At 71.6% G+C, this 56,406-nt stretch carries 53 protein-coding genes and 2 pseudogenes (1 of these 55 cut by a window edge); 36 read left to right on the forward strand and 19 right to left on the reverse strand.

What is annotated here, in order from left to right; genetic code table 11:
- Positions 1-133: 133 nt before the first annotated feature.
- Positions 134-1,069 (reverse strand): HtaA domain-containing protein, encoded by a 936-nt coding sequence (locus tag IG08_RS0127345; RefSeq protein ID WP_030607777.1) that lies wholly within the window; start codon positions 1,067-1,069, stop codon positions 134-136.
- A gap of 49 nt (positions 1,070-1,118) precedes the next feature.
- Positions 1,119-1,898 (reverse strand): LPXTG cell wall anchor domain-containing protein, encoded by a 780-nt coding sequence (locus IG08_RS0127350; protein ID WP_043455307.1) that lies wholly within the window; start codon positions 1,896-1,898, stop codon positions 1,119-1,121.
- Between the two features lie 90 nt (positions 1,899-1,988).
- Here IG08_RS0127350 and IG08_RS0127355 point away from each other — a divergent pair, with 90 nt between their 5' ends.
- The 3 genes from IG08_RS0127355 (at position 1,989) to IG08_RS0127365 (ending at position 4,997) form a co-directional block, all read left to right on the forward strand.
- Entirely contained in the window at positions 1,989-3,020 is a 1,032-nt protein-coding gene (locus IG08_RS0127355; RefSeq protein ID WP_030607784.1) for a heme/hemin ABC transporter substrate-binding protein, read from the forward strand.
- Positions 3,021-3,087: 67 nt separating this feature from the next.
- Positions 3,088-4,332: a sensor histidine kinase gene (locus tag IG08_RS0127360; RefSeq protein ID WP_234342986.1), complete on the forward strand. Its 1,245-nt coding sequence runs from the start codon at positions 3,088-3,090 to the stop codon at positions 4,330-4,332.
- The gene (locus IG08_RS0127365; RefSeq protein ID WP_030607789.1) at positions 4,329-4,997 is read left to right on the forward strand and encodes a response regulator; all 669 of its coding nucleotides are present in this window, start codon (positions 4,329-4,331) and stop codon (positions 4,995-4,997) included. Before IG08_RS0127360 ends, IG08_RS0127365 begins: the two co-directional genes overlap by 4 nt.
- A 39-nt stretch (positions 4,998-5,036) precedes the next feature.
- On the opposite strand, the gene IG08_RS0127370 is transcribed toward IG08_RS0127365, so the two are convergent.
- A complete protein-coding gene (locus IG08_RS0127370; RefSeq protein WP_030607792.1) occupies positions 5,037-6,143 on the reverse strand; it encodes an acyltransferase family protein in 1,107 nt (368 codons plus the stop codon).
- Between the two features lie 159 nt (positions 6,144-6,302).
- Between IG08_RS0127370 and IG08_RS0127375 the strand changes: the two genes are divergently transcribed.
- The 7 genes from IG08_RS0127375 to IG08_RS0127405 all read left to right on the forward strand — a co-directional run bounded on the left by IG08_RS0127375 (position 6,303) and on the right by IG08_RS0127405 (position 14,068).
- Positions 6,303-7,136, forward strand: a complete 834-nt coding sequence (locus IG08_RS0127375; protein WP_030607795.1) for a M55 family metallopeptidase — start codon at positions 6,303-6,305, stop codon at positions 7,134-7,136.
- Positions 7,129-8,433 (forward strand): M20/M25/M40 family metallo-hydrolase, encoded by a 1,305-nt coding sequence (locus IG08_RS0127380; RefSeq protein WP_030607798.1) that lies wholly within the window; start codon positions 7,129-7,131, stop codon positions 8,431-8,433. Before IG08_RS0127375 ends, IG08_RS0127380 begins: the two co-directional genes overlap by 8 nt.
- Before the next feature lie 17 nt (positions 8,434-8,450).
- Positions 8,451-10,403: an LpqB family beta-propeller domain-containing protein gene (locus IG08_RS0127385; protein ID WP_030607800.1), complete on the forward strand. Its 1,953-nt coding sequence runs from the start codon at positions 8,451-8,453 to the stop codon at positions 10,401-10,403.
- Positions 10,400-11,323: a S66 peptidase family protein gene (locus IG08_RS0127390; protein WP_030607802.1), complete on the forward strand. Its 924-nt coding sequence runs from the start codon at positions 10,400-10,402 to the stop codon at positions 11,321-11,323. The genes IG08_RS0127385 and IG08_RS0127390 overlap by 4 nt, the downstream gene beginning before the upstream one ends.
- A gap of 117 nt (positions 11,324-11,440) precedes the next feature.
- Entirely contained in the window at positions 11,441-13,189 is a 1,749-nt protein-coding gene (locus IG08_RS0127395; protein WP_030607805.1) for a CocE/NonD family hydrolase, read from the forward strand.
- A 59-nt stretch (positions 13,190-13,248) separates the two neighbouring features.
- Positions 13,249-13,491, forward strand: a complete 243-nt coding sequence (locus tag IG08_RS0127400; protein WP_030607808.1) for a LapA family protein — start codon at positions 13,249-13,251, stop codon at positions 13,489-13,491.
- A 19-nt stretch (positions 13,492-13,510) separates the two neighbouring features.
- Entirely contained in the window at positions 13,511-14,068 is a 558-nt protein-coding gene (locus IG08_RS0127405; RefSeq protein ID WP_030607810.1) for a GNAT family N-acetyltransferase, read from the forward strand.
- Here the strand turns inward: IG08_RS0127405 and IG08_RS0127410 are convergent.
- Positions 14,046-14,393, reverse strand: a complete 348-nt coding sequence (locus IG08_RS0127410) for a DUF6204 family protein (RefSeq protein WP_030607813.1) — start codon at positions 14,391-14,393, stop codon at positions 14,046-14,048. The genes IG08_RS0127405 and IG08_RS0127410 overlap by 23 nt on opposite strands.
- Before the next feature lie 59 nt (positions 14,394-14,452).
- On the opposite strand from IG08_RS0127410, the pseudogene IG08_RS54505 reads away from it, so the two are divergent.
- The 3 genes and pseudogenes from IG08_RS54505 to IG08_RS0127425 all read left to right on the forward strand — a co-directional run bounded on the left by IG08_RS54505 (position 14,453) and on the right by IG08_RS0127425 (position 18,758).
- Positions 14,453-15,416, forward strand: a pseudogene (locus IG08_RS54505) (arginase family protein).
- Positions 15,417-15,456: 40 nt separating this feature from the next.
- Positions 15,457-17,385, forward strand: coding sequence for a DUF5107 domain-containing protein (locus IG08_RS0127420; protein WP_030607816.1), 1,929 nt, complete (start codon positions 15,457-15,459; stop codon positions 17,383-17,385).
- 104 nt (positions 17,386-17,489) lie between these two features.
- Positions 17,490-18,758, forward strand: a complete 1,269-nt coding sequence (locus IG08_RS0127425; RefSeq protein ID WP_043455310.1) for a M48 family metalloprotease — start codon at positions 17,490-17,492, stop codon at positions 18,756-18,758.
- Between the two features lie 6 nt (positions 18,759-18,764).
- On the opposite strand, the gene IG08_RS0127430 is transcribed toward IG08_RS0127425, so the two are convergent.
- Entirely contained in the window at positions 18,765-19,115 is a 351-nt protein-coding gene (locus tag IG08_RS0127430; RefSeq protein WP_030607822.1) for a VOC family protein, read from the reverse strand.
- Between the two features lie 171 nt (positions 19,116-19,286).
- Between IG08_RS0127430 and IG08_RS0127435 the strand changes: the two genes are divergently transcribed.
- From IG08_RS0127435 to IG08_RS0127450, 4 genes are all read left to right on the forward strand, one after another.
- Positions 19,287-19,943 (forward strand): FAD-dependent oxidoreductase, encoded by a 657-nt coding sequence (locus tag IG08_RS0127435; protein ID WP_234342987.1) that lies wholly within the window; start codon positions 19,287-19,289, stop codon positions 19,941-19,943.
- Positions 19,940-21,787 (forward strand): transketolase, encoded by a 1,848-nt coding sequence (locus tag IG08_RS0127440; RefSeq protein ID WP_030607827.1) that lies wholly within the window; start codon positions 19,940-19,942, stop codon positions 21,785-21,787. The genes IG08_RS0127435 and IG08_RS0127440 overlap by 4 nt, the downstream gene beginning before the upstream one ends.
- A complete protein-coding gene (ligD, locus tag IG08_RS0127445) occupies positions 21,784-22,716 on the forward strand; it encodes a non-homologous end-joining DNA ligase (protein ID WP_030607830.1) in 933 nt (310 codons plus the stop codon). Before IG08_RS0127440 ends, ligD begins: the two co-directional genes overlap by 4 nt.
- An 86-nt stretch (positions 22,717-22,802) precedes the next feature.
- Complete coding sequence (locus tag IG08_RS0127450) at positions 22,803-23,510, forward strand: GvpL/GvpF family gas vesicle protein (protein WP_063757792.1); 708 nt, start codon at positions 22,803-22,805, stop codon at positions 23,508-23,510.
- Here IG08_RS0127450 and IG08_RS57440 read toward each other — a convergent pair.
- The 3 genes from IG08_RS57440 to IG08_RS0127460 form a co-directional block, all read right to left on the reverse strand.
- On the reverse strand, positions 23,445-23,615 hold the full coding sequence (locus IG08_RS57440) for a hydrophobic protein (RefSeq protein ID WP_078655779.1): 171 nt from the start codon (positions 23,613-23,615) through the stop codon (positions 23,445-23,447). The genes IG08_RS0127450 and IG08_RS57440 overlap by 66 nt on opposite strands.
- A gap of 42 nt (positions 23,616-23,657) precedes the next feature.
- Positions 23,658-24,479, reverse strand: coding sequence for a class I SAM-dependent methyltransferase (locus tag IG08_RS0127455; RefSeq protein ID WP_030607835.1), 822 nt, complete (start codon positions 24,477-24,479; stop codon positions 23,658-23,660).
- Between the two features lie 124 nt (positions 24,480-24,603).
- The gene (locus IG08_RS0127460; RefSeq protein ID WP_030607838.1) at positions 24,604-26,097 is read right to left on the reverse strand and encodes a bifunctional phosphatase PAP2/diacylglycerol kinase family protein; all 1,494 of its coding nucleotides are present in this window, start codon (positions 26,095-26,097) and stop codon (positions 24,604-24,606) included.
- A gap of 164 nt (positions 26,098-26,261) precedes the next feature.
- Here IG08_RS0127460 and IG08_RS0127465 point away from each other — a divergent pair, with 164 nt between their 5' ends.
- Together IG08_RS0127465 and IG08_RS0127470 are read left to right on the forward strand one after the other, a co-directional pair.
- A complete protein-coding gene (locus IG08_RS0127465) occupies positions 26,262-27,881 on the forward strand; it encodes an ABC-F family ATP-binding cassette domain-containing protein (protein WP_030607840.1) in 1,620 nt (539 codons plus the stop codon).
- A 33-nt stretch (positions 27,882-27,914) separates the two neighbouring features.
- The gene (locus tag IG08_RS0127470; RefSeq protein ID WP_030607842.1) at positions 27,915-28,220 is read left to right on the forward strand and encodes a DUF6158 family protein; all 306 of its coding nucleotides are present in this window, start codon (positions 27,915-27,917) and stop codon (positions 28,218-28,220) included.
- Positions 28,221-28,233: 13 nt separating this feature from the next.
- Here the strand turns inward: IG08_RS0127470 and IG08_RS0127475 are convergent.
- A pseudogene (locus tag IG08_RS0127475) lies at positions 28,234-28,659 on the reverse strand (DJ-1/PfpI family protein); the annotation flags it as partial.
- A 94-nt stretch (positions 28,660-28,753) separates the two neighbouring features.
- Complete coding sequence (locus IG08_RS0127480; protein ID WP_030607848.1) at positions 28,754-29,140, reverse strand: DUF2795 domain-containing protein; 387 nt, start codon at positions 29,138-29,140, stop codon at positions 28,754-28,756.
- A 129-nt stretch (positions 29,141-29,269) separates the two neighbouring features.
- On the opposite strand from IG08_RS0127480, the gene IG08_RS0127485 reads away from it, so the two are divergent.
- The 5 genes from IG08_RS0127485 to IG08_RS0127505 all read left to right on the forward strand — a co-directional run bounded on the left by IG08_RS0127485 (position 29,270) and on the right by IG08_RS0127505 (position 33,903).
- Positions 29,270-29,455, forward strand: a complete 186-nt coding sequence (locus IG08_RS0127485) for a hypothetical protein (RefSeq protein ID WP_030607851.1) — start codon at positions 29,270-29,272, stop codon at positions 29,453-29,455.
- A gap of 271 nt (positions 29,456-29,726) precedes the next feature.
- Positions 29,727-30,521, forward strand: coding sequence for an RNA polymerase sigma factor SigF (locus IG08_RS0127490; RefSeq protein ID WP_030607854.1), 795 nt, complete (start codon positions 29,727-29,729; stop codon positions 30,519-30,521).
- A 262-nt stretch (positions 30,522-30,783) separates the two neighbouring features.
- Positions 30,784-31,446: a hypothetical protein gene (locus tag IG08_RS0127495; protein WP_030607857.1), complete on the forward strand. Its 663-nt coding sequence runs from the start codon at positions 30,784-30,786 to the stop codon at positions 31,444-31,446.
- 157 nt (positions 31,447-31,603) lie between these two features.
- Complete coding sequence (locus tag IG08_RS0127500) at positions 31,604-32,848, forward strand: aminotransferase class I/II-fold pyridoxal phosphate-dependent enzyme (protein ID WP_030607860.1); 1,245 nt, start codon at positions 31,604-31,606, stop codon at positions 32,846-32,848.
- Positions 32,845-33,903, forward strand: coding sequence for an MBL fold metallo-hydrolase (locus IG08_RS0127505; protein ID WP_030607862.1), 1,059 nt, complete (start codon positions 32,845-32,847; stop codon positions 33,901-33,903). Before IG08_RS0127500 ends, IG08_RS0127505 begins: the two co-directional genes overlap by 4 nt.
- 55 nt (positions 33,904-33,958) lie before the next feature.
- Here the strand turns inward: IG08_RS0127505 and IG08_RS0127510 are convergent, their stop codons facing one another.
- Both IG08_RS0127510 and IG08_RS0127515 read right to left on the reverse strand, forming a co-directional pair.
- Positions 33,959-34,579: a DedA family protein gene (locus IG08_RS0127510; protein WP_106981033.1), complete on the reverse strand. Its 621-nt coding sequence runs from the start codon at positions 34,577-34,579 to the stop codon at positions 33,959-33,961.
- Positions 34,576-35,349 (reverse strand): MBL fold metallo-hydrolase, encoded by a 774-nt coding sequence (locus IG08_RS0127515; protein ID WP_030607868.1) that lies wholly within the window; start codon positions 35,347-35,349, stop codon positions 34,576-34,578. Before IG08_RS0127515 ends, IG08_RS0127510 begins: the two co-directional genes overlap by 4 nt.
- A gap of 84 nt (positions 35,350-35,433) precedes the next feature.
- On the opposite strand from IG08_RS0127515, the gene IG08_RS0127520 reads away from it, so the two are divergent.
- The 9 genes from IG08_RS0127520 (at position 35,434) to IG08_RS0127560 (ending at position 45,951) form a co-directional block, all read left to right on the forward strand.
- The gene (locus IG08_RS0127520; RefSeq protein ID WP_030607871.1) at positions 35,434-35,835 is read left to right on the forward strand and encodes a hypothetical protein; all 402 of its coding nucleotides are present in this window, start codon (positions 35,434-35,436) and stop codon (positions 35,833-35,835) included.
- A gap of 68 nt (positions 35,836-35,903) precedes the next feature.
- The gene (locus IG08_RS0127525; protein WP_030607874.1) at positions 35,904-37,949 is read left to right on the forward strand and encodes an alkaline phosphatase family protein; all 2,046 of its coding nucleotides are present in this window, start codon (positions 35,904-35,906) and stop codon (positions 37,947-37,949) included.
- A 186-nt stretch (positions 37,950-38,135) separates the two neighbouring features.
- Positions 38,136-39,197, forward strand: a complete 1,062-nt coding sequence (locus tag IG08_RS0127530) for an ATP-binding protein (protein WP_030607877.1) — start codon at positions 38,136-38,138, stop codon at positions 39,195-39,197.
- Positions 39,194-40,993: a vWA domain-containing protein gene (locus IG08_RS0127535; RefSeq protein WP_030607880.1), complete on the forward strand. Its 1,800-nt coding sequence runs from the start codon at positions 39,194-39,196 to the stop codon at positions 40,991-40,993. The genes IG08_RS0127530 and IG08_RS0127535 overlap by 4 nt, the downstream gene beginning before the upstream one ends.
- Before the next feature lie 61 nt (positions 40,994-41,054).
- Positions 41,055-41,483 carry an OsmC family protein gene (locus IG08_RS0127540; RefSeq protein WP_030607883.1) on the forward strand — a complete coding sequence of 143 codons (429 nt, stop codon included), beginning with the start codon at positions 41,055-41,057 and terminating at the stop codon, positions 41,481-41,483.
- Between the two features lie 111 nt (positions 41,484-41,594).
- The gene (locus IG08_RS0127545) at positions 41,595-42,983 is read left to right on the forward strand and encodes a magnesium transporter CorA family protein (RefSeq protein WP_030607886.1); all 1,389 of its coding nucleotides are present in this window, start codon (positions 41,595-41,597) and stop codon (positions 42,981-42,983) included.
- Positions 42,984-42,988: 5 nt separating this feature from the next.
- Entirely contained in the window at positions 42,989-43,759 is a 771-nt protein-coding gene (locus tag IG08_RS0127550; RefSeq protein WP_052424907.1) for a glycerophosphodiester phosphodiesterase family protein, read from the forward strand.
- Between the two features lie 98 nt (positions 43,760-43,857).
- Positions 43,858-45,729 (forward strand): molecular chaperone DnaK, encoded by a 1,872-nt coding sequence (gene dnaK / locus IG08_RS0127555; RefSeq protein ID WP_030607891.1) that lies wholly within the window; start codon positions 43,858-43,860, stop codon positions 45,727-45,729.
- 39 nt (positions 45,730-45,768) lie between these two features.
- Positions 45,769-45,951 (forward strand): hypothetical protein, encoded by a 183-nt coding sequence (locus IG08_RS0127560; RefSeq protein WP_030607894.1) that lies wholly within the window; start codon positions 45,769-45,771, stop codon positions 45,949-45,951.
- A gap of 6 nt (positions 45,952-45,957) precedes the next feature.
- On the opposite strand, the gene narI is transcribed toward IG08_RS0127560, so the two are convergent.
- The 6 genes from narI to IG08_RS0127590 all read right to left on the reverse strand — a co-directional run bounded on the left by narI (position 45,958) and on the right by IG08_RS0127590 (position 54,272).
- Positions 45,958-46,680 (reverse strand): respiratory nitrate reductase subunit gamma, encoded by a 723-nt coding sequence (gene narI, locus IG08_RS0127565; RefSeq protein ID WP_030607897.1) that lies wholly within the window; start codon positions 46,678-46,680, stop codon positions 45,958-45,960.
- On the reverse strand, positions 46,677-47,168 hold the full coding sequence (gene narJ, locus IG08_RS0127570; RefSeq protein ID WP_030607899.1) for a nitrate reductase molybdenum cofactor assembly chaperone: 492 nt from the start codon (positions 47,166-47,168) through the stop codon (positions 46,677-46,679). Before narJ ends, narI begins: the two co-directional genes overlap by 4 nt.
- Entirely contained in the window at positions 47,168-48,772 is a 1,605-nt protein-coding gene (narH, locus tag IG08_RS0127575; RefSeq protein ID WP_030607902.1) for a nitrate reductase subunit beta, read from the reverse strand. The genes narJ and narH overlap by 1 nt, the downstream gene beginning before the upstream one ends.
- Positions 48,772-52,416 carry a nitrate reductase subunit alpha gene (locus IG08_RS0127580; protein ID WP_420823293.1) on the reverse strand — a complete coding sequence of 1,215 codons (3,645 nt, stop codon included), beginning with the start codon at positions 52,414-52,416 and terminating at the stop codon, positions 48,772-48,774. The genes narH and IG08_RS0127580 overlap by 1 nt, the downstream gene beginning before the upstream one ends.
- Before the next feature lie 129 nt (positions 52,417-52,545).
- Positions 52,546-53,358, reverse strand: coding sequence for an SAM-dependent methyltransferase (locus IG08_RS0127585; RefSeq protein ID WP_030607908.1), 813 nt, complete (start codon positions 53,356-53,358; stop codon positions 52,546-52,548).
- A gap of 50 nt (positions 53,359-53,408) precedes the next feature.
- A complete protein-coding gene (locus IG08_RS0127590) occupies positions 53,409-54,272 on the reverse strand; it encodes a helix-turn-helix domain-containing protein (RefSeq protein ID WP_030607911.1) in 864 nt (287 codons plus the stop codon).
- Positions 54,273-54,497: 225 nt separating this feature from the next.
- On the opposite strand from IG08_RS0127590, the gene IG08_RS0127595 reads away from it, so the two are divergent.
- Entirely contained in the window at positions 54,498-54,923 is a 426-nt protein-coding gene (locus tag IG08_RS0127595) for a hypothetical protein (protein ID WP_030607914.1), read from the forward strand.
- Here the strand turns inward: IG08_RS0127595 and IG08_RS0127600 are convergent.
- On the reverse strand, positions 54,905-55,729 hold the full coding sequence (locus IG08_RS0127600; protein WP_030607918.1) for a helix-turn-helix domain-containing protein: 825 nt from the start codon (positions 55,727-55,729) through the stop codon (positions 54,905-54,907). The two genes, IG08_RS0127595 and IG08_RS0127600, sit on opposite strands and share 19 nt — an antisense overlap.
- A 132-nt stretch (positions 55,730-55,861) precedes the next feature.
- On the opposite strand from IG08_RS0127600, the gene IG08_RS0127605 reads away from it, so the two are divergent.
- Together IG08_RS0127605 and IG08_RS0127610 are read left to right on the forward strand one after the other, a co-directional pair.
- Positions 55,862-56,167: a 4a-hydroxytetrahydrobiopterin dehydratase gene (locus IG08_RS0127605; protein WP_030607921.1), complete on the forward strand. Its 306-nt coding sequence runs from the start codon at positions 55,862-55,864 to the stop codon at positions 56,165-56,167.
- Positions 56,168-56,172: 5 nt separating this feature from the next.
- Positions 56,173-56,406, forward strand: partial view of a class I SAM-dependent methyltransferase gene (locus IG08_RS0127610; protein ID WP_030607924.1) — the beginning only. Its footprint extends 510 nt past the window's final position; 234 of the gene's 744 nt are visible here — the first part of the coding sequence; it begins with the start codon at positions 56,173-56,175; the stop codon falls past the right edge of the window.

Consider the following 56,406-nt stretch of genomic DNA (forward strand, 5'->3'; position numbering starts at 1 on the left):
ACGACTTCCCGGGAGTTGTCAACGGGAGGCAAAGAACTCCCAACTCCCAGTAAGCTCAAGGGAATTGGGCATCCGAGGAGCGGACCGTGCGGCCCGCTCCTCGCTGCGGATTTGCCCCTGCTAACACACTCGATCAGTCCGAGGCCATGACCTCGAACTGCGTGACGGCCCGGCGCCCGCCCGTCGCGGCGTACAGCTCCACCGTGTGCGCGCCGTCGGCCGCCGTCGCGTACACCGGGAACGTCCGGGAGACCCGGCCCTCCTCGTCGGCCACCGTCTGGTACCGGGTGTCCTCGTCGATCGAGACGAGCACCACCTCGCCGGGCTCGAACCCCGCGCCGGTGACCGCCTGTTCGCCGCCCGCCGCCAGACCGGCGTGGGCCACGGCTGCAGAGAGGGCCGCCTGCTGCTGTTTCTCCGGGGTCGCGGCGCTCGGGGACGGCTGCGGTGTCTCCTCGGGCCGCGCGGGGACCTCGGGCGTCTCGCCGCCCCCGGTGCCCACCGTCAGGTCGAACAGGCCCAGTGCGTCACCCGCCGCGAACTCCTGCCCGCTCCACTCGGACAGCAGGCGCGCGCCCTCGTCCGTGAGCGAGGCCCGCAGGCCGGTCCATGTCACGCCACTCGCGCGTACGGCGAGGGTGGCGTCGCCCAATGCCACGTCGGCCAGGGCCAGTTCACGAGCCGTGCCGTCGATGACCGTACGCGTGGAGAGCGAGCCCGAGCTGCCCGCCAGCTCCAGTCGCAGCCCGCCGAGGGGCAATGGCTGTGCGGGCCCGGTGAGTTGGGCGGTGCCCGCCAACTCGACCTCCGCGTCGCCGGTTTCGGGGTCCGTGCCACCGCCCGTGGCCGGGAACCAGGCGCGGTCCGCGGGTCCCCGTACGGCGGGTTCGGCGACGTCGACCGACACGCCGCGGTCGGTCAGCTCGGCGTCCGTCGTCGTCCAGCTCGCGTACCCGCCGGACACCGCGCGTGGGAACGACTCCCCGTCCTGCGCGGCCGCCGCGCCCGGGCTCAGCAGCGCGAGCAGGGTGCCGCCCGCCAAGGCGGCGGCGCCGGGTCTCTTCGCCATCTTCAGTTCTCCCTCTGGGATATGAGGTTCCTTCGGGGTCGGTCGGCCCTCACGCCGCCCGTCCGGTCCGGCGCCGCCGCGCCCAGAACCAGGTGCCGGTGCCGGCCGCGACCAGCCCGGCCGCGGTGAGCCCGATCGTCAGGGCGGCGGAGCCGGTGCTGGCCAGTGGCCCGTCCGATGTCGTGTCGGAGCCGGAGCCGGAATCGCCCGTGGTGCCGCCGGTCGTGCTCGCCCCCGCGGTCGCGCTCGGCGTCGTCGAGGCGTTGTCGTCGCTCGACGAACTCCCGCCGCTCCCCGTGAACGTCACCGGGATGCGGACCGTCTGGGTCTGGTCCCCGCCGCGTGTGTGGTCGTTGCGGGTGATCACCGCGCAGGTGACGCCGGACTTCGTGCAGTCGGTGTTCGCGTCCTTCGCGCGCACTTTGACCCGCACGCTGAACGTGCCCTTGTGCCCGCTGCCGCCGTAGGGCTTCGCCAGTCCCTCGCCGTACGACGGCGGGTTGGAGGAGACCCACACGGATGCCCCTGACTCGCCGGACATGTCGACGCCGCCGACGCACGGCGTGGGCGTCTTCCCGGCGCCGTTGTCCACGCAGAAGGCGACGTAGATGCCCTTCTCGGTGTTGTAGCCCGAGCCGGACACGGTCACCGTCTCGCCCGCCGGGTCGAGGCCGGAGGCCTGGGAAACGGTGAGTTTCTGCCCCTCGGGTCCCGTCGCCGAGGTCCCCGCGGCTGCCGCGGGCGACGCCGTCGGAAGAGTCAGAAGGATCGCCGCAACCGCGGCAGACCAGCCAACTCGCCTGCCACGCAGGCTGCTTGCCCCATTCATGGCAACACCCCCACCAGTGGTTAATAAGGTAAACCTAACCTAAGCTATTGATCAACTGTATGAGACCCAGGAGATTCGAAAGGCTGAGCGATGCGTATCCCCGGAAGACCGCTCGTCCCCCTGACGCTGGCCCTCGCGCTGCTGACGGGCGCCTGCGCCGGCGGCACCTCCGCGTCCTCCTCGGCGGCGGACGCGTCCCCCGCCTCCGCGAGCGAACGGGCGGCCACGGCCGAGAAACAGCTCGCCAAGAACACCCTCGTCCCCCTCGAAGGGAAGGCGCCCGCACCGGAGTTGCCGGTCACCGTCGACTCCTCCGACGGGCGCAGGGTGACCGTGAAGGACGCCTCGCGCATCCTGCCGCTCAACGGCGGCGTCGCCGAGATCGTGTTCACGCTGGGGCTCGGCGACCGGGTCGTCGGCCGGGACATCACCGCCACCTTCGCCGAGGCGAAGAAGCTCCCGCAGGTCACCAAGGCGCACGACGTCAGCGCGGAGAGCGTGCTGTCGCTCAGGCCCACGGTGGTGCTCGCCGACACCGACACCGGCCCGAAGGAGGCCGTCGAGCAGATCCGCGATGCCGGCATCCCGGTCGTCGTCCTCGACCCGGCGACGAAACTGGCCGACGTCTCCACCCGCACCACCCGCATCGCCGAAGCCCTCGGCGTTTCCGCGGCGGGCAAAGCCCTCAACAGCCGTATCGACAAGGAACTCGCGGCGGCCCGGGCGGCCGTGCCGAAGGGCAGCAAGCCGAAAGTGGCCTTCCTGTACATGCGCGGCAGCGCGGCCGTCTACCTCATGGGCGGCAAGGGGTCGGGCGCCGACTCGCTGATCGAGGCCGCGGGCGCGGTCGACGCGGGCGTCGAGGCGGGCCTGGACAGACCCTTCACGCCGCTCACCAGCGAGGCCCTCGTCACGGCCCGGCCCGACGTGATCCTCATGATGGACAAGGGACTCGAGTCGGTGGGCGGTGTCGACGGCCTCGTCGAGATCCCCGGCATCCGTGAGACCCCGGCCGGCATGAACCGCAGGATCGTCACCCTGGAGGACGGCGTCCTGCTGAGCTTCGGGCCGCGCACACCGCTGGTCATCGACATCCTCGTCGACCGCATCCACGGGACGTGAGGCCGCACGCGACGGCATACTCCCGCTGTCGTATGCGGCCGGGCAGGGGCGCTCGTACGGTGTGGAGGTGACGACCTTCGACCGGCTGAGCGATCGTCCGGGCAAGCACGCACGTCAGCGCCTGACAGGCCGTCTGCGCGCGCTGCCTCCACGCGCCGTGGACGCCCTCGTGGTGGTCGTCGTCGGCATGTTCACCGGACCGGACGCGGCGGTGAACGAGCCGCAGTACCGGCAGGCGGACTGGTTCACCTGGCTGCTGCTGGCCCTCTCGCTGCTCGCTCTGCTGGGGCGGCGGCGCCGGCCGGTGCCGGTCGCGGTGGTGACCGGTGCCGCGTGCGGGGGCTGGGCGCTGTACGGGCACATCGGGGAGCTGCTGAACCTGCCGGTGATCGTGGCGCTGTACACGCTCGCCGTGCAGGGGAACCGGCGCCGAACCCTGCGGACCGGTCTGGTCGCCTCGCTGACCTCGGGCGCGGTCGCGCTGTGGGTGGGCAACGAGGTGGTGAACCCCCAGGGGCTGCCGGTGCTGGAGATGCTGTGGCCGCTGGTTCCGCTGCTGCTCGGCGAAGTGGTGCGCACGCGAGGGCAGTTGCTCGACGAGTACGCCGCCCGCGCCGCCCGTGCCGAGCAGGACCGGGAGCGGGAGACGGCGCGCCGGGTGCGAGAGGAACGGGTGCGGATCGCCCGCGAGCTGCATGACGTCGTCGCGCACACGGTGACGGCGATGACCGTGCAGGCGGGCGTGGCGCTGGACGCGTTCGACGTGCGGCCCGAGACGGCCCGGGAGGCGATGCGGCAGGTGCGGGACTCGGGCAAGGGGGCGGTGCGGGAGCTGCGGGCCACGGTCGGAGTGCTGCGCGACGGGGACGGCGACCCGGTGGAGCCCATGCCGGGGATGGGGCAACTCCCGCAGCTGGTCGAGCGGTTCGAGGGCGGCGGAGTCGAGATCACACTCCGGCGGGAGGGGGCGGCGGACGGGCTGGCCTCGGTGGTGGAACTGGCCGCGTACCGCATCGTGCAGGAGGCGCTGACGAACGTCGTCAGGCACTCCGGAGCCCGGCACGCCACGGTGTCCGTGGTCCGGCAGGACGGCGTGCTCGCGGTGGAGGTCGTCGACGACGGCCTGCCCTCCGCGATGGGCAAGGACGGTTTCGGGCTGATCGGGATGCGGGAACGCGCGGCGGCCGCCGGGGGTGGGATCGACTGCGGGCCGGTGTCCGGCGGGGGCTTCCGGGTGCGGGCGGTGCTCCCGGCCGACGGGGGCGCGGGCGTGACCATACGTGCCGAGGGGAACGCGGGGGCGCGGCCATGACCGTGCGCGTGGTGCTGGCGGACGACCAGACCGCCGTACGGGCGGGCTTTCGCGCCCTGTTGGACCTGACCGACGACCTGGTCGTGGTCGCGGAGGCCGCCGACGGGGCGCAGGCCGTCGAGGCGGTACGGCTGACCCGCCCCGACGTCGTCCTGATGGACGTCCGTATGCCCGGCGTCGACGGTCTCGAGGCCATCCGGCGTATCGCCGCCGACCCGGCGCTGGACGTCGTACGCGTGGTGGTGCTCACCACGTACGAGATCGACGCGTACGTCTTCGAGGCGCTGCGGCACGGCGCCGCGGGCTTCCTGCTCAAGGACATCGAGCCGGACGACCTGCGGGCGGCGATCCGCACGGTCGCCGCCGGACAGGGGCTCCTCGCACCGGCCGTCACCCGCGCGGTGGTCGAGGAGTTCGCCCGGCTCAAGAGCCCCGAGGCGGCGGGCGCCGAGCGGCTGGCGGTGCTCACCGGGCGGGAGCGGGAGGTGCTGACGCTGGTCGCGGCCGGTCTGAGCAACGAGGAGATCGGCCGGGACCTGCGCATGAGCCCGCTGACCGCGAAGACCCATGTGAGCCGGGCGATGACCAAGCTCGGGGCACGGGACCGGGCCCAACTGGTGGTGCTGGCGTACGAGACCGGGCTGGTCAGGGCGGGGGAGCGGTGACGGTGCCCCACCTTCCGGTTCCCGGCGCGTCCGCGACCCTCACGCCCGCACGGACCGCCCGGGTGCCGAGCTACCGGACGAAACAGGGCGGAACGCCCACGCCATCCTCGGCTCCATCACACCCCGGAAGACCCGCCGCACGGGCGCGGTGCACAGCACGGTCACGACCGTGGCGGCGACGACACTGACGCCGATCGCGCCGAGCGGCGTGTGGGGCCAGTCGTGCTGGGACCAGTGCCAGTGGTTGGCGGCCTGGACGACGAAGCCGTGCAGCAGGTAGCCGTAGAGCGTGCCCGCACCCAGTGCGGTGAACCACATCCGCCGCCCGGGCACCCAGGAGAGGAAGCAGGCGACCAGGACCAGGGAGCAGCCGAAGAGGGCCAGCGTCATGAGCGGCCCGTACCAGGCGGGCACACCGAACGTCTCGGCGCTCGTGCGGTGGAAGAACCAGGCGTAGTCCATCCGCGGGACCGCCCAGTACGAGAACACGAGCGCGAGCGCGAAGACCGGCACGGCCAGGATGCGCACCCGCCACTGGCGCACCAGCCGGAAGTGCTCCGGCCGCAGGCACAGGCCCAGCACGAAGTACGGCAGGAACTGCAGCGCGCGCTGCAGATCGAGGTCCTTGCCGATGGACGGCGTCATGCTCGCCAGCGCCGCCACGGCCAGGGCGATCGGCAGCGGCCAGCGCACGCTCTTCCAGATGGGGGTGGTCAGCCGCCAGATGAACAGCGCGGCCAGGAACCACGTCAGGTACAGCGGGTCCAGCAGACTGATCGCCCGGTCCGGTTCGCCGTCGGTCCACCGGGTGAAAAAGGTGTACGCCGTCTCGAACGCGACATAAGGGATGGCAATGCCGGTGATCAGGCGCTTGATCTTCTCCGGGCTCGCGTCGAAGCTCCGCGAGAAGTAGCCGGAGACGACGATGAACGCCGGCATGTGGAAGGCGTAGACGATCATGTAGATCGCGGTGACGGCGCGGCTCTCGGAGCGCAGTGGCTCCCACGCGTGTCCCATCGCGACCAGCACGATCGCCAGGTACTTGGCGTTGTCGAAGAACGAGTCGCGCTGCTTGGGCCGCCCGGGTGCGGTCCGTGGCGCGGGTATCGCGTTGCTCAGCCGTGCCGTCTGTGTTGTCTCGCTCACTCTTCTCCTAGCCCGGAACGGATGGAACCCGCGGAGGAGGATACGCGTCTTCTAGGAGTTGCCTGTGTGGCAGGGGTGAGCGGCATTGCCATCGCCTCACCGTTTCCTGGCGACGTAAACCTCTCCGACGTGTGAGGTGACCGCGTAACGTGACGGAGCATGAAGATCCTCATCAGCGCCGACATGGAAGGCGCCACGGGCGTGACATGGCCGGACGACGTGATGCCGGGGGCGTCCCAGTGGGAGCGGTGCCGCTCGCTGTTCACCTCGGACGTCAATGCCGCCGTGCTGGGTTTCTTCGACGGCGGCGCGGACGAGGTGCTCATCAACGAGGCGCACTCGACCATGCGCAACCTGCTGCTGGAGCAGCTCGACGAACGAGCGCAGATGCTCACCGGGCGGCACAAGTCCCTGTCCATGGTGGAGGGCGTGCAGCACGGGGACGTCGACGGCATCGCCTTCCTCGGCTACCACGCCGGCGCCGGTATGGAAGGCGTCCTCGCGCACACCTACCTCGCCAACTCCATCACCGGGGTGTGGCTGAACGACGTACCGGCCAGCGAGGGGCTGCTCAACGCCCACGTGGTGGCCGAGTACGGCGTCCCCGTCGTCCTCGTCACCGGCGACGACGTGGCCTGCGAGGACGCGCTCGGGTACGCCCCGGAGGCGTTGAAGGTCGCGGTCAAGGACCACGTCTCGCGGTACGCGGCCGTGTGCCGTACACCGGTCAGGACCGCGGCCGACATCCGCGCCGCCGCCAAGGAGGCCGCGCAGCTGGCGGTCCGTCATGAACCGGTTGAGGCAGGCCCGTTCACCGTGGCGCTGGAGTTCGACGCCGAGCACCTCACGATGGCCGCCACCGTCGTGCCGGGCGTGGACCGGATCGGCGCGCGCAAGGTGGCGTACACCAGCGACACCATGTACGAGGGGATCCGCACCTTCAAGGCCGTCACCACCGTCGTCTCGGCCGCAGTGGAGGAGCAGTATGGCTGACCAGCAGGCCCTGGACGAGGTCGTCGAGTTCACCTCCGATCTCATTCGCATCGACACCACCAACCGCAGCGGCGGCGACTGCCAGGAGCGCCCGGCCGCCGAGTACGCCGCCGCACGGCTGGCCGGGGCGGGTCTGGAGCCCACCCTCCTGGAGCGCACCAAGGGCCGTACGAACGTCGTCGCCCGTATCGAGGGCACCGACCCGTCGGCGGACCCGCTGCTCGTCCACGGTCATCTGGACGTGGTGCCCGCCGAGGCGCGGGACTGGAGCGTGCACCCCTTCTCGGGAGAGGTCCGGGACGGGGTCGTCTGGGGCCGTGGCGCGGTCGACATGAAGAACATGGACGCGATGATCCTGGCGGTGGTGCGGGCCTGGGCACGCGAAGGCTTCCGGCCCCGGCGCGACCTCGTCATCGCGTTCACCGCCGACGAGGAGGCGAGCGCCGAGGACGGCTCCGGATTCCTCGCCGACGAGCACCCGGGGCTTTTCGAGGGCTGCACGGAGGGCGTCAGCGAGTCCGGGGCGTTCACCTTCCACGACGGCGGCGGGCGCCAGATCTACCCGATCGCGGCCGGTGAACGCGGCACGGGCTGGCTGAAGTTGACCGCGCGCGGCCGGGCCGGGCACGGCTCCAAGGTGAACAAGGAGAACGCGGTCACCCGCCTCGCCGCCGCGATCACCCGGATCGGCGAGCACGAGTGGCCGCTCCGCCTGACCCCGACCGTGCGCGCGGCCCTCACGGAACTCGCCGCCCTGTACGGCATCGAGACCGACCTGCGCGACGTGGACGCGCTGCTGGAGAAGCTCGGTCCGGCGGCCAAGCTGGTCGAGGCGACCGTGCGCAACAGCGCCAACCCGACCATGCTGGACGCCGGTTACAAGATCAACGTGATTCCGGGGGAGGCCGTGGCCCACGTCGACGGACGGTATCTGCCCGGCGGCGAGGACGAGTTCCGCACGACCCTTGACCGGCTCACCGGACCCGACGTGGAGTGGGAGTTCCACCACCGTGAGGTGGCCCTCCAGGCACCGGTCGACTCGCCGACGTACGCGAAGATGCGTGCCGCCGTCGAGGAGTTCGCGCCCGAGGGGCACGTGGTGCCGTACTGCATGTCCGGCGGCACGGACGCCAAGCAGTTCTCGCGCCTCGGCATCACCGGGTACGGCTTCACACCGCTGAGGCTCCCGGAGGGCTACGACTACCAGGCCATGTTCCACGGAGTCGACGAACGCGTCCCGGTCGAGGCACTCCACTTCGGCGTTCGCGTCCTCGACCGTTTCCTGCGGACGGTCTAGGGGAGTTGGGGGAGAACGTGCACACGCTGGCGTACGGTTCGTGGCCCTCGCCCATCGACGCGGCGCTCGCCGCCGCGCACGACGGGCATCCCGAGTGGGTGGGTTTCGTCGGCGACGAGGCGTGGTGGACCGAGCCGCGCCCCACCGAGGGCGGCCGGCGCACCCTCGTCCGGCGGCGCGCCGACGGCACCGAGGAGTCGGTGCTGCCCGCGCCGTGGAACGTGCGCAGCCGGGTCGTCGAGTACGGCGGACAGCCCTGGGCCGGCGCCCCGACGGGCGGCGGACCGCTCGTGGTGTTCGTGAACTTCGCCGACCAGCGGCTGTACCGGTACGAACCGGGCGGTGCGCCCCAGCCGTTGACCCCTGTGTCCCTGGTGGGCGGCGGACTGCGCTGGGCCGACCCGCAGGTGCGCCCCGAACTGGGTGAAGTGTGGTGCGTCCTCGAGGAGTTCACCGGCGACGGGCCCACCGACGTACGGCGGGTCCTCGCCGCGGTACCGCTGGACGGCTCGGCGGCCCAGGACCGGGACGCCGTGCGCGAACTCACCGACGACCGGCACCGGTTCGTCACCGGCCCCCGTGTCTCGCCCGACGGGACGCGCGCGGCCTGGCTCGCCTGGGACCATCCGCGCATGCCGTGGGACGGGACCGAACTGGTCGTCGCCGAGGTCGGCGACGACGCCACGCTCGGGGAGCCGCGCACCGTGGCCGGCGGACCGGAGGAGTCCATCGCCCAGGCGGACTGGTCGCCGGACGGCCGCCTGCTGTACGCGAGCGACCGTACGGGCTGGTGGAACCTGTACCGCGACGGGGAAGCGCTGTGCCCGCGCGAGGAGGAGTTCGGCGGCGCCCTGTGGAAGCTCGGGTACCGCTGGTTCGCCCCGCTGGACAGCGGTCTGATCGCGGTCGTGCACGGTCGCGGCTCCACCGCGCTCGGGCTACTGGACCCCGAGACCGGCGAACTCGTCGACGCGGCGGGCCCCTGGACCGAGTTCGCGCCCACCCTCGCGGTGTACGGCGACCGGGTCGTGGCCGTCGGGGCCAGCCCGCGCACCGCCTACGAGGTGGTGGAGCTGGACGCCCGCACCGGCCGGGCCCGGGTGATCGGCGCCCCGCACGACGACCCGGTGGACCCCGCTCACTACCCCGAGCCCCAGATCCGCACGTTCACCGGACCGGACGGCCGCGAGATCCACGCGCACATCTACCCGCCCCACCACCCCGCCTGCGTCGCGCCCGACGACGAGCTGCCGCCGTACGTCGTCTGGGCACACGGCGGACCGACAGGGCACGCGCCCCTGGTGCTCGACCTCGCCATCGCCTACTTCACCTCGCGAGGCATCGGGGTCGCCGAGGTCAACTACGGCGGCTCGACCGGGTACGGCCGGGAGTACCGGAACCGGCTGCGCGAGCAGTGGGGCGTCGTCGACGTCGAGGACTGCGCGGCCGTGGCGCTGGCCCTCGCCGAAGAGGGCACCGCCGACCGCGACCGGCTCGCGATCCGCGGCGGCAGCGCGGGCGGCTGGACCGCGGCCGCCTCCCTCACCACCACTGACGTCTACGCCTGCGGCACGATCATCTACCCGATCCTCGACCTGGCCGGATGGGGCACGGGGGAGACCCACGACTTCGAGTCGCAGTACCTGGAGACCCTGGTCGGACCGCTCGCCGAGGTGCCCGCGCGGTACGCCGAGCGGTCGCCCGTCGAGCACGCCGACCGGATCACCGCGCCCTTCCTGCTGTTGCAGGGCCTGGACGACGTGATCTGCCCGCCCGCGCAGTGCGAGCGGTTCCTGGCCCGGATGGCGGGGCGGCGGGTGTCGCACGCGTACATCGCTTTCGAGGGGGAGGGGCACGGGTTCCGGCGGGCGGAGACGATGATCCGGGCCCTGGAGTCCGAACTCTCCCTGTACGCCCAGGTCTTCGGGCTGAACCCGCCCGGCGTCCCGACATTGGAGCTCGTCAAGTGAAGGAACTCGTCAGGCCGTCCAGACTCGCCGTCGGCGCCCGCGTGGCCGTCGTAGCGCCTTCGGGGCCGGTGCTGGAGGAACGCCTCCAGGCCGGACTGGACGTGCTGCGCGGCTGGGACCTCGACCCGGTGGTGGGACCCCATGTGCTGGACCGGCACGGTGAGTTGGGCTATCTGGCGGGCGCGGACGCGGACCGGGCGGCCGATCTGCAGAATGCGTGGTGCGACCCGTCCGTGGACGCGGTGCTGTGCGCCCGCGGCGGGTACGGGGCACAGCGGATGGTCGATCTGCTCGACTGGGAGGCGATGCGGGCCGCCGGACCGAAGGTGTTCGTCGGCTTCAGTGACATCACGGTGCTGCACCAGGCGTTCGCCACGCGGCTGGGCCTGGTCACCCTGCACGGGCCGGCCGCGGCGGGAGTCGACTTCATCAAGAACGCACGGGCGCAGGAGCATCTGAAGGCGACGCTGTTCGCTCCGGAGTCGGTCCGCACCATCCCCTCCGGCGGCACCGCGCTGGTTCCCGGCCGGGCGCGGGGCATCACCCTCGGCGGGTGCCTGAGCATGCTCGCCTCCGACCTCGGCACACCGCACGCCCACTCCGGCGCGCGGGGCGGCCTGCTGCTGGTCGAGGACGTCGGCGAGCAGGCGTACCGCATCGACAGAATGCTCACCCAGCTGCTGCGCACCGGATGGCTCGACGGCGTCACGGGCATCGCACTCGGCTCGTGGGACGGATGCGGTCCGTACGACGCGCTGCGTCCGGTTCTCGTCGACCGGCTCGGCGGCCTCGGTGTCCCCGTCGTCGAGGGGTTCGGCTTCGGGCACTGCGAAGGGGCGTCGACGGTGCCTTTCGGTGTGATGGCCGAACTCGACGCCGACGCGGGCACGTTGACGCTCGACGAACCGGTTCTGCGCTGAACCTTCGTCAAGAAACACCCGTCACGGTGATTGACCTCCTCTGACACGTGTCACACCATGACTCCCGGCCGGTACTTACCGGTCGGTAAGTCGGGTTGTCCTCAGTGTGGAGGTCTCGTGTCCCGTCGTGTGCTCGGTTACAGCGTCCCGCTCGCTCTCCTGCTCGGTGCCACACTCGCCACCCCCGCCACCGCCACCGGCCAATACACCGTCACCGCTCTGAAGTTCACCGTGCAGACCGGCGGCCGTACCTGCACGATCGACGCCGACCTGTACCGTCCCGCCGGTGTCGACCGTGCCCCCGCCGTCCTCACCACCAACGGCTTCGGCGGCAGCAAGTCCGACGGCTCGACGGACGCCACCGCCAAGGCCCTCGTCGAGCGTGGCTATGTCTCGCTCGCCTACTCCGGGCTCGGCTTCGGCGGGACCGGCTGCCTCATCTCGCTCGACGACCCCACGATCGACGGTGCCGCGGCCTCCGCGCTGATCGACTTCCTGGGCGGGAAGCGGGCCGCCGACGACGGGACGAAGGCCGACTTCGTCACCCTCGACGGACCCGGCGACCCGCGCGTCGGCATGATCGGCGGCTCCTACGGCGGCGCCATCCAGCTGGCGACGGCCGCCGTCGACCACCGCGTCGACGCGCTCGTGCCGATGATCACCTGGAACGACCTCGCCTACTCCCTCGACCCCAACAACACCGCGGGCAGCGTCCCCGGTGCCTTCAAGTGGCAGTGGGCCAACGGCTTCTACCTCATCGGCGAGAGCCAGCCGCTGACGCTGCCGAACCTCGACCCGTCCCGGATCAACTCCCTCGGCTGCCTGCACTTCGTCACCAAGGCCTGCGACACCGTCCGCACGCTCAACTCCGGCAGCTACCCGGCGGACCGCACGGCCGAGCTGCTCGACTACTCGCACAGCGTCTCGCCGGTGTCCTATCTGAGCCGGGTCGAGGCACCCACGCTCCTGGTCCAGGGCCAGGCCGACAGCCTCTTCAACCTCAACGAGGCGACGGCGACGTACAAGACGCTGAAAGCCCAGGGGACCCGGACGAAGATGATCTGGCAGTCCTGGGGGCACAGCGGCGGGCTCACCGACCCGGCGGCCGGTGAACTCAACCTCGGCCAGGGCGACTTGGAGTCCAGCTACGTCGGCCGGCGGATCCTGGCCTGGTTCGACCGCTACCTCCACCAGCAGAAGAACGTCGACACGGGACCGGCCTTCGCCTACTACCGCGACTGGATCACCGACCCGAACAACACGTACGCCACCACCGACCGCCTCCCCGCGCTCAGTCAGAAGCTCTACCTCTCCGGCGACGGCAAGCTCGTCGACAACCGCAGGAAGGTGACGCGCGGCAGCCGGACGTACAGCAACTGGCTTGTCTCCACGAGTCATTCGGAGAGCTCGCTGTACGGGATCATCGGCCTGCCCGACCCGGCTCCCTACGACACCAAGGGCACCTACGCCGGCTGGACCAGCGAGCCACTGACGCGCACGGTCGATGTCGTCGGCGCCCCGAAGGCCACCCTGAAGGTGACCTCCCCCAAGGCCGAGCGCACCCAGAACTCCGGCGACGCCGCCGACAAGCTCGTCCTCTTCGCCAAGATCTACGACATCGCGCCCGACGGCACCAAGACCCTCGCCCACCGGCTCGTGGCCCCGGTCCGCGTCCCCGACGTGGCCAAGCCCTTCACCGTGACCCTCCCGGGCATCGTCCACCGTTTCGAGAAGGGGCACCGGCTGCAGTTCGTCGTCGCCGCGAGCGACGACGCGTACTTCGGCAACCGGGGCGTCAAGCCGGTCACGGTGGTCAGCGCGCCGGGGAGCACCGGGGTGGTGGAGTTGCCGGTGGCGGGCGGCTAGGTCACTCAGAGGGCAGGCCTCACCGTGCGTGACGGGGGCTTCGGGCCCATGCTGGGGATATGAGTCCGAAGACCTCTGAGAGCGGGGGCAAGGCCGGTGCGAAGGGCGGGGCGGTGACGCCCGCACGGATCATCGTGGTGCTGCTCGCCGTCCTCGCCCTGATCTTCATCTTCGAGAACACCCGCGCGACCAAGATCCGGCTGCTGATCCCCGAGGTGACGATGCCGCTCTGGATGGCGCTGCTCGCCACCGCGGTGATCGGTGCGCTGTGCGGGGCGTATTTCATGAAGAGGCGCAGCTAGGACGCCGTATTCTGGCCGGATGCCGCACAACGCTTCCCGCTATCTCGCCGAGAGCCCCCGCGTGGGCATACGTCACTTCACCTACGAGGACGGTGCCGAGTTCACCGCCCGGGCCAGGGAGAGCAAGGACCTGCACCAGCCGTGGCTCTTCCCGCCGGACGGGGGCGACGCGTACACGGCGTACGCGAGCCGGCTGATCGAGGACCCGACCAAGGCGGGGTTCCTGGTGTGCGAGAAGGACGGCGAGCAGGGTGACGGGGCCATCGCCGGGTTCATCAACATCAACAACATCGTCGAGGGCGGCTTCCGGTGCGGCGCGCTCGGGTACGGCGCCTTCGCGCACTCCGCCGGGCGCGGGCTGATGCGCGAGGGGCTGGACCTCGTGGTGGGGTACGCCTTCGGTCCGATGCGGCTGCACCGGCTGGAGATCAACGCGCAGCCCGTCAACACCGCCTCGATCGCCCTCGCCCGGAGCTGCGGGTTCCGGCTGGAGGGGTTCTCCCCGAAGATGATCTACATCGACGGGGACTGGCGGGACCACGAGCGGTGGGCGATCACCGCCGAGATGCGGGCTTGAAGTTGATCTTCATCGTGTCGAGGTCCGTGACCGTCGACCTCAGCCCCGTGAAGCCGTAGCCCAGCCCCCGCAGCGCCGTCTCGGCGCGGTCCTCCGCGAGCGCGCCCGCCATCTCCTCGCCGTCGGCCGCGTCCGACACCACCACGTACCGCATCGAGAAGTGCTTCAGCGGCGCCGGCTCGTACGACAGCGTGCCCTCCTCGGTGAACCGCATGCTCGTCATCCCGTGGTCGGCGGCCTCGGCGAGGAGCCGGGCGCGGGCCTCGTCGGTGAGGCCGTCCCAGGTGCCCCGGACGATCACCCGGTAGGTGTGCTGCTCGCTCACGTTCACTCCCTCGCACAGGTCCATGGACGGTCGACTGTACGTCGACGAGGATGACCCGCATGCGGAATATCGTCGTGCTCGACACCCCCTCCAACCTGGGCCTGCGTCCGCCCGCCCCGGGCACCGTGCCCGGCTGCTACAAGCTCGCCGGAGCCCTGCGCGAGCAGCGGATCGTGGTGGGGGTCCCCCCACGCCTTTAAGGCAGTGGGGGAGGCTGGGCGCACTGGAGGGCGGCGTGGTCGTGCCGCCGCGCTACGACCGCGGGGACTGGCGGGAAGGCGACGGCGTCTTCAACGCCGCCGCCCTCGCCGCGTACACCCGCAAGCTCGCCGACCGCATCGAACGCCATGTGCGCGCCGGCGACTTCCCCGTCGTCCTCGGCGGCGACTGCTCCATCCAGCTCGGCGCCTCGCTCGCGCTGCGCCGCATCGGCCGGTACGGGCTGGCCTCCGATGGGGGTACCTCCCACGCCCTTTAGGCAGTGGGGGAGCCTCCCCGGACTTCCGGCACACCGGCAACTCCGAGCGCGTCGGCGCCGCCGGTGGCGAGGAGCTCGCCGTGGCCACCGGGCGCGGGCAGACGGACCTGACCGACCTGGAGGGCCTGGGGCCCTACCTGCGGGACGAGGACGTACGGCTCTTCGGTATCCGCGACGAGTTCGAGGAGGACCGGGCCGAACTGGCCGCGCTGAAGATCCCCGTGGTCACCGTCGGCGATGTGCGCGAATGGGGAGCGGACGCGCTGGCCCGTGCCACCGCGCAGGCCTTCGAGATCCCTCAACTGGCCGGGTTCTGGGTGCACCTGGACGCCGACGTCCTCGATCCGATCGTGATGCCCGCCGTCGACAGCCCGGATCCGAACGGTCTCGTGGCCGACGAACTCATCGCTCTGCTACGGCCGTTGCTCGCCTCCCCGCACTGCGTCGGCCTCAACGTCACCATCTACGACCCCGATCTCGACCCGGACGGAACCGCGGGAGCACTCCTCGCCGACATCATCGTCTCCGCCTTTGCGGAATCCTGACCGGTAGCTCCTCTGGCCGACTCCCCGGCGAGCGGCTTCCATGGTGATCGTGACGACGATCCGGCGAGACGTACTCACCCTGCCCGCCGCGCAGTTGGGGTCCGACAACCCCCTGCCTCCCCTGCGGCCGCTCCACGAGGTGCACGGCATCGACGATCGGGACCGGGACGACCTGCCGCGCGACATGGCCCGGCAGGTCGGCTACGGGCCACTGCGCAGCCTGCTGCCCGCGCGCGTCCGGGACGGCTACGGCAGAGAGCGGGAACCACGCGAGATCGACACCCTCGTGATCGAGAACGACCGGCTCAGGGCCACCGTGTTCCCCGGCCTGGGCGGCCGTGTCGCCTCCCTCGTCCACAAGCCGACCGGCCGCGAACTCCTGTACCGCAACCCGGTGTTGCAGCCCGCCAACTTCGCCCTCAACGGTGCCTGGTTCTCCGGCGGCATCGAATGGAACATCGGCGCCACCGGCCACACCACCCTCTCCTGCGCACCCCTGCACGCCGCCCGCGTGCCCGCCCCCGACGGCGGCGAGATGCTCCGCCTGTGGGAGTGGGAGCGGCTGCGCGACCTGCCCTTCCAGGTCGACCTGTGGCTGCCGGAGGGTTCCGACTTCCTCTACGTCGGCGTCCGCGTCCGCAATCCGCACGAGCGGCCGGTGCCGGCCTACTGGTGGTCGAACATCGCGGTGCCGGAGAAGCGCCGGGTGCTCGCGCCGGCCGACGACGCCTGGCACTTCGGGTACGAGCGGCGGCTGCGCCGGGTGCCCGTCCCGTCCGACCCGCTCAACAGCCCTTACGCCGCCGACTACTTCTACGACCTGCCCGACGCGCAGCGGCGCTGGATCGCCGCGCTCGACGAGCACGGACACGGCCTGGTGCAGACGTCGACCGACGTGCTGCGCGGTCGGAAGCTGTTCCTGTGGGGGACGGGCGGTGGTGGCCGGCGCTGGCAGGAGTGGCTCACCGAGCCGGGCGCGGGCACCGGCGGCTACTGCGAGATCCAGGCCGGACTCGCCCGCACCCAGCTGGAGCACGTACGGCTGGACGCGGAGAGCGAGGTGACGTGGCTGGAGGCGTACGGACCGCTCGACGCACCGCCGGTGCCGGCCGAGGCGGAGACGCGGTTGGAAGCCGTACTGCCGCGCAGCGCCGTCGACGAGGCCTACGCCGCCTGGAAGCCGTACGCCGACACCGAACCCGGTGAGATCCTCGCCGTCGGCTCGGGCTGGGGTGCGCTCGAAGTGCTGCGCGCCGACTTGAAGTTGCCCGGCACGCCCTTCGACGAGAGCACGCTCGGCGAGGCCCAGGCGCCCTGGCTGGAGCTGCTGCGCGCCGGGTCCTTTCCCGAGCCGCGCCGGGTGCGGCCGCCCGGTGAGACGCTGGTCGCCCCGTACTGGCGGTACATGCTGGAGACCGCTCCCGCCACTCCGCTCACCGAGTACCACCTCGGGGTCGCGCAATGGCACGCCGGCGATCTGGCGCAGGCGGTGCGCAGTTGGGAGCGGGGTCGCGAACTGGCCCCGTCCGTCTGGCCGTTGCTGCGCTGTCTGGCGGTCGCCGACCGTGAGGCCGGCCACCATGAGCGGGCCGCCGACCGGTACGCCGACGCCTTCGACGACCTGTGCCACGAGCGGCGTGACGACGGCGAACGCTGGACGGCGGCCACCGCCGCGCTCGGCCGCGAGGCGATCGAGGCGCTGCTGCGGGTCCATCGGACAGCGGACGCCCGTGCCGTGTGGGCACGCCTGCACCCCGAGACCCGGGCCCGCGGCAGGTTCCGGCTGATCGAGGCCGGGCTGCTCGTCGCCGAGGGCCGGCACGAGGAGGCGCGGGCCGTCTTCGCCGCGGGCTTCGAGGTCGCCGACCTGAGGGAGGGGGCGGAGGCCATCGGCCGGCTGTGGGGGCGGATCAGCGACGAACCCCTCCCGGCGCACTACGACTTCCGGATGCGGCCGCCTGCACCCTGAGGCGTAGGGAATTTGACGCCGCGCCCGCCGAACCGGCCTCCGGCGTGCCCTCGTCGCCGCAGACAGACACAGACGGATGTGGTGCGGGCCGGGGGCGGTGGCGGATGACGGAACAGGCGCAGTCGACGACCGAGCAGGACTGCCCGCAGTGCGGCGCGGGCATGCCCGTGGACGAGCGGTACCCCGTGTGGTGCACGGAGTGCGAGTGGAACGTGGCGCCCGAGCTCTTCGTCTACGGCGTCGGCGGCACCGCCGGGCTCCGGCGCGAGTCGGCCGGACGGCACGGGACGGCGACCTTCGAGGAACTGGCCCGCGAGGGGACGAAGGGACACCGGGCGCGGCTGACTCCGGCGCACGTGCTGTCGTACGCGCTGGCTCTCCTGGTGCATGGGCTGTCGTTCGCGCTGCTGGGAGTGGGGGTCTGGCTGCTGGTCCGGGGCTGGACCCGTCCGCTCGCGGCGGCCCTGGGCCTGCCGATGGCGCTCCTCTTCCTCGTGCTGCGCCCGAGGTTCCCGAGGCTGGACACGTCGCTTCCGCGGCTGGGGCGGGCGGAGGCGCCCCGGCTTTTCCGGCTGGTCGACTCCGTGGCGCGGGAGGTCGGCACCCGGAGCGTCGACGTGATCGTCGTGGATCCGTATGTGAACGCCGCGGTCACCACGTACGGTCTGCGGCGGCGGGTGCTGCACCTCGGCCTCGGCCTGTGGTCCGTGCTCCCCCCGCAGGAGAAGGTGGCCCTGCTCGGCCACGAGCTCGGGCACTTCGCGAACGGCGACACCCGGCACGGGAGCTTCGTCGGCAGCGCGCTGCACACGCTGCGGCTGTGGGTGCTGGTGCTCGTGCCGGAACGATGGAACGGCCGGTTCGGACGTCTGCTGAGCCTCCTCGTGCTCCGTGGCCCCCACCACCTGGCGCAGAGCGCGCTCACCCTGCTGGAGAAGGTCACCCGGCGCGGCTTCCCGCGCCGCGAGTACCTCGCCGACGACCTGGCCGCCCAGGTAGCCTCCACCGAGGCCGCCCGGGACCTGATGGAGACGCTGCTGCACGCCGAACACATCGACGGCGAGCTGCGCCGGCTGTCCGAGGAGGCCGCGCAGGGCACCGGCCGGGCGGACGAGACGCTGTGGCAGCGGCTGGCCGAGCACCTGGCGGCCGTGCCACCGCGCGAGCGCGAACGGATGCGCAGGGTCAGCGCGTTGGAGTGGCACCAGCAGGACGCCGGCCATCCGCCGACCCACCGGCGCATCGAACTCCTGGACCGGCGCGGCCCGTCAGCCCCGCGGATCGTGCTCGACGCGCGGACCTCCCGAGCCGTGGAGCGCGAACTGCGGCCCGCGGCGCAGACCTTGGCGCAGGCCGTCGCACGCGGTGCGTGAGGCGGTCTACGCGCCGCCGCGGTCCACGTACTCGTACACCGCCCCGTCCGGATGCATCGCGATCAGGTTGCGGCCCGCCGGCGTCCCCACCGGGCCCGCGATGATGCGCGCGCCCAGCTCGCTGAGCACCCGGTGGGCCTCCTCGACGTCCTTGACCGCGATGGTCGCCGCGACCTTGCGCAGCACGTCCAGCTCCGCCGCGGGGCCGCTCATCAGCAGGAAGCAGCCCACGGCCGCCACCTGGACGCCGCCGCGCTCGAAGCGGAGGGCTCTGCCGCCCGCCAGTCGTTCGTAGAAGGGGACCGCGGTCTCCAGGTCGTCGACGCATACGCGCAGCGTGGCTCCCAGAATGTCCATGCGGACGAGCCTAGTTGGGTCGGCCGGGGCGGGGAGATCGTTTCACATGATCCCCGCGCCCCGTCCGCCCGACCGCCCCGCGGACCTGTGGACTCCGGAGGACGTTTGGGCGCCCTGGCCAGGGGGACGCGGAAGGCTCCCGAGGTACGCGACAGTCCCGGAGGACGAACCGTGGCTCGACCCCGCATCGTGATCGTCGGTGCCGGCTTCGCCGGGTACCGGACGGCCGAGGAGCTGTCCCGGAAGTCCCGCGGCAAGGCCGACATCACCCTGCTGAACCCGACCGACTACTTCCTGTACCTGCCCCTGCTGCCCCAGGTCGCCGCCGGGATCCTGGAACCCCGCCGGGTGACCGTCTCCCTCTCGGCCACCCTGCCCCGCGTCCGCCTGGCCCTCGGCGAGGCCGACGGCGTCGACCTCGACGGGCGGACCGTCCACTGCACGGGCCCGGACGGCGACGGCGGCACCGTCGCCCGCAATGTCGCCGCCTCGCTCGGCGTCGGCGAGCGACGCCCCTGCCGGCACCGGGACCTGGGCTTCGTCGTGGACCTCGGTGGCGCGCAGGCCGCCGGCAATCCGCTGGGCGTTCCCCTGTCCGGCCCCGCCGCCGGCGCGGTCACCCGCGGCTACCACCTCGCGGCGATGCCCGACAACCGCGTCCGGGTCGCCGCGGACGGGCTGCTGGAGTCCGTACTGCCGCGCCAGGCCGTCCGGTTGGGCTTCGTGCGGTCCTCGTCGGTGCCGTTGGACACGGCCTCGCCGGAGCCGGCCCGGGTGCCGGGCGGGCCCGAGGAGCGCCCCGACACCCCCACGGAAGGAAACTCATGAACACCGGTGAACTCGCCGAACTCGCCCAGCAGTTGCGCGTCGACAGCGTGCGTGCCTCCGACGCCGCGGGTTCCGGGCATCCGACCTCCTCGATGTCCGCCGCGGACCTGATGGCCGTACTGCTCACGCACCACTTCCGCTACGACTTCGACCGGCCCGCCCACCCGGGCAACGACCGCTTCGTACTGTCCAAGGGACACGCCTCGCCCCTGCTGTACGCCGCCTACAAGGCGGCCGGCGCCATCGGCGACGACGAACTGCTCACCTTCCGCAAGCTGGGCAGCCGCCTCGAAGGGCACCCGACGCCGCGCCGGCTCCCGTGGGTGGAGACGGCGACCGGCTCGCTCGGGCAGGGACTGCCGGTGGGCGTCGGCATCGCCCTGTCCGGCAAGCGGCTGGAGCGCACCGGCTACCGCGTGTGGGTGCTGTGCGGTGACAGCGAACTCGCCGAGGGGTCCGTCTGGGAGGCGGCCGAACACGCGGGACACGAGCACCTCGACAACCTCACCGCGATCGTCGACGTCAACCGGCTCGGCCAGCGCGGCCCCACCCGGCACGGCCACTACCTCGACGCCTACGCGCACCGCTTCCAGGCCTTCGGCTGGCACACCGTCGAGGTGGACGGACACGACGTGGACGCGATCCACCGCGCGTACGGCGAGGCCGAGTCGACCAAGGGCCAGCCCACCGCGATCATCGCCCGCACTCTCAAGGGCAAGGGCGTCGAGGCCGTACAGGACCGCGAGGGCCTGCACGGAAAGCCGCTGCCGGACGCCGACGAGGCGATCGCCGAACTCGGCGGACCGCGCGACCTCCGCGTCCGGGTGCACGAGCCGCCCGCCGCCCGGATCCTGCACTCCGTACGCGCCGGACACCTCGAACTGCCGCGCTGGGACAAGGGTGATGACCTGGCCACGCGGGACGCCTACGGCCAGGCGCTCACCGCCCTCGGCACCGGACGCGGCGACGTCGTCGCCCTCGACGGCGAGGTCGGCGACTCCACGCGCGCCGAGCTCTTCGCCAAGGAACACCCCGACCGCTACTTCGAGTGCTACATCGCCGAACAGCAGATGGTCGCGGCCGCCGTAGGACTCGCGGCCCGCGGCTGGGTGCCGTACGCCGCCACCTTCGCGGCGTTCTTCACGCGCGCGTACGACTTCATCCGCATGGCGTCGATCAGCGGGTCCGGGATCAACCTCGTCGGCTCGCACGCGGGCGTCGCGATCGGGCAGGACGGGCCCAGCCAGATGGGCCTGGAGGACCTGGCGATGATGCGGGCGGTGCACGGCTCGACCGTGCTGTACCCGTGCGACGCCAACCAGACCGCGCATCTCGTCGCCGAGATGGCCGGCCTCGACGGCATCCGCTATCTGCGCACCTCGCGCGGCGCCGGCCCGGTGATCTACGGGCCCGACGAGGAGTTCCCCGTCGGCGGCAGCAAGGTGCTGCGCTCCTCGGAGCGGGACCGGATGACGCTCGTCGCCGCGGGCGTCACCGTGCACGAGGCGCTGGCCGCCGCCGACGCGCTGGACCGCGAGGGCATCCAGGTCCGGGTGATCGACCTGTACTCGGTCAAGCCCGTCGACCGGCTCACCCTGAGGCGGGCCGCCGAGGAGACCGGCTGTCTGATGACCGTGGAGGACCACCACCCGGAGGGCGGCCTCGGCGACGCCGTGCTCGACGCGTTCCTCGACGGCCGGCCGATGCCGCGGCTGGTGCGCCTCGGCGTCCGTACGATGCCGGGTTCGGCGTCTCCCGAGGAACAGCTGCATGCCGCGGGCATCGACGCCGAGTCGATCGTGGCGGCCGGACAGCTGCTGGTGGAACAGGCGATCGTGCCATGAGCCGGGAGGACGTACGCACCGTACGGGCGGGCAGGCACACCCTCGAGATCCACCGGCCGGACAAGGTGCTCTTCCCCGGCGACGACGGGGCGAAGGAATACACCAAGGGTGACCTCGTCGACTACTACCGGGCCGTCGCGCCCTTCATGCTGGCGCACCTGCGCGGCCGCCCGCTGATGCTGGAGCGGCATCCCGACGGCGTCGAGGGCCCCCGGTTCATGCAGAAGAACACCCCGGAGAACTACCCGGAGTGGATCACCCGGGTCGAGGTGCCCAAGGAGGGCGGCACCGTCCTCCACACCGTGTGCGAGGACACCGCCACCCTGCTCCACCTCGCCGACCAGGCCTGTCTCACCCTGCACCGCTGGCAGTCCCGTGTCGGCGGCATCGACCGGCCGGACCGGATGGTCTTCGACCTCGACCCGGCCGAGGGTGCCGACTTCGCGGCGGTGCACGAGGCGGCCTGGCAGCTGGCGGAGCTGCTCGACGAACTGAAGCTGCCCTCGGGGCTGATGACCACCGGTTCACGCGGCCTGCACGTGGTCGTCCCCGTGAACGGACGCCACGACTTCGACGAGGTACGGGAGTTCGCCAAGGACGTCGCCGACACCCTGGTCGCCCGCCACCCCGACCGGCTCACCACCGCAGCCCGCAAGAAGGACCGCGGGAAGCGGCTCTACCTCGATGTGCAGCGCAACGCCTACGCGCAGACCGCCGTCGCGCCCTTCAGCGTCCGGGCCAGGCCGGGCGCCCCCGTGGCCACCCCGCTCGACTGGACCCAGCTGGACGACCCGGGCCTCGACGCCCGCCGCTGGACCATCGAGGACGCCGTCGAACAGGCCCGCACCAACCCCTGGGCCGGAGTGATGGGCAAGGGCCGCGCCCTGGGCCCGGCGCGGCGCAGGCTGAACGCGCTGATCCCCTCCTGAAGATCCGGCCCGAAGGTTTGGCCGGCGAACGCAGCGGCTACCCGGAGCCACAGGGGGCCGCCCGTTCGCGTCCAGGAGGAGGCCTCATGACCGGACTGCGGTACGTCTACGCCGTCTGCCGTCCCTTCGGCGCGGCCCTGCAGTCCCAGCTGACGGGCCTGGGGGGCGATCCGCCGAGACTGCTGACCCACCACGGGCTGATCGCCGTGGTCAGTCACGTGCCGGAGCAGGACTTCGCGGAGAAGCCGCTTCGCGCCCATGCCGAGGACCCGGACTGGCAGGCCGCGACCACCCGTGCCCACCAGAGCGTGATCGACGCGCTCACCGCCGTCACCACCCCGCTGCCGCTCCGGCCCGGCACGGTCTTCCGGGACGACAGCGGCGTACGGACGATGATGGAGGCGCACGAGGACTACTTCCGGCGGACCCTGGACCGGCTGGACGGCCGGGTGGAATGGGGCGTCGAGGTATACGCCGAAACGGAATCGTTCGCGAGCCGCCTGCACGAGACGCTTTCCTCGTACGCCGAGGATTCCCGGCTGCACATCGCACGGAACTCTGCGCTTTCCGGCGTCGCCGGACGGAATGTACTCGACGCCGCCTATTTGGTGCCGCGCTCGGATTCCGAAGAATTCGTGGAACTGGTGGACCGGGCAAAGGAAGCGGCCGCCCCGGGAACGCGCGTGGAACTCACGGGCCCCTGGGCGGCCTACTCCTTCACCGGACATCTACCACCTGTACCAGCGACCCCTGCCTCCGGCCGCGGTAGTGCCGCGCATCAGGAATCCCAGTAGCCACAGTACGAGAACTGCCAGTGCGATCCACCAGAGAATCTTCACCGCGAATCCGGCACCGAAGAGAAGCAATGCCAGAAGCAGTACGAGCAGGACGGCAATCATAATGTGAACCTCCTGCTCACCGGGTTTCCGGAAATCCGGGGTTCACGCTTCCTTGCGGCACAGGATTTCTCCGTGCAGCACGCTGAACCAGCCGTCCTCCTGCTTTCCCCACTCCCGCCAGGCGTCCGAGACGGCGCGCAGCCGTTCCGGGGTCGCGTGGCCGCCCTCGGTGGCCCGTTCCGCGAAGGCCGAGGCCAGCGTGCGGTCCGCCCACAGGCCGCTCCACCACGCCCGCTCCTCGGCGGTGGCGAAGGTCCAGGTGCCGGCGGTGGCCGTGATGTCCGTGATCCCCGCCTCCAGCGCCCAGGACTTCAGCCGCCGTCCGGCGTCCGGCTCACCGCCGTTGGCGCGGGCCACGCGGCGGTACAGGTCCAGCCAGTCGTCCATCCCCTGGGACGCCGGATACCAGGTCATGGCCGCGTAGTCCGAGTCGCGGACCGCGATGAACCCCGTCGGCCGGGTGACCCGCTTCATCTCGCGCAGCGCCTGCACCGGGTCACCGACGTGCTGCAGCACCTGGTGGGCGTGAACGACGCAGAAGGTGTCGTCCGGGAAGTCCAGGGCGTGCACGTCGGCCACCGCGAAGTCGATGTTGGTCAGGCCCCGTTCGGCGGCCGTGGCCCGGGCCTGGTCCACGATGCCGGGCGCGTGGTCGACGCCGGTGACGTGCCCCTCGGGAACCAGGGCGGCCAGGTCGGCGGTGATCGTGCCCGGGCCGCAGCCGATGTCCAGGATCTTCATGTGGGGCTTCAGCGAACCGAGCAGGTAGGCCGCGGAGTTGGCGGCGGTCCGCCAGGTGTGCGAGCGCAGCACCGACTCGTGGTGCCCGTGGGTGTAGACAGCGGTCTCCTGAGCCTTCGACATGACCGATCCCCTCTCGTCGTGCCGGCTCCGAGGGCTGGTTTCACGGCCCCGGCCGGTACGCGACACCGTACGCCCGCATGTCGAATGGTGAGACCCGCGTTTTGCCATATGGACTGACGGTGAATCAGTTACTGAGCCGGGGGCGATAGACCGCCAGCGCCTCGGGCAGCTTCTCCAGCGTCATCTCGCCTGCCACCTCCGTGACTTCGCCGTCGTAGGCGAGTGGTGTACCCGGCGCGACACCGGACAGGCGCAGTCGCTTCACCTGGACCGCCGCATGGGCGGGGGAGCGGGTCAGCGGACCCGCGACGGCGGCGGCGAGCAGGCGCAGCGCGGGCCGGCGGCTGCCGTGCACGACGCGCACGTCGAACTGGCCGTCGGCGAGGTCGAGCCGGCGGCCGGGTGCGAGGCCCATCCGGTGGTAGGTGCCGTTGCCGACGAACAGCAGCCAGAGCGGCCGTGTCCGACCGCGGAACTCGGCCTCCAGCGGATGCTGGTCCGCGCGCAGCACGCGCAGCGCCGCGAGCACCCCGGCCGGCCAGCCGCCGATCCGGGGCGACCAGCGGTCCCGCTCACGCACCAGCTCCGGGTACACGCCCAGGCTGCAGGAGTTGAGGAAGACGCCCTGCCGGTCGCCGCAGGCGAACCGGCCGACGTCCACGTGCACGCCCTCGCCCCGCTGGACGGCCCGGGTCAGGTCGCGGACGCCCTCCACGCCCAGGTCCAGGGCGAAGTGGTTCAAGGTGCCGCCGGGCAGTACCGCGAGGGGCAGGCCGTGCCGGAGAGCGACCTCGGCGGCCGTGTTGACCGTGCCGTCGCCGCCGCACACGCCGAGGACCCGGGCACGGACCGCCGCCTTCTCCAACTCGTCCCGAACGTCGGCCGGTTCGCACTCGACGACCTCGGCCAGCGGCAGACCGTCCTGCAGCGTGCGCACCCGGTCGGCACTGCCCGAGGCGGTGTTGGCCACGACGATCAGGCCCTCGCCGTCCGGCAGCGCCGGGAGGTCGGCACGGGGCCGGGCCGGCGGGACGAGCCGGGTGCGGGTCGGCACCAGCCCCCGTACGGCGAACGCGGCACCGGCGCCCAGCGCGGCGCCCGCCAGCACGTCACTGGGGAAGTGCACCCCCGTGTAGACGCGGGACATGACCACCGAGAAGGCGACCGGGGCCACGACGGCGCCCCAGGACGGCGACTCCAGCGCGACCCCGGTCGCGAAGGCGACCGCCGACGCGGAGTGACCGGACGGGAACGACGTGGTGATCGGCTGCCGCTTCAGCTGCCGCACCAGCGGCACGGGGTCCAGCACGGGGCGTGTTCGGCGGACCGAGCGTTTGCCGAGGGTGTTGATGGTCAAGGAGGCCAGGCTCAGGGAGGCGAGTCCTCGCGCGGCGGCCCGGCGGCCCCGCGGAGTGCGGCTCGCGGCCAGGGCGGCCGCGGTCGCGAACCACAGGACGCCGTGGTTGGCGCTGCGGCTCAGCCGGGGTAGGACGGGTTCGGCGGCGGGCCAGTCTCGCTCGGCGGCGAACTCGAAGAGACGGCAGTCGAGGGCCATCAGCCGGTCGCGCAGGACGTGGCGGCCGGGCAGGGGGACGGTGAGATCGACGTCAGGGCTCATGCCGTTGCGGGTACCCGCCGTGGGGGCGCTTCTTCGGTGCCGGGTGCGGGTTCGTTGTGGCTGGTCGCGCCGTTCCCCGCGCCCCTATGGGGCGGGTTCCCTGGTCCGGCACTTCGGGATAAGCGTTTGCCCAGGTCCGGGCGCGGGCCGCACAATGCGGTCCCATGGGACATCTGGAAGCCGCGCACCTCGAGTACTACCTCCCCGACGGGAGGGCACTGCTCGGCGATGTGTCCTTCCGGGTGGGCGAAGGGGCCGTCGTGGCCCTCGTAGGGCCCAACGGCGCCGGTAAGACGACCCTGCTCCGGCTGATCTCGGGCGAGCTGAAGCCGCACGGCGGCACCGTCACGGTGAGTGGCGGCCTGGGTGTGATGCGCCAGTTCGTGGGGTCCGTACGGGACGAGACGACCGTACGGGATCTGCTGGTGTCGGTCGCGCCGCCCCGCATCCGTGAGGCCGCGCAGGCCGTCGACAAGGCCGAGCACGCCATGATGACCGTCGACGACGAGGCCGCCCAGCTCAAGTACGCGCAGGCCCTCTCCGACTGGGCAGAGGCACGCGGGTACGAGGCGGAGACGCTGTGGGACATGTGCACCACGGCCGCGCTCGGGGTGCCGTACGAGAAGGCGCAGTGGCGGCAGGTGCGGACCCTGTCCGGCGGCGAGCAGAAGCGGCTGGTCCTGGAGGCCCTGCTGCGTGGCACGGACGAGGTGCTGCTGCTCGACGAGCCCGACAACTACCTCGACGTACCCGGCAAGCGCTGGCTGGAGGAGCGGCTGAAGGAGACGCGCAAGACGGTCCTCTTCGTCTCCCACGACCGTGAGCTCCTCTCCCGCGCCGCCGAGAAGATCGTCTCGGTGGAGCCCTCGCCCGCGGGGGCCGACGCCTGGGTGCACGGCGGCGGCTTCGCCACCTACCACGAGGCCCGGCAGGCCCGCTTCGCCCGCTTCGAGGAGCTGCGCAAACGCTGGGACGAGAAGCACGCCCAGCTGAAGAAGCTCGTGCTGACGCTCCGTCAAGCCGCCGAGAACAGCCCCGACATGGCCTCCCGCTACCGGGCCGCCCAGACCCGGCTGCGCAAGTACGAGGAGGCCGGACCGCCGCCGGAGCCGCCGCGCGAGCAGGACATCAAGATGCGGCTCAAGGGCGGCCGTACCGGCGTAAGGGCCGTCACCTGCAAGGGACTTGAACTCACCGGCCTGATGAAGCCCTTCGATCTGGAGGTCTTCTACGGCGAGCGGGTCGCCGTCCTCGGCTCCAACGGCTCCGGCAAGTCGCACTTCCTGCGACTGCTGGCCGGCGACACCGTGACGCACACGGGGGAGTGGAAGCTCGGTGCGCGCGTCGTGCCCGGGCACTTCGCCCAGACGCACGCGCACCCCGAGCTGGAGGGCCGTACGCTCCTCGACATTCTGTGGAAGGAGCACGCCCAGGACCGGGGCGCCGCGATGTCCCGGCTGCGCCGCTACGAGCTGACGGGCCAGGCCGAGCAGAGCTTCGAGCGGCTCTCCGGCGGCCAGCAGGCCCGCTTCCAGATCCTGCTCCTGGAGCTCCAGGGCGTCACGGCCCTGCTCCTCGACGAGCCGACCGACAACCTCGACCTGGAGTCCGCCGAGGCGCTCCAGGAGGGCCTGGAGGCCTTCGAGGGGACGGTCCTGTCCGTGACCCACGACCGCTGGTTCGCCCGCTCCTTCGACCGCTACCTGGTCTTCGGCAGCGACGGCCGCGTTCGCGAGACCGCGGAGCCGGTGTGGGACGAGCGGCGGGTGGAAAGGGCGCGCTGAACCGGCGTTTCCCCCGTGTGGTTCGTAGAGTGGATGCAGGAAGGGCGAACGGACACTTCGAGCGGACACGACGAGCGGGGTATCACCATGACCGGAGTCGACCCCAGCCGGCTGGACGACCAACAGCTCATGAAGGAGCTGGAGACGATCCACCGCACACGCCACGACACGCTGCTCTACGGCTCGAACGGCGCCCTGCGCGTGCACAACGAGCGCATGGCCCGGCTCGAGGGCGAGTACCTGCGCCGCAACCCGCGCCGCATGGTGGCCGCGAGCCGCACCCGCGAAGGGGCCCGGGAGCGCGGCCACGGCGAGTCGGCGACACCCGCCCTCGACTGAGCCGACCGCGCGCTCAGTGGTGCGCCGGCGGCCGGTCCCAGTGGCGGTGTGCCGCGATCGCGGCCACGAACGCGCCCAGGAACTCCTCGCCGGCCGTGCCCGGCGCCATGTCCGTCACCACACCCCGGTCGCTCACCATCCGGTGGAACCCGGTCGACAGCCTGAGCCCCGTCGGCTCCAGCGCCGACAGGATCCCGACGCCCGAGCCGAACGCGCCCACCGGCTTCCCGTGCCGGTAGGCGTCCCGCACGAAGCGCATCGCGTCGGGGGCGGCGGTCGCGGGCGGGGTGCCGACCGGGCCGCCGGGCAGCAAGACGGCGTCGTACAGCACGGAGGGGACGGTCGGCAGACCGCGGTCGACCGTATATCGTTCGCCGTCGGCGCCCGCCACTGTGCCGTCCGTCGCCGCCAGTGCGTCGACGATCACGCCCTCCGCGGCCGGAATGCGATACGCATGATGCTTCAACGTCCTTTCGTCGCATGGCAGTTGGTTGCGTCGCCGACGCGCTTCTTCTCCCGCGCGAGAGGGGCCGTCACTCCGGTTCCTCCGTGCCGGTCAGCTCCCGCGCGAGCTCCTGCACGGTGGCGTAGCGCTCCGTGGGCGGCAGGCCCTCCACGGCCTCGACGAGGACGTCGGGGGCGTTCCCGTGGCGCAGGGCGTGCGCCAGTTCCGGGGGCGTCGCGGGGAAGGAGCCGCGGCCCAGGATCCGGGCGAGCTCCAGCCGGACCGTCTCCAGCGTCGCTCCGGGCCGGCCGGGTGCGACGGTCCCGCCCCAGACCTCCGGATCGTCCTCGGCGGCCGGCTCCGGATCGTGCCACTCCGCGGTCCGGGTGGGGTGCCCGGAGCGCAGCAGACCCTGCAGTTCGTGCTTCATCTCGTCGTCGCGGTGCCGGCTCAGCCGGTCGCTGCCTCGCTGCATGTCTCCGTCCAGATCTTCGGGGGTCCGCACCGCGTACCCGAGGACCGGAAGCCGACACAGGGTTTGCCGACCGGATGCCGGGAGACCCGGCACAGACCCCCCGCGCACATCTCTGGGGAAGGACAGGCCATGGCGGTACTCGCTGTGCTCATCCCGCTGCTCATGCTCGGCGTGGTGCTGGCGCTGGGCCGATACGAGGAGCTGCTGCTGCCGGCGGAGGAGACGGACCGGCTCGAATCGGTCGCCCTGCCCGCCGCGGCCTCGCCCGCCATCGCCTCTCGCGGCCCGGCAGGAACTCCTGCCCCTTCGCCCTGAGACGAGTCGGCCCTTGGCCCCGAGGCGAGTAGTCCCATCGCGCCGAGGCGAGTAGCCCCTTCGCCCTGAGGTGAGGCACCTCGCGCGCCCCCGAAAACCTGCCCGGTGTTTGCGGCCGGAGGCCGGGGGCAGGCGCAATTCCAGTGCTTCGGACCGGAGGCACGTCCGTGGGAGCGGCTTCACGCCGCCGCGGCCGCGCCTGTCCGAACCACCGGCGCGCTCCCACGCTCACCGTCCAACCCAGAGCACATTCAAGGGAGTTGCGACGCACATGCCCACTCCAGTGAGCGCGAAGCACCACCCGCACGACGACGCCCCCGACACCGCGGACGCGTTCCGCAGTCTCGCCGAGCTCCCCGCGGGCCCGGAGCGCGACACGCTCCGCGGACAGATCGTCGAGGCCTGGCTGCCCATGGCCGACCGGCTCGCGGGACGGTTCCGCAGCCGCGGCGAGAGCGTCGAGGACCTGCGCCAGGTCGCGGCCCTCGGCCTGGTCAAGGCCGTCGACCGGTACGACCCCGCACGCGGCAACGCCTTCGAGAGCTACGCCGTACCGACCATCACCGGCGAGATCAAGCGGCACTTCCGCGACCACATGTGGACCCTGCACGTGCCCCGCCGGGTCCAGGACCTGCGCAACCGTGTCCGCTTCGCCTGCCAGGACCTCTCGCAGACCGTCTCGGGCCGCAGGCCCACCGTCGCGGAGATCGCCGAGCACGCGCGCATGAGCGAGGAGGACGTCCTGGTCGGCCTCGAGGCCCTGGAGAGCTTCACGGCGCTGTCGCTGGACGCGGAACTGCCCGGCAGCGAGGACGGGTACTCGCTGAGCGACGCGCTCGGCTCACCCGACCCGGCGCTGGACACGGTCGTGGACCGCGAGGCCGTGAAGCCCCGGCTGGCCGCCCTGCCCGAGCGGGAGCGGGCCATCCTCTACATGCGGTTCTTCGGCGACATGACGCAGAGCCGGATCGCCGAGCAGCTCGGCATCTCGCAGATGCACGTGTCCCGGCTGATCAACCGCTGCTGCGGGCGGATGCGCGAGCAGATCATGCGCGACGCCTCGTAGGAAACCGGCTGCTTCAGAACCGGCTGCTCGCGAAAGAACCGGCTGCTGCAGAACCGGCTGCTCGCGAAAGAACCGGCTCCTTCGCACGTCACCCGCTCGGCCCTCCCCGTCCCGCCAATGGCGCCCGGCCGCGCGCGCCCCGCTGCTCGGCGGGCTGTGATGGGTGCGGGTACGACCGTCGTGCCCATGGGCCCGTTGCCGGACTCCCGTCTGCCCGGTGTCGCCCGGCAGGGCCCAGCCGCCGGCCGAAGGAGCCCGCCCCATGCGCCGCACCGCCCGTGCCCTGTCCGCCGTCGCCCTGGCCGGTGCCGTCCTGGGCAGCACCGTGCCCGCCGCCTTCGCGGACCCGGCCGCGGAGGTCGACCCGAGCACCGTCTCCCCGGGCGGCAGCATCACCGTGTCGGTCACCTGCGACCCGACCGGCGGCACCCCGCCCGACACCCTCGACGCCACCTCGCAGGCCTTCGAGACGGGCACCGTCCGGCTGCAACTGGTCCCCGGCAACGAGGACGAGCTGACCGGCCCCGCCTACAGCGGCACCGCCCGGATCGCGGCCGCCGGGAACTTCGAGGAGGGCCCCGACGCGGTCGGCCGGGACTCCGCGTGGACCGTCGACGGCACTTGTCCGGCGGCGCCCGGCGGGCAGGGCAAGCCGTGGAGCGCCACGTTCGACGTCTCCCGCGGCAGTGGCGGCGGCAGCCGGTCGTGCACCGAGCCGCACGCCGATCCGCGCACCGAGCCGCAAGCCGAGCCGCGCGCCGATTCCTGCGCCAGCGCGGCCGTCCAGCGCGGGGTGCGGGCCGGCGAGGGCGGCACGTTCACGGAGTCCGTCCCCGCCCTGGTCGCCGGCGGGCTGCTGATCGCGGGCGCCATGGGAGCCGCCGTGTACCGGCTGCGGCGCAGGACACCTCCGGCCGACGCCTGACCCGGCCCGTGTGACGGGCGCAACCCGCACGGGCGCTCATGCGCCGGCGGCGCCGTGGGTAACCACAGCGCGAGGGCACGAACCGCCCTGCACGACCGGCCGACACACCTGAGGCGACAGAGACAGCAGAAGACGAAGCCCCCTCACGGAGGTAACCATGCGGACGGACCCGGAAGGCCACGGCCCCGTCCGCTACGGCCCGCCGCTCCCCGAGGACGGACTGCCCGTGCTGCCCGAGCTCACCGCCGTGCTCGCCGCGGCCGCCGCCCGCAGCCGGGCCGAGCCGGTCGGCGGCGGCACCGCCCTCCTCGAAGCCGCGTGCGGCTACGGGAACCGGCGCGGCCTGCCCGCCGAGCCCGACCATGTCGTGGCCGCCCCCGGCGCCCCGTCCCTCCTGCTCGCGCTGACCGCCGCGCTCGGCGGCGACGTCCTGGTGCCCCGGCCCTGCGCCGCCTGGTGGGCGCCGTACGCGCGCCTGTTGGGAAGACCCTTCTTCCACGTGGCGACACCGGCCGAGTGCGGCGGTGTCCCGGATCCGTACGCCCTCCTGGAGACCGTGCGCAGGGTGCGCGCCGAAGGCGGTGACCCGCGCCTCCTGGTGCTGTCCGTCGCCGACGACCCCACCGCCACCGTCCCTCCGCCCGAGTTGCTGCACGCGACGATCGAGGCCGCCGCCGGCGAGGGCCTGCACCTGGTCAGCGACGAGACCTGGCGCGACACCCTGCACCTCCCGCACGACACCGTGCTGCTCAGCCCCGCCGAGATGCTGCCCGACCGGGTCACCGTCGTCACCGACCTGGCCGGCGCCCTGCTGCCGACCGGCTGGCCGGCCGCGATCGCCCGCTTCCCGCCGGGCGGGGCCGAGAGCGGCCTACGCGCGCGTGTGCTCGACGTGCTCACCGCGCTCGGAGCCCGGGTCGCCGCACCGGTCGCCGCGGCGGCCGCCTACGCGCTCGCGGAACCCGAGCCGGTCACCGCCCGCCTCGCCGCCGCCGTACGCCTGCACGCGCGCGTGGCCGCCGCCGCGCACGCCGCCGTTGTCGCGGCGGGCGCGCTCTCCCGGCCCCCGCGGGCCGGCCGCCATCTCTACGTCGATCTCGGCCCCCTGCGGCCCGCGCTCACCGCGCAGGGGGTCGGCGACGCCCAGGACCTGGAGGACTTCCTCACCGCCCGGCTCGGCATGCCCGCGCCCGGCGGTCACCGCTTCGGCGACGATCTCGGGGCGCTGCGCGTACGGCTGTCCACCGGCTCGCTGCTCGGCGGCACCGACGAGGAACGCGCGGAATGCCTCACGTCACCCTCACCGTTGGAACTGCCACACGTGCAACGCGCGTTGATCACTTTGGAGTCGGTCTTCGACGAACTCCGCGACGACGCTCAGCGATGGGAGCCTCCTCGATGACGCAGCAGTCCGAGTCGACCACGAGCACGCCCACCCAGGAAGCCGACGATCCGGCGGTCCTGTCCTCCTTCGCTCCGTCCCCGCCCCTCACCGAACCCCGCCCGCCGGGCGAGCGGCGGGTGTGGCCGCGGTCCTTCCACGACCGCCTGACCGCCCCGCTGCCCGGTCTCAAGGCCATGGCCCGGTTCGCCCGAGAGGGCTCCGTACGACCGGGACGCGAAGGCCTCGCGGACATCCCCCGGCTGCCCTTCGAGCCCGCCCCGCTGCCCGCCGTCGACGCGCGCACCGTCGCCGTCTCCTGGGCGGGACACGCCAGCTGGGTCATCAGGATCGGCGGGCTGACCGTCCTCACCGACCCGGTCTGGTCCCGCCGCATCCTCGGCACCCCGGCCCGCATCACCCCGGTCGGCATCCCCTGGAACTCGCTGCCCCGCATCGACGCGGTCGTCATCAGCCACAACCACTACGACCACCTGGACGCCCCCACCCTGCGCCGCCTCCCGCGCGACACCCCCGTGTTCGCGCCGGCCGGGCTCGCTCGCTGGTTCCGCCGCCGCCGGTTCACCGCGGTCACCGAACTGGACTGGTGGGAGGCGGCCGAACTGGGCGGCGTCCGCTTCGACTTCGTGCCCGCCCACCACTGGTCCAAGCGCTCCCTCGTCGACACCTGTCGCACCCTGTGGGGCGGCTGGGTCCTCACCGCCCCCGACGGACAGCGCGTCTACTTCGCGGGCGACACGGGCTACGGCCACTGGTTCGCCCGCATCGGCCGCCGCTACCCCGGCATCGACCTCGCCCTGCTCCCCATCGGCGCCTACGACCCCCGCTGGTGGCTCAGCGACGTCCACTGCGACCCGGAGGAGGCGGTGCGAGCGGCCCAGGACCTGGGTGCGCGCCGCATGGCACCGATGCACTGGGCGACGTTCGTGTTGTCGGCGGAACCGGTACTGGAGCCGCTCACGCGGGTGCGGGCGGCGTGGGAGAAGGCGGGGTTGGACAGGGAGGACCTGTGGGACCTGCCAGTTGGAGGCTCACGCGTACTGCAGCTGACCTAGGGGCGCGGGGAACTGCGCGACCAGCCACAACGGACCCGCACCCCGCAACGAAACATCACCTGGCAGATCGAACCCGTCTCCACACACTCGGCGCAGCGCTGATCGTAAGGGTCAGCGCGACCGCCGCCACCACACCTTCCCAAGGCTCGTTGAACAGCGACCCACCAAGAATCCCGATCAGCTGATACGTCACTGCCCACGCCAGGCAGGCCGGTAGATTCCCCCGCGCAAACCGCCGCAACGGCCACTCGGCCATCAGGCAAGCCAACATCACCGGAATCCGCCCCGCCGGCACCAGCCGAGACAACACCAGCACAGCCACACCATGATCCGCCAACTTCGCCTGCGCCTGCGCAAGCCTCTCCTCCGGCGCCCGCGACCGAATCGCCTCCAGCCACCGAGACCCGTTCCGCGATCCCATCCCACGCCGCCCGAGCCAGTACAACGCCATGTCCCCGAGGAACGCCGCCAGCGAGGCCGTAACAAAAACCAGCGCCAACGCGAACGGCGCCGTCTGATGAAACGCCACCACAGCCGCCGTACTCACCAACGCCCCCGTCGGCACCACCGGCACCAACGCCCCGAGCAGCACCAGCAGAAACAACGTCGGATACCCGATCGCCTGCTGCGTGGACTCGGGCGTCACACCCGTCGAGGCCGCGGCCAGCAGCATCACCGTGCGACCTCCAGCCGCACACTCTCCCCGTGCTCCAGCCGGTGCACGGCGACCCCGGGCGCGTACTCCGCCGCCAACCGCACGAACTCCGCACCCGGCGCGTGGAATTCGTGCGGGCGCACCGCGTCCATCGCGATGGGCCAGTACGTGCCGTAGTGCACCGGCACCGCGCTGCGCGGTGCCAGCCGGGCCAGCGCCTGGGCCGCGCGCCCCGCGTCCAGGTGCCCCTCGCCGAGGTACGGCCCCCAGCCGCCGACCGGCAGCAGCGCCACGTCGACCGGTCCGACCTCCTTGGCCATGTCGTCGAAGAGGCCGGTGTCCCCGGCGAAGTAGGTGCGCCCCTCACCTTCGACGACGTATCCGAGCGCGGGGGAGCGGTGCGGTCCGACCGGCAGCCGCCGCCCGTCGTGCCGCGCGGGCACGGCCCGTATCACCAGGTCACCGACCTGTGTCTCGTCCCCGGGGGCCACCTCGGCGACCTGGAGGTGGGTGAGCCGGCGCAGCGCCGGCACCGCCCGTGGTGCGCCCCGGGGCACGAGCAGGTGCGTGCCCGGGGCGAGCCGCGCCAGCGAGGGAACGTGCAGGTGGTCGGCGTGCAGATGGGAGACGAGTGCGACGTCCGCGCACCAGGCGCCGGGCGGCGGCACCGCACCACGTCGGCGGCGCAGATGCGCGAGGCGGCGGGCGAACAGAGGGTCGGTGAGCACGCGTACGTCCGAATCCGTGACCGTGCAGGTGGCGTGACCCCACCAGGTGATCTCCACCGGCACCTCTTTGCCTCCTTCGCACGACTCCCCCGAAGCCTACGGGCAGGAGTAGGGTCGGCGGCGAAACCCGGAGGTGAGGGGGACACCATGGGACCGGTTCGGGTCACGGCGATCGCGAGTCTGACGCCACTTGAGGAGTTGGACGCAGACCCCTTCCTGGTGGACTCCCGCAGCCAGCACGCGATGTGCGCCCGCTGGGCCGCCGAACGGGGTTACACCGTCAGACGCGAGCTGTTGGTGCGCGGACTGCGCCCCGACCACTGCGTGCTGTGGGACGGCGTCCGGCCGGGCACCGACCTCTTCGTGGCCCCCAGCCGCCGGGTCCTGGAGAGTGCTCTGTCCTCCGTCGAGGAGTTCACCGAGGAGTGCGCCCGCCGCGGCGTACGGGTCGAGACGGTGGGCTTCGCGGAGCCCGCCTACGACGCCCAGATGAAGGCCCGGGTCCACCGGCGCCTGTCCATGCCGACGGCGGGATACGACGGCCGCTAGCGACCCGTGTGACAGGCTGGTCCCAGGGCCCGCACCGACGACGGGCCGGGACGTGAGGTGTACGGGGCGTGCGTGGAGGGCGTTGGCGGCGGGTCGCCAGTCAGGTCGGCCGGAGCGTCGCGGTGTGGGTCGTCTCCACCCTCACGATGCTCGTCCTGGCAGGCATCCTGCCGGACTTCCGGCTCCAGTCCGTGGACGGCGACAGCGCCACCCGGATCGCCGTCACCGCGGCGTTCGGCGCCGGCGCCTTCGGTGTGCTGTCGGCCCTCGTCTGGCCGCTTCTCGTACGGCTGCTGCTGCTCGTGCCCGCGCTCGTGCTCGGGCTGCTGGTCTTCTTCCTCAACGGCGCGCTGCTGCTGATCGCGCTGCGCCTCAACCCCGCCGAGCGCGGCGACGCCGCCCCGGAGACCGCGGTCGTGGTCGCCGCCGTGATGTCCGCCGTCGCCTCCGCCACGGGTGGTGCGCTGGCCGTGCGCGACGACGACGCCTACCGGCGCCGGCTGTACCGCCTCGCCGACCGCCGCCGGGGCACCGGTCCGGCCATCCCCGCCACCCCCGGCATGGTCTTCATCCAGCTCGACGGCGTCGGCCACGACGTACTGACGGCCGCGGTGGGCAAGGGGCTGATGCCCACCGTCGCCAAGTGGCTGGGGGGCACCCACCGGCTCACCCCCTGGCGCACCGACTGGTCCAGCCAGACCGGCGCCAGCCAGCTCGGCATCCTGCACGGCAGCAACCACGACGTCCCCGCCTTCCGCTGGTACGAGAAGGACACCGGGGAGGTGATGGTCAGCAACCGCCCGACCAGCGCCGCCGAACTCCAGCGCCGCGCCGTCGAGCGCACCGGCCACGGCGGGCTGCTCAGCGTCGACGGTGCCAGCCGCGGCAACCTCTTCGGCGGCGGCGCCGACGAGCAGGCCCTCGTCCTGTCCATCGCCACCCGCCGCCGCAGCCGCGAGAACCGCTCCCGGGCGGGCTACTTCGCCTACTTCTCCGACCCGGCCAACGCCGTGCGCACCGCCATGTCCTTCGTCGCCGAGGTCGGCCGCGAGATCGGCCAGTCCACCCGTGCCCGCGTCCGCAAGGTGCGCCCGCGCGTGGGCCGCGGCGGCCTCTACCCCTTCGTCCGCGCCTTCGCGACCGTCGTCGAACGCGACGTCGTGGTCGCCGCGGTGATGGGCGACATGCTCGCCGGCCGCACCGCCGTCTACGCCGACCTCGTGGCGTACGACGAAGTGGCACACCACTCCGGGCCGATGAGCCGCGACGCGGAGAAGGTGCTCGAACGCCTCGACCGCTCCCTCGCGTTGATCGAGCAGATCGCGGAGCACGCCCCGCGCGCGTACCGGATCGTCGTGCTGTCCGACCACGGCCAGAGCCCCGGCGAGACCTTCCGCACCCGCTACGGCCTCACCCTCGGCGACCTGGTCCGGGCCGGCTCCGGGCTGCCCGTGCCGCGCAAGGCCGAGCGCACTCACAGCGGCGCGGAGGCTCGCGCGGCGGTACGTGCGGCACTGCGGCGGCCGGTCGAGGAGAGGCGCGAGCACCGGCCCGCTCGCCGCGGTTCCGAGCCGATCGTGTTGGCCTCCGGCAACCTCGGTCTGGTGTCCTTCCCGGATGTGCCGCACCGGATGTCCAAGGAGGAGATCGATGCGCGGCATCCTGCTCTGCTGACGACGCTTGCCAACCATCCCGGGATCGGGTTTCTTCTCGTGCGGAGCGAAGAGCATGGTGGGGTGGTGCTCGGGCCGTTCGGTACGGAGATCCCTCTGGGGCAACTCGACGACGAGCCGGGCCCGTTGGCGGACTTCGGGCCGGGCGTGGCCGACGTGGTCCGCCGGACGCACTCCTTTCCGCACACCGCCGACATCATGGTGAACTCCTGGTACGACCCGGTCGAGGGCGAGGTCCTTGCCTTCGAGGAGCAGATCGGTTCGCACGGGGGACTCGGGGGTGCGCAGGGGAAGCCGTTCTTGCTGTCGCCGGTCGCGCTGTCCGAGCCGCCCGAGGAAATCGCCGGGGCGGAGCAGATCCACCGGGTGCTGCGTGGTTGGCTCGATGAGGCGGGCGGACCCCAAGTGCCGTTGCCTGCTCGGCAGGAGAGGGCCGCGTAGGCGTTTGCCCGCGGGCCGGTGGGGGCTTGTCGCGCCCACGCGGCGGAGCCGCATATCGATGCAAGCCCCGCGCCCCTCAAGGGGCGCGTCACCTGGGCGTTGGAAAATCAGCTGCGGTGGTTCCGCTCGCCGCACACACTGTTCGAGTCACCCCCTCCCTCGAACAACTCCCCAGGAGCCCCTGTCTTGCAGGCTGCCGTCACCGTCACGCCCTCCCGTATCCCGGAACTGCTGCTCGGTCTCGCGACCGTGCGGCCCGTCTTCGTCTGGGGTGCCCCCGGCATCGGAAAGTCCTCCCTGGTCAGGGAGTTCGCCGAGTCGCTGGGCCTGGAGTGCGTGAGTCTGCTCGGCACCCAGCTGGCCCCCGAGGACCTGATCGGGGTGCCGCAGATCCGCGACGGGCGGTCGGTGTTCTGCCCGCCGGAGGCGATCGCCCGTGACGAGCCGTACTGCCTGTTCCTGGACGAGCTGAACGCAGCCACGCCGGACGTGCAGAAGGCGTTCTACTCGCTGATCCTGGACCGCCGTATCGGCAACTACGAGCTGCCGAAGGGCTCGATCGTCATCGGCGCCGGAAACCGGGCGACGGACAACGCCCTCGCCCGGCCCATCGCCTCCGCCCTCGTCAACCGCCTCACCCACGTCCACCTGGAGGCCTCTCCGAAGGACTGGCTGACCTGGGCGGCGAGCAACGGCATCCACCCCTGGATCCTGGACCACCTCACCGACCGCCCCGACCACCTGTGGTCCAAGCCGCCGAAGACCGAGGAGCCCTTCTCCACGCCCCGCTCCTGGCACATGCTCTCCGACGCGCTGCACTCCTTCGGTCACGGCCTCGACGAGGAGACCCTGAAGGTCCTCGCCCACGGCACGCTGACGCCCGCGCACGCCACCGCCTTCTGCGGCTACGTCAAGATCGTCCGTAGTCAGTTCGGCATCGAGGCGATCATCAAGGGCGACGCCCGCTGGCCGAACCGCATAGAGGACCGCGACCTGCTCTACTACCTCGCCGAGTCCTTCCGCGGGCGCCTGATCAAGGAACTGCCCGCGAGCAAGGAGCACATGTCGGCGAACGGCCGCCAGACCGCCTACCGCGCCAAGTCGCTGCTCGTGCAGCTCGCCGAGATCTCCGTCGAGGTCGCGCAGACCGTCATCGCCTCCGACGCCGACGGCAATCCCCTACTGCCGTCGTGGTTCCTCGTCGAGGCGGCGCGGGACATGCCGCGGCTGGTGGAGGCGCGGCGATGAGCCGGAACCCCGCCAACAAGACCAAGAAGAAGCGGGACCTCGCGGCGGAGGCCTTCGCCGAGGGGATGCGGCTGGTGAAGGCCAACCCGGCACTGGCGGCCGTGGAGTTCAGCGTCTGCCGGCACGAGGAGTGCAAGTTCGCGCCCCGCGACGGGCTCGTGTGCGTCGACTCCGACGGCGACCTGCACGCCCACCCCCACCGCCTCGCCGAACCCGCCGCCTGGGCCTGGGCGATCGCGCACGCCGTCCTCCACCTCGGCTTCGGGCACGTCCCGGCGGCGAAGGGCGAGCGCACCCAGCCCGACCGGTACGACCTCGCCGCGCGCTGCGTCGTCGTCAATCGCTTCCTGCTCAACTTCACCGTCGGCGAGACCCCGGAGGAGCTGCCCGCCTCCTACCCCGACGGCGACGAGGAGCACCTCGCCGCGCGCTGGCGGCGGGACGGGCTCCCGCCCGCGTACGAGCGCTGCGGCACGGCCGGTGACGAACCCGACCAGGTGCTCCTGCGGTGGGCGGGCTGGATGCAGCCCCCGGACTGGCAGCTGGCTTTCGCCACCGCCCTGACCCGGACCGTGTCCGCGGCGATGGACATGGCGGGCGGCCGCCGCGACTCCCTCGACGGCGAGGCGCCGCGGCTGCGCCCCTGGCAGCGGGCGCTGAGCTGGTTCATCTCCTCCTACCCCCTGCTCGGCGGCATCGCGGCCGGCATCAAACTCGTCGCCGACGCCGAACTCGCCCGCACCCACGGCATCTCCGTCGCGGCGGTGAACCCGGAGGCCGGCGAGATCTACATCAACCCGCTGCGCCGCTTCGACGACGAGGAGTGGCGGTTCATCCTGGCCCACGAGATGCTGCACGCCGCCCTGCGCCACGGCGACCGCTGCGGCACCCGCGACCCCTACCTGTTCAACATCGCCTGCGACTACGTCATCAACGGCTGGCTCAGCGACATGCAGGTCGGCACCATGCCCGAGGGTCTGCTGTACGACCCGCGGCTCGCCGGCCTGTCCTCCGAGGAGGTCTACGACCGCATCGCCGGAGACCTGCGCCGCCGGCGCCGCCTGGCCACCCTCCGCGGCAAGGGCGTCGGCGACATCCTGGGCGGTCCGCTAGGCGCCCCCGGCGACTACTGCGACCTCGACGAGTTCTACCGCCGGGGTCTGGCCCGCGGCCTCGACCTGCACGAGCAGCAGGAACGGGGCTATCTGCCCGGTGGTCTGGTCGAGGAGATCCGGGCGCTCAGCCATCCGCCGCTGCCCTGGGACGCCCGACTGGCCCGCTGGTTCGACGAGTTCGTGCCGAGTCCGCAGCCCGTACGGACGTACGCCCGCCCCGCGCGCCGGCAGGCGGCCACGCCCGACATCCCGCGCGCGGGCCGCTACTTCCCGCCCGAGGAGATCGCCCGCTGCACCTTCGGCGTGGTCCTCGACACCTCCGGCTCGATGGACCGGGTCCTGCTCGGCAAGGCGCTGGGAGCGATCGCCTCGTACGCCGAGGCGCGGGACGTACCGGCCGCCCGGGTCGTGTTCTGCGACGCGGCACCGCACGACGCCGGGTATCTGCCGGTCACGGAGATCGCCGGCCGGGTGCGGGTGCACGGCCGCGGCGGCACCGTGCTGCAGCCCGGCATCGACCTGCTGCACCGCGCCGACGACTTCCCGCCCGGCGCGCCGGTCCTCGTGATCACGGACGGCTGGTGCGACGTGCTGAGGGTGCGGCGCGAGCACGCCTATCTGATCCCGCAGGGGGCGCGGCTGCCGTTCACCGCGCGTGGACCGGTCTTCCGGGTGAGCTGAGCCGGAGTGTGATCGGATGGAACCAGTAACCCGGAACCGGGACCACACGAAAGGAATGACCGTGGCTGCCACGCGCTCCGCACACACTGTTTGGGAAGGCAACCTGCTCGAGGGCAACGGAGTCGTCACCTTCGACTCCTCCGGCGCCATCGACCAGCAGCCGGTGACCTGGGCTGCCCGCACCCAGGAGGCGAACGGCAAGACCAGCCCCGAGGAGCTGATCGCGGCCGCCCACTCCAGCTGCTTCTCCATGGCGTTCTCGCACGCCCTCGCCGGGGCCGGCACCCCGCCCACCAAGCTCGTCACCTCGGCCGACGTCACGTTCGTGCCGGGTGAGGGCATCACCGGCGTCCACCTCACCGTCGAGGGCACCGTGCCGGGCCTCGACGAGGAGGGCTTCGTCGCCGCCGCCGAGCAGGCCAAGGTCAACTGCCCGGTCAGCCAGGCCCTCAAGGCCGTACCGATCACGCTGGACGCGAAGCTCGCCTGACACCGCGCCCGGACAACACGTCGCGCAGGCCGCCCACCTGGGGCTGCCTGCGCGACGTCGGTTTGCGGCAGTGGTGCGGGGTATGAAAACGAAGGCTTCGGAAGGATTTCGATGGTGACGGGAACGTCCAACAGTGCGACCGTACTTGACTCCGCCACGCGTGAACTCACCCGCATTCTGCTTTTATTCAGTCTCGCCGGACGACTGCTCCCGCAGGCCTCCCCGCTCGGCGGCCTCGTCGACCAATGGGACTTCGGGCGCTTCGAGCCGCACCTGAGATCCGGCGGAGCGCTGCTTCCCGTGCCCGTCCTCGTCGAGCACGTGGCACCGGAGCAGCTGGAACTGCCGAACGGCGACCACGGCCTCGACCTCGCGTCCGTCAAGCTGATGGTCCTCGCCACCCCGCGCGGCGACGCCACGCTCGTCATGGACTGCGGATTCGCCGGGGAGACCGACTCCGGCGCCGTCGCCGCCTGGCTCGCGAGCACCTGCTTCGACCGCGAGCGGATCAAGCTGGGCGGAAAGTCCCTGCCCGAGGTCCTCAACCAGCGGCTCACCCCGCCGACCCAGCTGACCTTCGGCCAGAACGTGCACCAACTCGTCTTCCCCGGCGGACAGTTGCGCCACGACCTGTTGAGCACGGACGCCACCGACGTGGCCCGCCGGCCGACGCTGCTGAGCGAGATCGTCTACCGCGGCAGGATGGCGCCGAACCACACGCCCGACCTCGACGCCAACATGCCGCCCAACCTGCGCAACCACGGCGTCACGCTCTCCGCCCACGGCCGCGGCGTGTCCATACAGGCCGGCTGGGCCCCGCACGTGGAGCACGGCCTGGCCCTGGTCGCCCTGGGCCTGATCTCGGCGCTGGCCGTCCTCCAGCGCACCCGGCTGGCCGCCTTCGAGACCATGCGGGCCAACGAGCGGGCCATGACGGACTCGCCGTACGAGGTCCGCTCGCTCATCTCCCGGCTCTCGGCGGACGTGAACGAGCTCCAGCTGGACCTGGCCTTCGGGGTCGAGGCCTACGTGGACAGCCTGCTGATCCCGGAAATGCTCATGGAGGGCTTCCAGACCTCGCTGCGCGACGCCCTCGGCATCCGCGACAGCCTGGACAACTCGGCCCGCATGGTCGAGCGGCTCACCTCCGTGATCAGCGCCCGCTCGGCCGCCCTGGACGCCGAGCTCGCGGAACGCGACGACCGCCGCGACCGTACGGTGTCGGCCCTCGTCGCCGTGGCCACGCTGATCGCCCTGCCGCCGACGCTGCTGCTGGCGTTCTTCGGGGTCAACGGCACCAACGTGGACGATCACCGCTCCATCCTCGACCTCGGGCGGTACGGCACGGCGTACGTGCTGGCCTGGCTTCCCTTCGTCTCCCTCGCCGTGGTCGGATACCTCCTGCTCAGGCGGGTCAGCAGACGGTCCGGCACCCTCCTGTCCCGGCCCCACCAGGGCCCCGCACCGGTGCCCGCACCGCGTCCCTCACCCGGGAGTTGATCGACATGCCGCGACGACCTGCCGTATCGGCCCACCGCGGAGGATCCGAGCGAGCCGGCGCCGCCACCTGGGAGGCGTACGAGGACGCGATCCTGTCCGGGGCGGAGTACGTCGAGTTCGACATCCGGCGTACGGCGGACGGCGTCTTCGTCGTCTACCACGACCCCCGGGTGGATCACACCGGCCCGCTGCTGTCCCGGATCACCCATGCCGAGCTGAACGAGCGGGCCGGATACGCCGTGCCGGTCATGGACGAGGTCATGTCCCTGATCGCCGGGAAGCTCATGGGCCATCTCGACCTGAAGGAGATCGGTCAGGAGCGCGAGGTGATCGATCGCGCGATCGCCCTGCTCGGCGAGGACGGCTTCGTCGCCACCACCCTGGAGGACCGTTCCGTCGCCGCCATCAGCCAGGCGTACCCCGGGGTGCGCACCGCTCTGTCCCTGGGCCGCGACCGCAAGGAGATCGGGTCGCTGCGGCTGGCGGGCACCCGGCTGAGCGAGCTGCTGCCCATGCGCCGGGTCCGAGCCTGCGGGGCCGACGGGGTCGCCGTGCACCAGCGGCTGGCCCGCGCCAACGTGCTGCGCGAGGCGGCCCGGCACGGCCTGTTCAGCATGGTGTGGACGGTCGACGACGACGCCCTGATGCGGACGTTCCTCGGCGACCCGCGTGTGGACGTCCTGATCACCAACCGGCCCCGGCGGGCCCTCGCCCTGCGCGGAGACCGGCACGACGATCAGCACGACGAGCGGCCACTGGGGTACCCCTCGCACTGAGCAGGCACTCCCGGGCCATTGACAAGAGCGCACTCAAGTTTTGTGCTGGAGTGTGGGAAGCCTCTCTGGTGGGACTCCCTGGGCGGAAGGGGACGACGATGGCACGTGCGGTCGGAATCGATCTGGGGACCACGAACTCGGTGGTTGCCGTGCTGGAGGGCGGCGAACCCACCGTCGTCGCCAATGCGGAGGGGGCCAGGACCACACCGTCGGTCGTGGCCTTCGCCAAGAACGGCGAGGTGCTCGTCGGTGAGGTGGCGAAACGGCAGGCCGTGACGAACATCGAGCGCACCGCGCGCTCCGTGAAACGGCACATGGGAAACGCGGACTGGCGCTTCCCGGACGAGGGCTCCGTGGACGGCACCCGGTACCGGGCGCAGGAGCTGTCCGCGCGGGTCCTGCAGAAGCTGAAGCGGGACGCGGAGGCCTACCTCGGCGAGGACGTCACCGACGCGGTGATCACCGTACCGGCGTACTTCGACGACGCGCAGCGGCAGGCGACGAAGGAGGCGGGAGAGATCGCGGGCCTGAAGGTCCTGCGGATCATCAACGAGCCCACCGCGGCCGCCCTCGCCTACGGCCTCGACCGCGGCGAGGAACAGACCGTCCTCGTCTTCGACCTGGGCGGCGGCACCTTCGACGTGTCGCTCCTCGAGATCGGCGACGGGGTCATCGAGGTCAAGGCCACCAACGGTGACACACACCTCGGCGGCGACGACTGGGACCAGCGGGTCGTCGAGTACCTCGTCAAAAAGTTCCGGGGCCAGAACGGCGTCGACCTCGGCAAGGACAAGATGGCGCTGCAGCGGCTCCGCGAGGGCGCCGAGAAGGCCAAGATCGAGCTCTCCAGCTCGTCCGAGACGACGATCAACCTCCCCTACATCACCGCCTCCGCCGAGGGACCCCTGCACCTCGACGAGAAGATGACCCGCGCCCAGTTCCAGGAGCTCACCGCCGACCTGCTCGACCGCTGCAAGACCCCCTTCCACCAGGCGGTCAAGGACGCGGGCATCAAGCTCTCGGTGGTCGACCACGTCATCCTCGTCGGCGGCTCCACCCGGATGCCCGCGGTCACCGAGCTGGTCAAGGAACTCACCGGCAAGGACCCGCACAAGGGCGTCAACCCGGACGAGGTCGTGGCCGTCGGCGCGACCCTCCAGGCGGGCGTCATCCGCGGCGACGTCAAGGATGTCCTGCTGCTCGACGTCACCCCGCTGTCCCTCGGCATCGAGACCAAGGGCGGCATCATGACGAAGCTCATCGAACGCAACACCACGATCCCCACCCGCCGTTCGGAGATCTTCACGACGGCGACCGACAACCAGCCCTCGGTCGGCATCCAGGTCTACCAGGGCGAGCGTGAAATCGCCGCGTACAACAAGAAGTTGGGCGTCTTCGACCTGACCGGGCTCCCTCCCGCCCCGCGTGGGGTCCCGCAGATCGAGGTCGCCTTCGACATCGACGCGAACGGCATCATGCACGTCTCGGCCAAGGACCTGGCGACGGGCCGCGAGCAGAAGATGACGGTGACCGGCGGCTCGGCCCTCCCCAAGGACGACATCGACCGCATGATGCGCGAGGCCGAGCAGTACGCCGAGGAGGACCGCGGGCGCCGCGAGGCGGCCGAGACCCGCAACCACGCCGAACAACTCGTCTACCAGACCGAGAAGTTCCTCCGTGAGAACGACGACAAGGTCCCGGCCGACACCAAGAGTGAGGTCGAGGCGGCGATCGCGGAACTGAAGCAACTCCTGGAGGAGAACGCCGAGATCAACGCCCTGCGCACCGGCGTCGAGAAGCTCGCCTCGGTCAGCCAGAAGATGGGCCAGGCGATGTATGCCCAGGCCCAGGCTTCCCAGGAGACCCCCACGGAGGACGGCGGTTCGCACACCTCACCGCAGGATGAGGAAGGCGTGGTCGACGCGGAGATCGTCGACGAGGAGAAGGACCAGAAGGGCGGGGCGGCCTGAGACTCCCCGCGGGACCGGACTTCACGAAGGGATACGAACATGGGAAAGAACAGGACGCGGCGCGCACGGTTAGCGGCTCTGGCGGCCGGGGCACTGCTGGCGGGGGTGGCGGCCGTGGCCGTGCACGGGGTCGTGTACACGCCGGACAACCGGGATTGGAGTTCCGAGGCCGGCCAGCACGAGGGCAACATCGTCACCCCGGCCGGCCACCACGACAGCTGACCGCGGCTACGCCCCCGTCTTCTCCCACCCCCGCCGCTCCGGACGCGGCCCCAACTGCTCGGGGTCGCGGCTGCGGTACACGACATACGGGCGGAACAGGTATTGCACCGGCGCGCTGAACATGTGGACCAGGCGGGTGTAGGGGACCAGCGCGATCAACGCCATGCCGATCACCGCGTGGACCTGGTACAGCACCGGCACGCCCTCCATCAGGTCGGTGTCCGGCTGCAACCTGAACAGGCTGCGGGCCCAAGGGGCGATGGACTCACGGTAGTTGTAGCCGTCGCCGGAGGCATGGGTGAGCTTGGCGACCATGCCCATCACGATCGCGCCGAGCAGGACGACGTACATGAGCTTGTCGTTCACGGTCGTCGCGCGGAACACGGGCGCCTTGGTGCGCCGGCGGTAGATCAGGAGCGCGATGCCGAAGACCGTGAGGACGCCTGCCGCCGTGCCGCCGTAGAGCGAGAAGAGGTGGTACGTGTGCTCGCTGACGCCTATCGAGTCGGTCCAGGACATCGGGATGAACAGGCCGACGAGGTGGCCGGCGAGCACGAAGAGGATGCCGTAGTGGAAGGCGTTGGAGGCGATGTTGAGCAGCTTCGACTCGTAGATCTGCGAGGAGCGGGTGGTCCAGCCGTACTTGTCGTAGCGGTAGCGCCAGATCAGGCCGGCGACGAGCAGGGCGACGGTGACGTACGGCAGGACGCCCCAGAGGAGTGTGGTCATCGGCGTACCCCGGTCGCGGTCGGCAGTGTGGCGCATACGGCATCCAGGACGGACGCGTACGGAGTACCGAAGGCGGTGAGCCGGGAGCGGAGCTGCTCCAGGCCGTCCCGGTGTTCGGTGAGCAGGCCGATGTCGCCGGTGCGGGCCGCGAACTCCAGCACCGCCGGCAGGAAGTCGGGCAGCTCCTCGCCGGTGAACTCCAGACCGGCCTCGCGGTAGACCTCCTTGAACCGGACCAGAGACATACCGCGCCGCCGGGTGTCCCCGTCCTGCCACCAGCTCAGATAGAGGCTGTGCCGGTTCTTGAAGTCGAAGACCTGGACGTAGTGCGCGGCCAGTTCCTGCGGGGGAGTCACCGCCGCGTGGTCGGTGAACTCCCTCAGCTGCGGGGCGGCTTCGCGCAGGAGCGGGAGCCGGGCGCGGAAGTCGTCGTCGGGGTACGTCAGGCAGAGCGCCGCCGCCTGGTAGAGCACTGCGTCCGAGGGCATCAGACCTCCTCCGCGTCGTCCGCGGTCCGAGCGGTCTGCCGCTTGCGCAGCGCGTGGAAGTTCTCCACGGACACCAGCGGCAGCTGCCTGCGTCCCGAGTCCTGGCCGAACGGCCCGTCGCCGCCCATGCCCGGGCCGTCCTCGTAGTCGAGGCTGCAGTTGTCCGGGAGCGCGGACTCCTCCAGGCGGCGCGCGTCGCCGACGGCGGCCGTCGGGATCACGTACCGGTCCTCGTACTTGGCGATCGCCAGCAGCCGGTACATCTCCTCGATCTCGGAGGGCTGCATGCCGACGGCGGAGGCGACGTCCGCGTCGGGTTCCTCGCCCAGGTTGAGCGCCCGCATGTGGGCGCGCATCGCGGCCAGCTTCTCCAGCGAGGCCCGCACCGGCCCGGTGTCACCCGCGGTGAACACCTCTGCCAGGTACTCCAGCGGGATGCGCAGCGTGTCGATCGCGCCGAAGAGATTGCCGGCGTCCTCGCCGTCGTGCCCGGTCTCCGACAGAGCGTCCACCACCGGCGACAGCGGCGGGATGTACCAGACCATCGGCATGGTCCGGTACTCCGGATGGAGGGGGAGAGCCACTCGGTACTTGCTGATCAGCGCCCGCACGGGGGAGCGGCGGGCCGCCTCCATCCAGTCGTACGAGATCCCCGCTTCCTCGCACGCCCGCTGCACCGCGTGGTCGTCGGGGTCGAGGAAGACGCCCAACTGGGCCTCGTACAGGTCCTTTTCGTCCTTCACGGACGCGGCCGCGGTCACCTTGTCGGCGTCGTAGAGGACGACCCCGAGATAGCGCAGCCGCCCGACGCACGTCTCGGAGCACACCGTCGGCAGTCCGACCTCGAGGCGCGGGTAGCACATCGTGCACTTCTCGGCCTTGCCGGTGCGGTGGTTGAAGTACACCTTCTTGTACGGGCATCCGGTCACGCACATCCGCCAGCCCCGGCACTGGTCCTGGTCGACCAGCACGATGCCGTCCTCGGCCCGCTTGTACATCGCGCCGGACGGACAGGACGCCACGCAGGACGGGTTCAGGCAGTGCTCGCAGATGCGCGGCAGATAGAACATGAAGGTCTGCTCGAACTCGAACTTCACCTTGTCGGCGGCCTGTTGGCGGGTGCGCTCGACCATCGGGTCGAGGTCGCCGTAGGCGGGGGCGCCCGCCAGGTTGTCGTCCCAGTTCGAGGACCACTCGATCTTCATCGGTTTGCCGTCGAGCTGGGAGACGGGCTGCGCGACCGGGTAGTCGTCGCCGAGCGGGGCGTCGGTGAGGTTCTTGTAGTCGTAGGTCCAGGGCTCGTAGTAGTCCTTGATCTCCGGGAGCCTGGGGTTGGAGAAGATGCCGGCGAGTTTCTTGAAGCGGCCGCCCGCCTTGAGCTTCAGCGCGCCGCGCCGGTTCAGCTCCCAGCCGCCGCGCCACTTCTCCTGGTCCTCGTAGCGGCGCGGATAGCCCTGGCCGGGGCGGGTCTCGACGTTGTTGAACCAGACGTACTCCATGCCCTGCCGGTTGGTCCACGCCTGCTTGCAGGTCACCGAGCAGGTGTGGCAGCCGATGCACTTGTCGAGGTTCATGACCATCGCGATCTGGGCCATCGGACGCATCAGTACTCGACCTCCTGGCTGCGGCGGCGGATCACGGTGACCTCGTCGCGCTGGTTGCCCGTCGGGCCCAGGTAGTTGAACGCCCAGCTCAACTGGGCGTAGCCGCCTACGAGATGGGACGGTTTGAGGATGAGACGGGTGAGCGAGTTGTGGATGCCGCCGCGCTTGCCCGTGGTCTCCGTCTTCGGGACGTTCACCGTGCGCTCCTGCGCGTGGTGCATGTAGACCGTGCCGGCCGGCATCCGGTGCGAGACGACCGCCCGGGCCACGACCACACCGTTGCGGTTGACCGCCTCGATCCAGTCGTTGTCCTGCACGCCGATCGCCTCCGCGTCCTGCGGGGACATCCAGATGCTCTGGCCGCCGCGGGACAGGGCCAGCATGAACAGGTTGTCCTGGTACTCGGAGTGGATGGACCACTTGTTGTGCGGGGTGAGGTAACGGACCGTCACCTGCCGTTCCCCGTCGGGTCCGAGGACCGGTTCGCCGAACAGCCGGTTCATGTCGAGCGGCGGCCGGTACACCGGGAGCGCCTCGCCCAGCTCGTGGATCCAGTCGTGGTCGAGGAAGAGGTGCTGACGGCCCGTCAAGGTGTGCCAGGGCTTGAGGTGTTCGGTGTTCTGCGTGAACGCCGTGTACCGGCGACCGCCGGACTCGCTGCCCGACCACTCCGGCGAGGTGATCACCGGCACGGGCGCGGCCTGCGTGTCCGCGTACGTGACCCGCTTGCCCTCGTGCTCGGCGGCCAGGTGGGCCATCTCCTGGCCGGTGCGCTCCTCCAGGGTGTGGAAGCCCTGGGTGGCGAGCCGCCCGTTGGTGGTGCCGGACAGGGCGAGGATGGTGTTGGCGGCCTTGACCGCCGTATCGATGAGAGGCCGGCCGTCCGGCGAGACGCCGTTGAGCTGCCGCAGGTGCTCCACCTCCTCGTCCGGCCGGAGGGCGATCCCCTTGGCGGGCAGGCCCAGTTGCTCCACCAGCGGGCCCAGCGCCCGGAACTTCGCGCCGATCGCCGTGTAGTCCCGCTCGACGACCGTCAGGTTCGGCAGGGTCTTCCCGGGCACGGGATCGCACTCCCCGCGCTTCCAGTCCAGGACGACCCCGCCGGGCTGGGCCGTCTCGCCCGGGGTGTCGTGCTGCATCGGGGTCGCCACCAGGTCCTTGCGCACGCCCAGATGCAGGACCGCCATCTCGCTCAGCCGGTCGGCCAGCGCCTTGAACGTGTCGAAGTCGGTGCGCGCCTGCCACGGCGGGTCCACGGCCGGGGTGAAGGAGTGCACGTAGGGATGCATGTCGGTCGACGACAGGTCGTGCTTCTCGTACCAGGTCGCGGCAGGGAGTACGACGTCCGAGAGCAGCGTCGAGGAGGTCTGCCGGAAGTCCAGCGACAGCAGCAGGTCGAGCTTGCCCTCGGGTGCCTCGTCCCGCCAGGTCACGTCCCGCGGCCGCTCACCCGCAGCGGCTTCCTCGGCGTTCAGGGACGACTGCGTGCCGAGCAGGTGCTTGGTGAAGTACTCGGCGCCCTTCGCCGACGAGCCCAGCAGGTTCGCCCGCCAAAGGGTCAGCACCCGCGGCCAGTTGCCCGGGGCGTCCGGGTCCTCGCACGCGAAGTTCAGTGTCCCCGCGCGGAGTTCGGCCACAACCTTCGCCACCGGATCACCGAAGGCCGCGCCCAGCTCCAGCGGATTGCGGTCGAAGGTCGGATACGACGGCATCCACCCCGAACGCGCCGACAGGGCAAGGCAGTCCGCGCCCGTCATCCCCTTGAACCGGCCCTCACCGAGCGGCGAGGCCAGCACATCGGCGGTGAACCTGTCGTAGCGCCACTGGTCGGTGTTGAGGAACCAGTACCCGGCGCCGATCATCTGCCGCGGCGGCCGCGACCAGTCCGACGCGGCGGCCAGGGTCGCCCAGCCGGTCACCGGGCGGCACTTCTCCTGGCCCACGTAGTGTGCCCAGCCGCCGCCGTTACGGCCCTGGCAGCCGGTCAGCTGGAGCAGGGCGAGGAAAGCGCGGTAGATCGTCTCGGAGTGGAACCAGTGGTTGGTGCCCGCGCCCATGAGGATCATGCAGCGGCCCTTGGAGCGCTCGGCGGTCCGCGCGAACTCCCGGGCGATCTTGACGCACTTGGCGGCCGGGACGGAGGTGTGCACCTCCTGCCAGGCGGGTGTGCCGGGGGCGTCCGCGTCCTCGTAGGAGGCCGGCCAGCTGCCGGGGAGGCCGGGGCGCTGTACGCCGTACTGCGCCAGCAGCAGGTCGAACACGGTCGTGACGAGGGGGCCGTCGGCACCGCCCAGCCGCGTCGCCGGCACCCCGCGTCGTACGACCTCGCCGCGTCCCTGTCCGTGCTCGCCACCCTCGGTGTCGAAGCGGGGGAGCAGCACCTCGACGTTGCCGGACGCCTGATGGCCGTACAGGCTCAACTCCGGTTCGATCGGGCCGAGTTCGAGGTTCCAGCGACCCTTGCCGGAGTCCGTCCAGCGGAAGCCGAGGGAGCCGTTCGGGACGACCGCCCGGCCGCTCGCCGCGTCCAGCACGACCGTCTTCCACTCGGCGCCCTCGCCCTGCTGGCCGAGGTCCGAGGCGCGCAGGAACTTGGACGGGACGTAGCCGCCGTCCTTCTCGGTGAGGGTGATCAGGAAGGGCAGGTCGGTGAACTTCCGTACGTAGTCCGCGAAGAACGGTGTCTCGCGGTCGACGAAGAACTCCTTGAGGATCACATGGCCCATCGCCAGGGCCAGCGCGCCGTCCGTGCCGGGGTGCGGGTGCAGCCACTCGTCGGCGAACTTGGCGTTGTCCGCGTAGTCGGGCGCCACGACCACGACCTTCTGGCCGCGGTAGCGGGCCTCCGCCATCCAGTGCGCGTCCGGTGTACGGGTCACGGGGACGTTCGAGCCCCACATCATCAGGTAGGCCGCGTCCCACCAGTCACCCGACTCGGGTACGTCCGTCTGGTCACCGAAGACCTGCGGGGAGGCGACGGGAAGGTCGGCGTACCAGTCGTAGAACGACAGCATCGGGGCGCCGATCAGCGAGTGGAAGCGGGCGCCCGCCGCGTGCGACACCATCGACATCGCCGGGATGGGGGAGAAGCCGGCGATGCGGTCGGGGCCGTACTCCTTGATGGTGTGGACGTGTGCGGCGGCGACGATCTCGACCGCCTCGTCCCAGGTCGCCCGGACCAGGCCGCCCTTGCCGCGGGCCTGCTGGTAGCGGCGGCGGCGCTCGGGGTCGTTCTGGATGTCCGCCCAGGCCAGCACCGGGTCGCCGGTGCGGGCGAGGGCCTCGCGGTACAGCTCCAGGAGGACGCCGCGGACGTACGGGTAGCGCACCCGGGTGGGGGAGTACGTGTACCAGGAGAAGGCGGCGCCGCGGGGGCAGCCGCGGGGCTCGTACTCGGGGCGGTCGGGGCCCACCGACGGGTAGTCCGTCTGCTGGGTCTCCCAGGTGATGATGCCGTCCTTGACGTACACCTTCCAGCGGCAGGAACCGGTGCAGTTCACGCCGTGCGTGGAGTTCACGACCTTGTCGTGGCTCCAGCGGTCCCGGTAGAAGGCATCCGCCTCGCGCCCGCCGGTCAGCCCGATGCTGTGCAGGTCGGGCGCGGCCTTGCCGGGCCGGAAGAACCGCCCGGCGCGCAGCAGCATGGCGCCCGGCTCGGTCGGCGGCGTCGGCGGTATCCGGGTGTCGGTCACGTGCGCTCCCTTGCTTGCCCGTGGCTGCTTCGAACCTAGGGCTGGGCAGGGGAGCGCACCTGTTGACGGCACCCGTCCGGGTCAGAGCTTGCGGGCGACCCCCGCGTACACGGGCACGATGCCCTCCGCCTGGGCCGCCACGTCCTCGGCCTCCGGGCGCCACCCGTAGGCCGGGATCACACCGGGACCCAGCAGCTCCAGGCCGTCGAAGAAGCGGGAGAACTCGACCAGCGGACGGGGATGGAAGGGCACCCCGCTGCGGTGGAAGTGCTGCGTGGCCTTCTCGACGTCCTCCGGGCTGAGGTCCGGGGTGACCTGGGACAGGATCACGTAGCTGCCCGGGGCGAGCACGTCGACGTACCTCTTCAGCAGGCCGTGCACGTCGTCGCCGTCGGGATCGTCGTTCAGATAGTGGGTCAGTGCCACCAGCGACAGCGCGATCGGCTGCGTGAAGTCCAGGGACTCGCCCGCCTGGGCCAGCAGGGTGTCGACGTCGCGGATGTCGGCGTGCACGTAGTCGGTGCTGCCCTCGGCCGAGCCGTGCAGCAGCGCCTGCGCGTGCCGGAGCACGATCGGGTCGTTGTCCGCGTACACCACCTTCGCCTCCGGGGCGACGCTCTGGGCGACCTGGTGCAGGTTGGGCTCGGTGGGGATGCCGGTGCCGATGTCCAGGAACTGGCGTATCCCGGCCTCGGCGACGGTCCGCACGGCCCGGTGCATGAAACGGCGGTTGGCGCGCGCCCCGCGCAGCACGGTGCCGTCCACCTCGAGGATCTTGCGGGCCAGTGCCTCGTCCACCGGGTAGTTGTCCTTGCCGCCCAGCCACCAGTCGTAGACCCGGGCGGGGTGCGGTCGGCTGGTGTCGATTCTGGGCGCGGCGTCGGATCCGGTCATGCGGTGCCTTCTCCCCTTGTGTAGTCACTCGCGTGAGGCGGTTCGTCGGTTCAGAAGTCCTCGCGGCGTTCCCGCAGGAGCTTCTTGGTGCGCTCGGCGGACGCGGCGCGCGCCGACATGTGGTCCAGGACCTCCAGGTGCGTGGCGACCTCCGTGCGGGAGTCGAGATACAGCGCGCCGGTGAGGTACTCGGTGAAGACCATGTCGGGCAGCTCCGGCTCGCCGAAGCGGAACAGCGAGAAGGGCGCGTACGTCCCCGGGTGCGGGCCCTCCTCGAACTCGGCGACCTGGAGCGTGACGCGGTCGCGCTCGGCGAACTCCAGGAGTTTGTCGAGCTGTTCGCGCATGACCTCGCCATGGATGCTCACCGGGCGGCGCAGCACCGTCTCGTCCATGATCACCCACAGGTGGGGCGGGTTCGGGCGCTCCAGCAGTGGCTGCCGGGCCATGCGCAGGGACACGTGCCGCTCGATCGTCTCCGGCCCCGCCCGGCCGATCGTGCCGGCCTCCATGACGGCGCGCGCGTAGTCCTCGGTCTGCAGCAGACCGGGGACGAAGTGCGGCTCGTAGGAGCGGATGATCCGGGCGGCGCCCTCCAGGCTCACGTACAGGCTGAACCAGTCCGGCAGCACGTCGTGGAACCGCTGCCACCAGCCCGGCTGGTTCGCCTCCTCGGCCAGCGCGACGAACGCGGCCGCCTCCTCCTCGGCGACGCCGTACGTCTCGAGCAGCACCTGGACGTACGGGATCTTCAGTGCGACGTCGGCCATCTCCATCCGCCGTACGGTCGCGGGGGCCACCCGCAGTACCTGCGCGGCCTCCTCACGCTTGAGGCCGGCCGCCTCCCGCAGTTCCTGCAGGCGTTTCCCGAGCACCACCTGGCCCACGGTGGGCGCAGGGCGCCGCTCACTCACGCCACGCCTCCCCTACGTGTCGAAGCTCCCGTGCAGTGTGCCATGTTCCGCTGCCGGTCTCACCGGTCACGGCTGCTTCCTCGTCACCACTCCATTACCTCACGGGTAATCGACCGGTGCCCGTACGGACGAGATCGTGGTGGCAACGGGTTCCGGGCCGGCGCACTCCGGTCCGGGATCCGTATCCCGCACACTGCCGACGACCTCGACGGAGGCTGATCCGCCATGTCCGCAACCCAGCTCGCCGCACTCGCCCGGACCGCCGACACCCAGGCCATGCTGCGTCGCTTCCTGGCCCTGGACGCGCTGGTGACCGGGGCGAACGGGCTCGCCTACCTCGCCGCGTCCGGTCCGCTCGGCGGGTTCCTCGGCGTCGACTCCGCGCTGCTGCTCGGGCTCGGGGCCTTCCTCCTGGTGTACGCGGCCGGGGTGGGCGTGCCGGCCTCGCGCGAACGGCCGCCGGTGCTCGCCGTGCGGGCCGTGATCGAGGCCAACCTCGCCTGGGCCGTGCTGAGTTGTCTGTCCCTCGCCCTGTGGCTGACGCCGAGCACGGCGGGCGCGGTGTGGACCGTGCTCCAGGCGGTCACCGTGGCAGGGTTCGCCCTGCTGCAGCAGATGGCCCTGAAGGCCCGTCAGGACAGCACCGACTGAAGGTACTTGACCGTCGCCGGGTCGGCCGGGAGGAACGTCTCGATGGCCAGCTCGGCGACGGTCACGTCCATGGGCGTGTTGAAGGTGGAGATGGAGGAGATGAAGGACAGGATCCGGCCCTCGTGCTCGATCTGCATCGGCAGCGCGAAGTGGGGGACGGGATCGGCCAGTTGGTCGTCGTTGTCGTCGTCCGTCTCCGGCACCGGATACGCCGCGACCTCCTCGTACAGCGCCCGCAGCGGCTCCGAGCGGCGCAGGGCGATCTGCCGCTCCATCTGGTCGAGCAGATGCCCGCGCCACGCGCGCAGGTTGCGGATGCGCGGTGCCAGGCCCTGCGGGTGCAGGGTGAGCCGCATCGCGTTCAGCGGGGGTGTCAGCAGGGACTCCGGGACGCCGTCCAGGAGCATCAGGATGCCCCGGTTCGCGGCCACGACGTCGTACGTCGCGTCGACCACGACCGCCGGGTAGGGCTCGTAGCCCTGGATCAGACGCTCGATGCCCTCGCGCAGGGCGTCCAGTCCCGGGTCGTCCAACGGTGTCTCCGGGTAGCGCGGGGCGTAACCGGCCGCCAGCAGCAGTGCGTTGCGCTCCCGCACCGGGACGTCCAGGTGCTCGGCCAGCCGCAGCACCATCTCCTCGCTCGGCCGGGAGCGGCCCGTCTCGACGAAGCTGATGTGCCGGGCCGAGGAGTCGGCACGCAGTGCCAGCTCCAGCTGACTGACCCGCCGCTGCTCCCGCCAGGCCCGCAGGAGCGGGCCGACACCCTTGGCGCCGGCGGTGGCGGAATCGGACGTGGGAGCGGCCATACGGATGACAGTAACCGAGGAGCGGCCCAAGGTGTCCGCCGTCGACCACCGGGAACCCTCCTGACCAGGGCCGCAGCGCTTCGGTTGTGGCAGGCTGAAGAAGAACCCCCACCCCGGGAAGGGAGCACGGCCATGCCCGTGGAACCGCTGTCGCAGAAGGAGATCGAGGACCGGCTCGCGGAGCTGCCGGGCTGGTCGCTCGACGGAGACCGCATCGCCCGCACCTACCGGCTCGGCACGCACTTCGCCGCGACCGCGATGGTCGTACACATCGCCCAGGTCCAGGACAAGCTCGACCACCACTCCGACCTCACTCTCGGTTACAACACCGTCTCCCTGACCGTGAACACGCACAGCGTGGGCGGGGCCGTGACGGAGATGGACTTCAAGCTGGCGCGCAAGGTGGAGGCGCTCGCCCCCGGCCACGGAGCCCAGTGAGGCAGGTGCTCGACTACGACAAGGAGGCCGACGCCTACGACACCTCCCGCGGCGGCGAGCCGAGAGCCGCCGCTGCCGCGGACGCCGTGCTCGGCCTGGTCCCCGCCGCCGCCCGCCGGCTCCTCGATGTCGCCTGCGGCACGGGGATCGTCACCCGGCGGCTCGCGACGGCCCGGCCCGGCCTCGGGGTGACGGGCGCGGACCTCACGCACGCGATGGCCCGGATGGCCGCCGTACGC

Source organism: Streptomyces fulvoviolaceus (assembly GCF_000718165.1).
Taxonomy (GTDB): Bacteria; Actinomycetota; Actinomycetes; order Streptomycetales; family Streptomycetaceae; genus Streptomyces; species Streptomyces fulvoviolaceus.

Bases quoted from the DNA above. Each gene is read 5' to 3' on its own strand.
- IG08_RS0127345 (WP_030607777.1), bottom strand. From the start codon at position 1,069: ATGGCGAAGAGACCCGGCGCCGCCGCCTTGGCGGGCGGCACCCTGCTC.
- IG08_RS0127350 (WP_043455307.1), bottom strand. From the start codon at position 1,898: ATGAATGGGGCAAGCAGCCTGCGTGGCAGGCGAGTTGGCTGGTCTGCC.
- IG08_RS0127355 (WP_030607784.1), top strand. From the start codon at position 1,989: ATGCGTATCCCCGGAAGACCGCTCGTCCCCCTGACGCTGGCCCTCGCG.
- IG08_RS0127365 (WP_030607789.1), top strand. From the start codon at position 4,329: ATGACCGTGCGCGTGGTGCTGGCGGACGACCAGACCGCCGTACGGGCG.
- IG08_RS0127375 (WP_030607795.1), top strand. From the start codon at position 6,303: ATGAAGATCCTCATCAGCGCCGACATGGAAGGCGCCACGGGCGTGACA.
- IG08_RS0127380 (WP_030607798.1), top strand. From the start codon at position 7,129: ATGGCTGACCAGCAGGCCCTGGACGAGGTCGTCGAGTTCACCTCCGAT.
- IG08_RS0127400 (WP_030607808.1), top strand. From the start codon at position 13,249: ATGAGTCCGAAGACCTCTGAGAGCGGGGGCAAGGCCGGTGCGAAGGGC.
- IG08_RS0127405 (WP_030607810.1), top strand. From the start codon at position 13,511: ATGCCGCACAACGCTTCCCGCTATCTCGCCGAGAGCCCCCGCGTGGGC.
- IG08_RS0127420 (WP_030607816.1), top strand. From the start codon at position 15,457: ATGGTGATCGTGACGACGATCCGGCGAGACGTACTCACCCTGCCCGCC.
- IG08_RS0127425 (WP_043455310.1), top strand. From the start codon at position 17,490: ATGACGGAACAGGCGCAGTCGACGACCGAGCAGGACTGCCCGCAGTGC.
- IG08_RS0127430 (WP_030607822.1), bottom strand. From the start codon at position 19,115: ATGGACATTCTGGGAGCCACGCTGCGCGTATGCGTCGACGACCTGGAG.
- IG08_RS0127440 (WP_030607827.1), top strand. From the start codon at position 19,940: ATGAACACCGGTGAACTCGCCGAACTCGCCCAGCAGTTGCGCGTCGAC.
- ligD (WP_030607830.1), top strand. From the start codon at position 21,784: ATGAGCCGGGAGGACGTACGCACCGTACGGGCGGGCAGGCACACCCTC.
- IG08_RS0127450 (WP_063757792.1), top strand. From the start codon at position 22,803: ATGACCGGACTGCGGTACGTCTACGCCGTCTGCCGTCCCTTCGGCGCG.
- IG08_RS57440 (WP_078655779.1), bottom strand. From the start codon at position 23,615: ATGATTGCCGTCCTGCTCGTACTGCTTCTGGCATTGCTTCTCTTCGGT.
- IG08_RS0127455 (WP_030607835.1), bottom strand. From the start codon at position 24,479: ATGTCGAAGGCTCAGGAGACCGCTGTCTACACCCACGGGCACCACGAG.
- IG08_RS0127460 (WP_030607838.1), bottom strand. From the start codon at position 26,097: ATGAGCCCTGACGTCGATCTCACCGTCCCCCTGCCCGGCCGCCACGTC.
- IG08_RS0127465 (WP_030607840.1), top strand. From the start codon at position 26,262: ATGGGACATCTGGAAGCCGCGCACCTCGAGTACTACCTCCCCGACGGG.
- IG08_RS0127470 (WP_030607842.1), top strand. From the start codon at position 27,915: ATGCAGGAAGGGCGAACGGACACTTCGAGCGGACACGACGAGCGGGGT.
- IG08_RS0127480 (WP_030607848.1), bottom strand. From the start codon at position 29,140: ATGCAGCGAGGCAGCGACCGGCTGAGCCGGCACCGCGACGACGAGATG.
- IG08_RS0127485 (WP_030607851.1), top strand. From the start codon at position 29,270: ATGGCGGTACTCGCTGTGCTCATCCCGCTGCTCATGCTCGGCGTGGTG.
- IG08_RS0127490 (WP_030607854.1), top strand. From the start codon at position 29,727: ATGCCCACTCCAGTGAGCGCGAAGCACCACCCGCACGACGACGCCCCC.
- IG08_RS0127495 (WP_030607857.1), top strand. From the start codon at position 30,784: ATGCGCCGCACCGCCCGTGCCCTGTCCGCCGTCGCCCTGGCCGGTGCC.
- IG08_RS0127500 (WP_030607860.1), top strand. From the start codon at position 31,604: ATGCGGACGGACCCGGAAGGCCACGGCCCCGTCCGCTACGGCCCGCCG.
- IG08_RS0127505 (WP_030607862.1), top strand. From the start codon at position 32,845: ATGACGCAGCAGTCCGAGTCGACCACGAGCACGCCCACCCAGGAAGCC.
- IG08_RS0127520 (WP_030607871.1), top strand. From the start codon at position 35,434: ATGGGACCGGTTCGGGTCACGGCGATCGCGAGTCTGACGCCACTTGAG.
- IG08_RS0127535 (WP_030607880.1), top strand. From the start codon at position 39,194: ATGAGCCGGAACCCCGCCAACAAGACCAAGAAGAAGCGGGACCTCGCG.
- IG08_RS0127545 (WP_030607886.1), top strand. From the start codon at position 41,595: ATGGTGACGGGAACGTCCAACAGTGCGACCGTACTTGACTCCGCCACG.
- IG08_RS0127550 (WP_052424907.1), top strand. From the start codon at position 42,989: ATGCCGCGACGACCTGCCGTATCGGCCCACCGCGGAGGATCCGAGCGA.
- dnaK (WP_030607891.1), top strand. From the start codon at position 43,858: ATGGCACGTGCGGTCGGAATCGATCTGGGGACCACGAACTCGGTGGTT.
- IG08_RS0127560 (WP_030607894.1), top strand. From the start codon at position 45,769: ATGGGAAAGAACAGGACGCGGCGCGCACGGTTAGCGGCTCTGGCGGCC.
- narI (WP_030607897.1), bottom strand. From the start codon at position 46,680: ATGACCACACTCCTCTGGGGCGTCCTGCCGTACGTCACCGTCGCCCTG.
- narJ (WP_030607899.1), bottom strand. From the start codon at position 47,168: ATGCCCTCGGACGCAGTGCTCTACCAGGCGGCGGCGCTCTGCCTGACG.
- narH (WP_030607902.1), bottom strand. From the start codon at position 48,772: ATGCGTCCGATGGCCCAGATCGCGATGGTCATGAACCTCGACAAGTGC.
- IG08_RS0127580 (WP_420823293.1), bottom strand. From the start codon at position 52,416: ATGCTGCTGCGCGCCGGGCGGTTCTTCCGGCCCGGCAAGGCCGCGCCC.
- IG08_RS0127585 (WP_030607908.1), bottom strand. From the start codon at position 53,358: ATGACCGGATCCGACGCCGCGCCCAGAATCGACACCAGCCGACCGCAC.
- IG08_RS0127595 (WP_030607914.1), top strand. From the start codon at position 54,498: ATGTCCGCAACCCAGCTCGCCGCACTCGCCCGGACCGCCGACACCCAG.
- IG08_RS0127600 (WP_030607918.1), bottom strand. From the start codon at position 55,729: ATGGCCGCTCCCACGTCCGATTCCGCCACCGCCGGCGCCAAGGGTGTC.
- IG08_RS0127605 (WP_030607921.1), top strand. From the start codon at position 55,862: ATGCCCGTGGAACCGCTGTCGCAGAAGGAGATCGAGGACCGGCTCGCG.